The sequence below is a fragment of the Streptomyces poriticola genome (assembly GCF_036689765.1).
Lineage (GTDB): Bacteria > Actinomycetota > Actinomycetes > Streptomycetales > Streptomycetaceae > Streptomyces > Streptomyces poriticola.
In genome coordinates this window covers 229785-287189 of record NZ_JBAGKH010000002.1, presented here as the reverse complement: position 1 = coordinate 287189, position 57405 = coordinate 229785, and the positions used below count along the sequence as shown (strand labels likewise).

Sequence of the window (57405 nt, the reverse complement as noted above, 5' to 3'; positions counted from 1 at the left end):
GGCCCGGCGGCAGTCGACGGGACCGAACCGTGCCGCGGCCTGCTCGCCGGTCGCCCCGGCCGCCGCGCGGACGGTGCTGGGCCTGGTCGTCTCCAGGGACGAGCAGCCGGTCAGCGCCGTTCCCAGGGTGACGGCCGCCACAAGCGCCGCTGCGGCACGCAACCGGGTCCCCGTATTCGTCGTCTTCCTGATCAGAGAAGGCATGCGGGGACTATACACGGCGTGTATATACGCGATTCATAGCGGGTGGAGCGGGATGGAGAGGGGGCGTTGCGGGCCGCTCGTGGTGGCTCGCAACGCCCCCTGGTCTTTCACCTGAGGGGTGCTCAGGAGTCCTGGTGGCTCATGACCGGACCTGCTCGGTCACCAGATCCGAGAAGGCGGACAGCCGCGCGTACACACCCGGGTAGCCGGCCCGGGCGCAGCCGTCGCCCCAGGAGGTGACGCCGGCCAGCACACCGCCCACCAGCAGTGGTCCGCCGCTGTCACCCTGGCAGGTGTCCACACCGCCGGAGGTGTACCCGGCGCACACCATCTCGGCGGCGACGTAGTCCGAGCCGTAGGAGGTGCCGCAGCTCGCGTCGGAGACGACCGGGACGGTCGCGGTGCGCAGCTGGTCGGAGGCGCTGCCGCCCTCGCGGGTGTCGCCCCAGCCCAGGACGCGGGCGGTGGTGCCGGGCGTGTAGACGCCGGTGTCCGAGGAGGACACGTACGGCGCCGGGGCGTAGGGCATCGGGGAGGACAGCGTCAGGACGGCCACGTCCTCGCCGCGGGTGACGCCCGAGTAGTCCGGGTGGATCCAGATGCCGCCGACCCGGGCGACCGTCCCGTTGCTGCCGTTGAGGTAGGTGCGGCCGCCGACCACGCGGACGCTGCGGGTGCTCTCGCCCACCATGCAGTGCGCGGCGGTGACCACCTTCGTCGGGGAGACCAGGGTGCCGCCGCAGAACTGGTTCTGCCAGCGGTCCGTGATCTGCATCATGAACGGGTACGCGGAGGTGGTGGTGGTCGTACCGCCGACGATCGGCTGGGGCGCGGCGACGGCGGAGGGGGCGGCGGCCAGCAGGCCGGTGGCGGCGGCAGCGGCGGAGGCGGCCAGGGCGGCGGCGGTCCGTCCGGCGCGTCTGGCACGGGTGAACCCGGACATGAGTCTCCTCAAGGGGGGTTGCCGGTGGGGGGTCGCGCGGGGTGGGGGGTGAAGCACGGGGGTCTCGGGACCGACCCCCGTGTGCCCGGCGAGCGGCACGCCCCTTACGCTAGAACCGGGCCCGGCAGAGCCCAATGAGGGAACCCCCTAAGGGAGTTGGGAAGGGAAAACCCTACGGACCGCGCCGCGCCGCGAGTTCAGCGCCGGCCCTGGCCCGCCGCCAGCCGCACCAGATCCACCCGGGAACGGATCCCCAGCTTGCGGTAGACCCGGGTGAGGGTCGCCTCCACCGTCTTGACACTCACGAACAGCCGCCCGGCGATCTCCCGGTTGGTCGCGCCCTCCATCACCAGCGCCGCCACCTGGCGCTCCATCGAGGCCAGCCCTTCCAGACAGGCCACCGGCAGCCCGCCCGGAGCCGCCGCGGACCGCTCCGCCGGGCCGTTCGCGGCCGCCGCCTCCACCCGGCGCAGCCAGGGCAACGCCCGGCAGCGCCGGAACTGCTGCGCCGCCTCCTCGTACGACGCGGCCGGCCGCCGGACGGGCAGCGACGCCATCGCGAACACGGTCCGCGCCTCCTCCAGCGCATGCCCGAGCTTCGCCAGCCGGTCCCGTACCGATGTCAACTGGGCGATGGCCGCCTCGTGTTCGCCGCGCTCCGCCCGCACCAGCGCCTCGGCCCGGTCCAGGTCCGCCAGCACACTCTCCCGGCCCAGCCGCAGTGCATGCGTGCGGGTGACGTCGACGACCTCCTGCGCCTCGGCGGGCTCTCCGATCCGCACCAGCGCCTCGGCCAGATCACCCTGCCACCGGCCGCGCGCCGGATCGGTGATGCCCGCACCGGCCTCCAGCTGCCGCACCCGGCGCAGCGTGCCCGCCGCGGCCCGCGCGTCACCGGCCACCAACTGGGCGTGCCCCAGCGCGGCCAGCGCCCGGGACAGATACACGGCGTCGCCGTCCTCCTCGGCCCGGCCCACCGCCTCCCGCCCCAGCTCCAGCGCCCGCTCCACGTCCCCGCCCGCCGCCTCGGCCAGCGAAGCCTGCATCGCCCCCGCGCCCTCCCCGATACCGGCGTCCCGGGCCAGCGTCAGGCTCTCCCGGGCCAGCGCCAGCGCTCGGCCGCACTGCCCGGAGCGCAGCTCCGTCTCGGCGAGGAAGCGCAGATAGTGGACCTCGCTCTCGGCCATGCCCCGCCGCTGCACCTCCCGCAGCAGCGCCGTCACCGTGGACCGCGCCTCGGCCAGCCGGTCGCTCATGATCAGCCAGCGGAAGCGGGCCGAACCCGCCCCGTTGTGATGACACGCCACCCGCGGATCCTGCGGCTCGCGCAGCGCCCGCTGGATGGTGGCCGGCGCGTCCGGGTGCCCCATGAGGATCTCGGCCTGCGCCTGGAAGGCGAGCGCGAGCAGTTCGGTGCGCCGGTCCCCGGCGCGCGCCGCCAGCGCCGCGGCGTGCGCCGCCTCCTCCCGGCCCTGCGCGAAGTCGCCCTGGACGACCAGGCCGCGCCAGGCCAGCTGGTAGTGGACCAGGGCCAGCAGCCGGGGGTCGTCGCCGGCGTCGGCCAGCGCCTGCGGAAAGGCCGCGTCGACCTCGCCGATGGCCTGCCCGGCCGCCTCGATCACCACCATCCAGGCCCGTACCCGCTCGGCCGGCGCGACGGCCCGGGTCAGCACCTCGCGGGCGATGTCCCGGGCGAGATCGACCTCACCCGCAGTGATCGCGTCCTCGGCGGCCTGCAGCCGGTGGCCGTCCGGACCCGGTTCGCCGTCCGGCGGGGTGTGCCGGGCGGCGAGCAGCCCGAGCGAGGCGGCCACCGAGGGTGCCCCGCGGTCCCGGGCCAGCGCGGCGGCCTCCGCCAGCCGGGCCGCCACCTCCGGGTCGGTGCCGGTGGAGGCCAGCGCCAGATGCCGGGCGCGTTCGATCGGGTCGGAGGCGGCCGTGGACAGCGCCGCGTGTGCCGCCCGCCGCTCGTGCGCCGGGGCCTCCGCGTACAGCGCGGCCGAGATCAGCGGATGTGCGAAGCGTACGGCGGGACCCTCCGGGTCGGTCGCCAGCAGCCCCAGCCGAGCCGCCTGCGCGGTCTCCGCGTCCGCGTCCGTACGGCCCGCGGCATGCAGCAGCGCGGGGGTGGGGCGGGCGCCCACACAGGCCACCAGCAGGGTGCGGCGGGCCTCGTCGGACAGCATGTCCAGCCGGCTCAGCACCAGCGCGCGCAGCGACGTCGGCACCGGCAGCGGCTCGCCCGGCCGGGGCGGGGTGGGGCTCTCGGCCAGGGCCCGGCCCAGTTCGAGGGCGAACAGCGGGTTGCCGCCGCTGGTGCGGTGGATCTCGCGGACCGTGGAGCGGGGCAGCCCGGTGTAGCCGCGGTGGTCGAGCAGGGCGGAGGTCTGCGCCCGGGTCAGCGGGCCGAGGCGGACGGCGAGGGTGTCCGGGGGAGCGGTGCGCAGATGACGGTCGTACTCCGGGCCCTCGGTGCGCACCGCGCACAGCATCCGCACCGGGGTGTCGCCCAGGCGGCGGGCCGCGAAGCCGAGGATCTCCGCGCTCGCCGGGTCCAGCCACTGCAGGTCGTCGGCGACCAGGAGCACCGGGCCGTCGGCGGCGAGCGCGCGCAGCGCGGACAGCACGGCCAGCCGCAGGGCGAGCCCGTCACGCTGGAGGGCGGACTCTCGGCCGGTGAGCGCCGACTCCAGCGCGGTGCGCTGGGCGGCCGGCAGCGCGCCGGCCACATCGTCCAGGACCAGGCCCAGGAGGTCGGCGAGCGCCAGGAACGGCAGATGGGACTCGGACTCGGTCGCCGAGCAGCGCAGCACGGTCCGGGCCGTGCCGGCATATTCCGCGGCGAGCGCCCGCAGCACCGTCGACTTCCCGATCCCGGCGGGTCCGTGCAGCAGGACGCTGCCCCCGCGGGCGAGCTGCTCACGGGCCGAGCCGAACGGCTCCTCCCTGCCCACGACCAGGTCGGGGCGGCTCGGGGCAGGCTCCTGGAAGTCCCGTCGCACGGTCACCGCTCCCTCCGAGTGTCGTGTCCTGGCCAATGTTAGGCAACGGCCCATTGAATTTCGGACGGACGGTGGGGTGAGGGAAATAACAGGAGCCGAACCGAAATATGAAGACCGGGCCGCCGAGAATATCCCGCAATCCTCCCGCAACACCCCCGCAACCTCCTGTCCCTCCGGCCCCCGGCGCCTCTTCCGTCCGCGCCTCGCACCGCCCGCCGCCCGTCCGGGGGGCCCGGCAACGGAAGCGTTCCGGCCAGGTACCGCCGGCGGGCCCGGGGGCCGGCGCCGGTCCGCCCGGCACACCCCGGGCGCCCTCCCCGGCCGCGCCGGGGCGGCTCTCGGCGGCAGGGCCGCTCCTGGGGAGCGCGTCCGCGGTGCCCCGTCCGGCGCCGGGGCGGTGCCGCTCCGTGCGGTGGCCCCGTGCCCGTGGGGGCCAGGTGTGTGGGTGTGTGCTGCGTTCGCGGGTCCGGTCGCCGGGGGCGGTTCCGGCCTGCTCCGGGCGTGGGCGGGCAGGGGTCAGGCTGTGCGTCGGTGTGCCGGTGCGGGTGCTCGGCCGCCGGGCCGGAGTGGTCCTCGGCCGCCGGGTCGCTGCTGACCAGGGTATCCACCGTGTCCAGCCCGGCGCCGTGGCTGTGCCGGTACCCCCGGTGGCGGCCCCGTACAGCGCCGCATCCGCCCATCGGTCCCCCTGACGTCCGGCTACGGCAACCACCCCGCCCGGCGCGCCGCGACGACCGCCTCGCCCCGGGTGCGGGCGGCCAGCTTGCGCATCGCCGAGCGGAGATAGGCCTTGACGGTCTCCGCGCCCACGCCCAGTCGCTCCGCCGCCGCCGCGTTGGTGGCGCCCGCCGCGACGCAGGCCAGGACGTCCACCTCGCGCGGCGCAAGACGCACCCCGGGTGGCGGTCCGCCGCCCGCCGCCAGGAGTCCGCAGGCCCGCAGCAGTTCGTCCCGCAGGGCCGGGTCGGCGATGCGCGGGGCCAGCGCACGCAGCGCCGCGTGCGCCTCCCGCACCTGTTCCCACGCCGCCCCGGGGCCGGCGGTCGCGCCTGCCATGGGGCCGGCAGCCGCAACCGTCCCGGGGCCGGCAGCCGCAACCGTCCCGGACTCGGACAGCAGCTCGCATGCCTCGTCACGCAGCAGCAGCGCCTGCTCCACGTCCCGTGCCGCAGCCAGGGCCGCGCTCAGCGTGCGGTCGCCCAGCGGCTGGGCGGCGCGCAGAGCGCCGTACAGCACGCCGCGGACCCGGCGCCGCACCACCACCGGCACCGCCAGCACCGAGCGCAGCCCCTCGGCGGCCACCGGCACGTCGTACTCGTGGCTGATCTGCCGGGAGGCGGAGTACTCCGTGACCGCGCACGGGCGGGCCAGCGCCACCGCCTTCCCGCCGAGACCACTGCCCGCGGCCACCGCGAGGGCGCTCAGCGCGGGTGTGGCGGTGCCGCTGAGCTCGCTGATGCGCATCTGCCGCCGGCCGGCCTCCACCAGCCCGCCGAAGGCGACCGGCAGCCCGGTCGTGCGCCGCAGCCGTGCCAGCGCGCTGCGGATCTCCACCGCGCCGGCCGCGTCCCCTGCCACCTCTGCCCGCCCTTTCCCGCCGTGCCCGTGTCCGCACCCGCACTCCCCCGTTCGGGGGTAGTGAGAGCTACCTCACGGATTACACGATGGCAGAGAGCCGCCCGGCAATGGTCCGGCACGAAGGAGGACAGATGACGACGGTGACGGAACTCTTCCGCGGGGCGCGGGACTTCCTGCTGCACCATCGCGAGGACTACACCGCGGCCTACGCGGGGTTCGAGTGGCCCCGGCCCGAGCACTTCAACTGGGCGCTGGACTGGTTCGACGTCATCGCCGGGGGCAACGACCGCACCGCGCTGCACATCGTGGAGGAGGACGGCTCCGAGGTCCGGCTGTCGTTCGCGGAGATGTCGGCCCGCTCGAACCAGGTGGCGGTCCGGCTGCGCGAGCGCGGCGTGGGCGCCGGGGACCGGGTGCTGGTGATGCTCGGCAACCAGGCGGAGCTGTGGGAGACGGCGCTGGCCGCGATGAAGCTGCGGGCCGTGGTCATCCCGGCCACCCCGCTGCTGGGCCCGGCCGACCTGCGCGACCGCGTCGACCGGGGCCGGGTGAAGCACGCGGTCGTCCGTGCGGCGGACACCGGCAAGTTCGCCGACGTGCCCGGCGGCTACACACGCCTGGCCGTGGGCGGCGCGCCGGACGGCTGGGAGCGGTACGAGGACGCCTACGCCGCCTCCGGCGCCTTCGTCCCCGAGGGGCCGACCCGGGCCGGGGATCCGCTGATGCTGTACTTCACCTCGGGCACCACGGCCCGTCCCAAGCTGGTGGAGCACACCCACGTCTCCTACCCCGTCGGGCATCTGGCGACCATGTACTGGATCGGCCTGAAGCCGGGCGACGTGCATCTGAACATCTCCTCGCCGGGCTGGGCCAAGCACGCCTGGTCCAATCTCTTCGCGCCCTGGAACGCGGAGGCGACCGTCTTCCTGCACAACTACACCCGCTTCGACGCCGCCCGGCTGCTGCGGGAGATGGAGCGCGCGCGGGTGACCACGTTCTGCGCCCCGCCGACGGTGTGGCGGATGCTGATCCAGTCCGACCTGACCCGGCTCGCGACCCCGCCCCGCGAGGTCGTCGCGGCCGGTGAGCCGCTGAACCCGGAGGTCATCGAACAGGTGCGCCGGGCCTGGGGCGTGACGATCCGGGACGGCTTCGGGCAGACGGAGACCGCGGTGCAGGTCGCCAACAGCCCGGGGCAGGTGCTGAAGACCGGTTCCATGGGCCGGCCGAGTCCCGGTTTCCGGGTGGAACTGCTGGATCCGGTCACCGGCGCGCCGGGCGCGGCGGAGGGCGAGATCGCGCTGGACCTGTCCGCGCGTCCGGTCGGTCTGATGACCGGCTACCACGGGGACGCGGAGCGCACGGCCGAAGCGATGGCCGACGGCTACTACCGCACCGGGGACATCGGCTGCCGGGACGCGGACGGCTATCTGACCTACGTCGGCCGGGCCGACGACGTGTTCAAGGCGTCCGACTACAAGATCTCCCCGTTCGAGCTGGAGAGCGCGCTGCTGGAGCACGAGGCGGTGGCCGAGGCCGCGGTCGTCCCGGCCCCCGACGAGCTGCGGCTGGCGGTGCCCAAGGCGTATGTGGTCCTCGCGGCGGGCTGGGAGCCGGGGCCGGACACGGCGAAGGTGCTGTTCGAGCACTCCCGCGCGGTCCTCGCGCCCTACAAGCGCATCCGTCGCCTGGAGTTCGGCGAGCTGCCCAAGACCGTCTCCGGCAAGATCCGCCGTGTCGAACTGCGCGAGGCCACCGCCGCCGGCTCGGACGCGGAGCACCGAGAGGAGGACTTCCGGTGACCACACAGCGCTCGTCCACGCACGGCGCCGGCTGCACGCCCCTCCTCGGTGACACCGTCGGCGCGGATCCGGACCGGGCCGTCGCCGCCCATCCGGACCGCGAGGCCCTGGTCGACGTGGTGTCCGGACGGCGGTGGACGTACGCCGAGTTCGGCGCGGCGGTCGACGAGGTGGCGCGCGGACCGCTCGCCGAGGGTGTCACCAAAGGCGACCGGGTCGGCATCTGGGCGGTCAACTGCCCCTCGGGGCACCTCCCACGCCGCTTGGGCCAGTGAGGGAGGGTCCTGCTGCAGTACGCCACCGCCGGATCGGCGCGATCGTGGTGAACGTCGACCCGGCCTACCGCGCACGAGCTGGAGGACGGGCTGCAGCAGGCCGGGATCTGCGTGCTGATCGTCTCGCCGGGCGCAGGAGCAGCGACTACCGGGCGCTGGCGGAGCAGGTCCGCAGCCGGTGCCCGGCCCTGCGCGAGACCGTCCACATCGGCGACCGGTCCTGGGCGCCACCTCGCACGGCGCCTGCATCGTCATCCCGGCGCCGTCCGCGGGTGGCCGCCGAGATGCACATGGAGCAGGTGTCTGAATGCTGCGGCACGACCCGGCCGCCGGAGTGACCCTTCCCCGCGGCACCGCGGGCGAACTCCGCACCCCGGCTACAGCGTGATGCTCGGCTGCTGGGACGAGCCGGGGGAGACCGCCGAGGCCGTCGACGCGGGCCGCCGGATGCACACCGGGACCTCGCGGTGATGCGCGACTGCGGGTACGGGAGAGAGCGTCGGCCGTATCAAGGACACGATCATCCGAGGCGGGGAGAACATCTACCCGTGCGAGGTGGAGGAGTTCCTGCCGGCGATGACGAGCCGGTGTGGCTCGCCGGGAGAACGCCAGGGGGAAGCGGGTCGCGGGCCCGGTCTCCTTCGGGGCCCAGCTCTCGGTGCCGGGCGTTCCCTTGGGTCGTGGCGATGGTCAGCGGCGGGTCCATCCCGGTGCCGCACGGGGAGCAGATCCGGGGCATGGGGTCGGTGAGACCCCAACGGGTCCAGCCGCCGGCCTTCCGGCCGGGCGAAAGGGACAGCTCGAGCGGTACGCCGAGGAGGTCCGCGCGGGCGCGGACCTCCTCGGCTTGTCCGGGCAGCGCAACCCCGGTCCACCCTTGACGGCCCTCGGCAGCCGTCCTACATTACTTCCAGATCGTAGAAATTAAATTTCGCTATACGGAATTGCTGACCGCGGGGCGCGACGGGAGTGCGAATCCGACAGCCGAAGCAGGAGTACTCGATGGCTCGTATGACCGCTGCCCGTGCGGCAGTTGAGATCCTCAAGCGCGAGGGCGTCGCGGACGCGTTCGGCGTGCCGGGCGCGGCGATCAACCCCTTCTACGCGGCGCTCAAGGCCTCCGGCGGCATCAACCACACCCTCGCCCGGCACGTCGAGGGCGCCTCGCACATGGCCGAGGGCTACACCCGTACCCACCCGGGCAACATCGGCGTCTGCATCGGCACCTCCGGCCCGGCCGGCACCGACATGATCACCGGTCTGTACTCGGCGACCGGCGACTCGATCCCGATCCTGTGCATCACCGGCCAGGCTCCGACCGCCGTGATCCACAAAGAGGACTTCCAGGCCGTCGACATCGCCTCCATCGCCAAGCCGGTCACCAAGATGGCGGTGACCGTCCTGGAGGCCGCGCAGGTCCCCGGCGTCTTCCAGCAGGCGTTCCACCTGATGCGCTCCGGCCGGCCCGGTCCGGTCCTGATCGACCTGCCGATCGACGTGCAGCTGACGGAGATCGAGTTCGACCCGGAGACGTACGAGCCGCTGCCCGTCTACAAGCCGGCCGCCACCCGCGCCCAGGTCGAGAAGGCGATCGGGATGCTGAACGCCGCCGAGCGCCCGCTGATCGTGGCCGGCGGCGGCATCATCAACGCCGACGCCGCCGACCTGCTGGTGGAGTTCGCCGAGCTGACCGGCACCCCCGTGGTGCCCACCCTGATGGGCTGGGGCATCGTCCCGGACGACCACGAGCTGAACGCCGGCATGGTCGGCCTGCAGACCTCGCACCGCTACGGCAACGCGACGTTCCTGGAGTCCGATTTCGTCCTCGGCATCGGCAACCGCTGGGCCAACCGCCACACCGGCAAGATCGACGTCTACACGGCCGGGCGGAAGTTCGTCCACGTCGACATCGAACCGACCCAGATCGGCAAGATCTTCGCCCCGGACTACGGCATCGCCTCCGACGCCAGGGCCGCGCTGGAGCTGTTCGTCGAGGTCGCGCGCGAGCTGAAGGCGGCGGGCAAGCTGCCCGACCGCTCCGCCTGGGCCGCCGCCGCGCAGGAGAAGAAGGCCACCCTCCAGCGCCGTACCCACTTCGACGACATCCCGATCAAGCCGCAGCGCGTCTACGAGGAGATGAACAAGGCCTTCGGCCCCGAGACCCGGTACGTCTCCACCATCGGCCTCTCGCAGATCGCCGGCGCCCAGATGCTGCACGTCTACCGTCCGCGGCACTGGATCAACTGCGGCCAGGCCGGCCCACTGGGCTGGACCGTCCCGGCGGCGCTGGGCGTCGCCAAGGCCGACCCGGACGCGCAGGTCGTGGCGCTCTCCGGCGACTACGACTTCCAGTTCATGATCGAGGAACTGGCGGTCGGCGCGCAGCACAAGATCCCCTACGTCCACGTCCTGGTCAACAACTCCTACCTGGGGCTGATCCGCCAGGCACAGCGGGCGTTCGAGATCGACTTCCAGGTCAACCTGGAGTTCGAGAACATCAACGCGCCCGAGCTCGGCGTCTACGGCGTCGACCACGTCAAGGTCGCCGAGGGCCTGGGCTGCAAGGCGATCCGGGTGACCGACCCGAGCGAACTGGGCGCGGCCCTGGAGCAGGCCAAGAAGCTCGCCGCCGAGTTCCGGGTGCCGGTGGTGGTCGAGGCGATCCTGGAGCGGATCACCAACATCTCCATGTCGGGCACCAACGACATCGGCAACGTGGTCGAGTTCGAGGAACTCGCCACCGAGCCGGGGCACGCCCCGACGGCGATCAGGACCCTCAAGGTCTGACCCGCACCGCAGGCGAAAGGGCGGCCCGTCCCCGTGGACGGGCCGCCCTTCGGCGTAGGGCCGGCCGCGTGTGCGCGGCCGAAAGTGGTTTGCCGACCCGGATGCGTCTGGGTAGCGTCCCCGCCCATGACCCCGACCCTGCGCACCGAGCGGCTGCTCCTGGAGCCGTACGTCCCGGAGGACGAGGAGCACTTCGTCGCTCTGTTCCAGGACACCGGGGTGTCGCGGTGGATGGGGGACGGCCCTGCCACCGAGGCGGAGGACCGGGCCCTGTTCGGGCGGATCTTCACGAAGGTCTATGCCCGGGACCTGTTCGACGTCTGGGCGGTTCGCCGGGACGGACTCCTCGTCGGGCACGCCGAGCTCAAGCCGTCCGACGTCGTCGCGGGCCACGAGATCATCTACGCTCTGGCGCCGGCGGTGTGGGGAGCCGGGCTGGGCACCGAACTGGCCGAGGCGATCGTCGCCCACGGTTTCGGGACCCTCCGGCTGACCGAGGTGCATGCCACCGTGGCAGCGGCGAACCTGGCCTCGCTGACCCTGCTGGACAGAATCGGTTTCGAGCATGTCCGGGACATCGAGGAGGGCGACGGCAGCACCACCCGCGTGCTGACCCGTCGGCTCCGGCCTCGGTGACCCGTGGCCCCGCGCCGGTCCCGCCCACGAGGAGGCGGGCACGCCCGCCGCAAGTGCCCTGCCGCGCGGCGGAGGGGAACCGGCGGCCGGGCGGGCGGGGACGCCGGGAAACGCCGAGAGCGCCGGATGCGGGACCGTCCGCATCCGGCGCTCTCCGGCCGGTGAGGCTGTGTGGAGTTGTGGCCGCCCGACGGTGCGAGGCTGGGCGCGACAGGACGTTCGCGCCGCCGGACGGAGTCCGGGGTCCGGCTGTGGCCGGGACCGCGGCGGGTGCGACGGGGCCGGGGCTCCTCCCCTCAGGTCGTAGGAGGAGGCTCCGGTCCCTTCACCACCGCACTGGCTCGCACGCCGCCGCGGTCCACGTCCCCGCCCGCGGTGCACCGGGCGGCCACCCCTCATCCGGGCCGCCCCGCACCCCGCGGGCCGCGCGTACGGTCTTGACCTCCCCGTCAAGTCCCGACGCGAGCCGGGGGATCAGTCCTCGCGCAGGGCGCGGACCGCCTCCTCCACGCGCCGGCCGTACTCCGGGTCGGCGGCGTGGAAGTGCGCGAGGTTCTTCTCGATCACGTCGTCGCGGGAGACCTGGGACAGGCCGCCGGCGATGTTGGCGATCAGGCGGGACTTCTCCTCCGCCGACATCAGCCGGTACAGCTCGCCGGCCTGGAAGAAGTCGTCGTCCTTGGTGTGCTGGGGCGCCTCGTGGGTGCCGGTGTGGCCGGACACGGCGAGCGGAGCCGACAGCGGGCGGCCGGTCTGGACGGGGCCGTCGTAGGAGTTCGGTTCGTAGTTCCTGGCGCCGCGGCCCTGGCCGTTGACCGCCATGAAGCCGTCGCGGCCGTAGTTGTCCGCGCCGCCGGGCACGCCCTTCGGGGCGTTCACCGCGAGCGCGGTGTGGTTGACGCCCAGGCGGTAGCGGTGCGCGTCGGCGTAGGCGAAGAGCCGGCCCTGGAGCATCTTGTCCGGCGACGGGCCGATGCCCGGCACGAAGTTGTTCGGGGAGAACGCGGCCTGCTCGACCTCGGCGAACACGTTGTCCGGGTTGCGGTCGAGGACCAGCCGGCCGACCCGCTGGAGCGGATAGTCCTTGTGCGGCCACACCTTGGTCAGGTCGAACGGGTTGAAGCGGTAGTCGGCCGCCTCCTCGGCGGGCATCAGCTGGACGTAGAGGGTCCAGGACGGGTGCACACCTCGCTCGATGGCCTGCAGCAGGTCCGTCTGGTGCGAGTTGGCGTCCTGGCCGGCGAGCTCCTGGGCCTGCTCGGTGGACAGGCTGCGGATGCCCTGGTTCGTCTTGAAGTGGTACTTGACGAAGAAGGCCTCGCCCTTGCTGTTGGTCCACTGGTAGGTGTGCGAGCCGTAGCCGTTCATGTGGCGGTACGACGCCGGGATGCCGCGGTCGCCCATCAGCCAGGTCACCTGGTGGGTGGCCTCGGGGGCGTGCGCCCAGAAGTCCCAGACGTTGTCCGGCTCCTGCTTGCCGGTGAACGGGTCGCGCTTCTGCGAGTGGATGAAGTCGGGGAACTTGATGGGGTCCTTGATGAAGAACACCGGGGTGTTGTTCCCGACCAGGTCGTAGTTGCCCTCGGTGGTGTAGAACTTCACCGCGAAGCCGCGCGGGTCGCGGACCGCGTCCGCGCCGCCGAGCGAGTCGGCCACTGTCGAGAAGCGCAGGAAGACCTCGGTGCGCTTGCCGACGGTGTTCAGGAAGTCGGCGTGGGTGTAGCCGGTGACGTCGTCGGTCACCTCGAAGTGGCCGTAGGCGCCGGAACCGCGGGCATGCACGACGCGCTCCGGGATGCGCTCGCGGTTGAACCGGGCGAGCTTCTCCAGGAGGTGCTGGTCCTGGAGCAGGAGCGGACCTCCGATGCCGGCGGAGGCGGAATTCTGGTTGTCGGCGACCGGGGCGCCGGACTCTGTCGTGAGCACGCGCTGCGACATCGTGGACCTTCCGTGCGAGGGGCAGCGGAAAACTGATTCCGCTTTGTGAAGCCTGTGGTGGAGCCTAGGTTTGCGACGAACCGAACGTCAACAATTTGTTGAAGCCGGGGAGCGGCTTCGGTGACGGCGGACGGGGGTTCCGGGCGGCGCCGCACGCTCGGGCGCGACAGGACAGGTGTCAGCGGACGGCGCCACCCGGAAGTTCTGTGGCGGCTCGGGTCAGATCCGGGCGCCGGAGAGGCGCTCCACCGCCCGCAGCAGCGCGGAGTGGTCCAGGCCGCCGTCGCCCTGGGCCCGCAGCGACGCGACCAGCTGGGCGACCGTGGCGCCGACCGGCAGAGCCGCGCCGACGTTGCGGGCGGCGTCGGTGACGATGCCCATGTCCTTGTGGTGCAGGTCGATGCGGAAGCCGGGCTTGAAGTCGCGGTTGAGGAAGTTGTCCTTCTTCCGCGTCAGCACGGTGGAGCCGGCCAGACCGCCGTTGAGGACGTCGAGCGCGGCCTTCAGGTCCACGCCGGACTTCTCCAGGAAGACCACGGCCTCGGCGCACGCCTGGATGTTGACGGCGACGATCAGCTGGTTGGCGGCCTTCACGGTCTGGCCCGAGCCGTGCGGACCGCACAGCACGATGGTCTTGCCCAGCGCCTCGAAGATCGGCTCGGCCGTGTCGAAGTCGGCCTGCTCACCGCCGACCATGATGGACAGCACGGCCTCGATAGCGCCGGCCTCGCCGCCGGACACCGGGGCGTCCAGCACTCGGATGCCCTTGCCCGCGGCGGCCTTGGCCAGGTCGACGGAGGTCTGCGGGGTGATCGAGGACATGTCGATCAGCAGAGCGCCGGACCGCGCGTTCTCCAGGATGCCCTCGGGGCCGTAGGCGATGGCCTCGACCTGTGGGGACGCGGGAACCATGGTGATGACGACGTCGGCGTCGCGCACGGCCTCGGCGATCGAGCCGGCCGCGGTGCCGCCGGCGGCGGCCAGGCGGTCCAGCTTGTCCTGCTCCAGGGTGTAGCCGGTGACCCGGTAGCCCGCCTTGATCAGGTTCTCGGACATGGGGGAGCCCATGATGCCCAGGCCGATCCAGGCGATCTTCGGGAGGGTGGTGTTGCTCATGGTGGGTGCCTCTCGGTGCAGGGGTGGTGATCAGCGGGCGGCGCGGGCCTCGCGGGGCAGCCAGTCGAAGGCCTCCGCGCTGGGGCGGTCGCCCGGCTTGTACTCCAGGCCCACCCAGCCGTCGTATCCGGCCTTGCGCAGCCGGTCGAGGAGGTCCTCCAGCGGCAGCGAGCCGGTGCCCGGGGCGCCGCGGCCGGGGTTGTCGGCGATCTGGACGTGGCCGGTCCTCGCCGCGTACCGCTCGATCACCTGCGGAAGGTCCTCGCCGTTCATGGACAGGTGGTAGAGGTCCATCAGGAACGCGGCGTTGCCGAGCCCGGTCGCCTCGTTGACCTTGTCCACGATCCGCACCGCGGTCGGCGCCGACACCAGCGGGTACCGCGGCGATTCGGGCTGGTTGAGGGCCTCGACCAGCAGTGTCGCGCCGATCCGGTCGGCCGCGCGGGCGGCCAGGGTGAGGTTCTCCAGCGCGAGCGCGTCCTGCTCGGCGGGGTCCACCCCCTCGACGCGGTTGCCGTAGAGCGCGTTGAGCGCCTTGCATCCCAGGGACTGCGCGAAGCCGGCGGCCACGTCGATGTTGGCGCGGAACCGCTCCGACTCCTCACCGGGGAGCGACAGGGCGCCGCGGTCGGGGCCGGGGAGCTGTCCGGCGTAGAAGTTCAGGCCGGTGAGCCGGACGCCCGCGTCCTCGATCGCCTTCTTCAGGGCGTCCAGGTCGGACTGCCCGGGAGTGGGTGAGTCGACCCAGGGCCACCACAGCTCGACCGCGGTGAAGCCGGCCGCGGCGGCGGCCGCGGGGCGCTCCAGGAGCGGGAGTTCCGTGAAGAGGATCGACAGGTTGACGTTGAAGCGCTGGTCTGCGAATCCCATCGGGGCCGCGCTCCCTTCCGTGGTGTATTTCCGTATTACGGAAGTTCGTTTCTGCTTAATGGAAGATTGCCGGGAGGGTGCGGCACTTGTCAAGAGGGGTCGGCGGAAACGGTCACCGCGCGTTAGGTTGACCGGGTGCGATTGAGAGTGGAGTTCACGACCGAACCCTTCGACCTCGACGAGGCGCCCGCGCACGCGCTGGTCGCTCGCGAGGTCATCCAGGCCGCGGAGCTGGACGCGGTGGACGTCGGTCCGTTCGGCAACACCGCCGAGGGCGGCGCCGACGCGGTGCTCACCGCCGTGGACGCCCTGCTGCGGCAGGCTCTGCAGGCGGGCGCCACCCGGGTCTCGCTGCAGGTCAACGTGGTCGGGGAGGGTGAGCGGTGACCGGCGGCGCGGACGAGCCGTTCATCGCGGCGGTCAAGCCGCTGGTCGACGCCATCGGCGGCGAGCTCCTCCCGCCCGACGAGGCCGGCCGGGACGACGTGGTGCTCGCCTGGGAGGGTGCCGACGTCGTCGCTGTGCGGCTGCCGCAGCTCGCCGACTCCCTGGACCACATCCTGGCCGCCATGGAGCGCCGGCGGGGCCGGCCGCTCGCCGACCTGGACCGCAAGGCCAAGCAGGAGGTGGTGCGCACCCTGGAGGCGCGCGGCGCCTTCTCCGTGCGGCACGGTGTGGAGACGGTGGCGAGCGCCCTCGGCGTCAGCCGCTTCACCGTCTACAACTACCTCAACCGGGAAAAGGGCGCCTGACCGCTTCACCGCGCTGACCTGGGCCTCGGTCCGCCGCGAGCCGTCGTCCCGTCCGCCGGGGCGGCGGCTCGCGGCAGCCCGTATTTGTTACCCCGAATTTTCAACAAACTGTTGACGTCGTGTTTCCGAGGGCGTTAGCTATCGGCACGCCCGTTCAGCACAAGGCCACGGAGGCACCCCGTGACGTCCACTTCCACGCCGCCGGGCCTGGCCCGCTTCAACGACCTCGAGGAGCGCGCGGCCCGCGCCGCCCTCCACGAGGCGTGCGCCTCCACGGCATGGGTCCGGCGGCTGCTCGCCGCCCGCCCCTACGCCACCCCCGAGGGCCTGTACGCCGCCAGCGACGCCGCCATGGCCGAGCTGACCCCGGCGGACCTGGCGGAGGCGATGGCCGGGCACCCGCCGATCGGCCGCCCCAGGCCCGGGGACCCGACGTCCTCCCGCGAGCAGGCGGGCATGGCAGGCGCCTCCGACGCACTCAAGGCGGAGATGCTGGAACTGAACCTGGCCTATCAGGACAGGTTCGGCCACGTGTTCCTGATCTGCGCCACCGGCCGGACCGGCGAGCAGATGCGGGACGCGGTCAAGGAGCGGATCGGCAACACCCCGGACCAGGAGCGGGAGATCGTCCGCACCGAACTGGGCAAGATCAACCGTATCCGGCTCTCCCGACTCGTCGAAGAGGACGCCTGACCATGAGCACCAGCACCACCGCCTCCGTGTCCACGCACATCCTGGACACCAGCGTCGGACGCCCCGCCGAGGGCGTCGCCGTCCGGCTCTCCGCCCGCGCCGGGCATGCTGCGGACTGGCAGGCGCTCGGCGGGTCCGCGACCGACGCGGACGGGCGGTGCAAGGACCTGCCGGCCCTGCCGGAGGGCACCACACACGTACGGCTCGACTTCGCGGTGGAGCCGTACTTCGAGAAGAAGCAAGCCGATGCGCAGCAGGACGCCCCCGCGAATCGGGACAGCGGTGCCGTGTTCTTCCCCGAGGTGGCGATCACCTTCGCCGTGACGCCCGGGGAGCACTACCACGTACCGCTGCTGCTCAACCCGTTCGGCTACTCCGTTTACCGAGGGAGCTAGCAGACATGGCAGACAATTCCCGTCCGGCCCGCCCGGTCATTCTGGGACAGAACCAGTACGGCAAGGCCGAGAACCGGGTCGTCAAGATCACGCGGGACGGCGCCACCCACCACATCAAGGACCTGAACGTCTCCGTCGCCCTCTCCGGCGACATGGAAGAGGTCCATTACTCGGGTTCCAACGCCAACGTCCTGCCGACCGACACCACCAAGAACACGGTGTTCGCGTTCGCCAAGGAGCACGGCATCGAGTCGGCCGAGCAGTTCGGCATCCACCTCGCCCGGCACTTCGTCACCTCGCAGGAGCCGATCCACCGCGCCCGGATCCGCATCGAGGAGTACGCCTGGGAGCGCATCGCCACCTCCGACGCGAACTCCAGGTTCATCGGTGCCGACGAGGTCAAGCACTCCTTCGTCCGCAAGGGCCAGGAGATCCGCACCACCCAGATCACCTACGACGGTGAGAGCTGGGAGGTGGTCTCCGGCCTGAAGGACCTGGTCGTGATGAACTCGACCAACTCCGAGTTCTGGGGCTACGTCAAGGACAAGTACACGACGCTCCAGGAGGCCTACGACCGCATCCTGGCCACCCAGGTCGCCGGCCAGTGGCGGTTCAGCTGGTCCGACGACGAGCAGAAGATGCCCAACTGGGAGAGGTCCTACGAGCAGGTGAAGAAGCACATGCTCCAGGCCTTCGCCGAGACCTACTCGCTGTCGCTGCAGCAGACGCTGTACCAGATGGGCTCGCGGATCATCAACAACCGCAGCGAGATCGACGAGGTCCGCTTCTCCCTCCCGAACAAGCACCACTTCCTGGTGGACCTGGAGCCGTTCGGGCTGAAGAACGACAATGAGGTGTACTACGCCGCGGACCGCCCCTACGGCCTGATCGAGGCCACCATCCTGCGGGACGGCTGCGAGGCCCGTATCCCGGTCGACATGACCAACCTCTGACGCGGGACGCGCCCCGGCCGGCCGGCACCGGCCGCGGGCGCGCCGCACCGGAGGCCCGTCGCCGTCACGCCCGACCAGTTCCTCCACCATCTCGGCACCCGGAGCCGCCCCACGGCTGCGGCACTCAAAACCTCCCAGGGTCCTGCCGTGCCCTCCCCGTGGGTACTCCCCACTCACGGGCCGCCACCGAAAGACAAGGAAGCACCATGGCACCTTCGGCAGCCCGGCGCACCGTCATCGAGAACTGCGCGATCGCCACGGTGGACGCGGGCGACACCGAGTACGCCTCCGGCCACCTCGTGCTGGCGGGCAACCGGATCGAGTCGGTCGGCGCCGGACGCGCCCCCGAGGGCCTGGAGAACGTCGTGCGCCGGATCGACGCCGACGGCCATCTGGCCACGCCCGGCCTCGTCAACACCCACCACCACTACTACCAGTGGATCACCCGGGGCCTGGCCACCGACCACAACCTGTTCAACTGGCTGGTCGCGCTCTACCCGGTGTGGGCGCGCATCGACGAGCAGATGACCTACGCCGCCGCGCAGGGGTCCCTCGCCATGATGGCCCGCGGCGGTGTCACCACCGCCATGGACCACCACTACGTCTTCCCGCACGGCTCGGGCGACCTGTCCGGGGCGATCATCCGCGCCGCCCGTGAGACGGGCGTCCGCTTCACCCTCGCCCGCGGCTCCATGGACCGCAGCGAGAAGGACGGCGGCCTGCCGCCGGACTTCGCCGTCGAGACCCTCGACGGCGCCCTGGCCGCCACCGAGGAGACCGTCAAGCGGCACCACGACGCCTCCTTCGACGCCATGACCCAGGTCGCCGTCGCCCCCTGCTCTCCGTTCTCCGTCTCCACCGAACTGCTCCGGCAGGGCGCGGAGCTGGCCCGCCGGCTCGGCGTACGGCTGCACACGCACGGCTCGGAGACGGTCGAGGAGGAGAAGTTCTGCCACGAGCTGTTCGGCATGGGCCCGACCGACTACTTCGAGTCCACCGGCTGGCTCGGCGAGGACGTGTGGATGGCGCACTGCGTCCACATGAACGACTCCGACATCGCCGCCTTCGCCCGGACGAAGACCGGTGTCGCGCACTGCCCGTCGTCCAACGCCCGGCTGGCCGCCGGCATCGCCCGGGTGCCCGACATGCTCGCCGCCGGGGTGCCGGTCGGCCTCGGCGTCGACGGCACCGCCTCCAACGAGTCCGGTGAGCTCCACACCGAGCTGCGCAACGCCCTGCTGATCAACCGGCTCGGCGCGCACCGCGAGGCCGCGCTGAACGCCCGGCAGGCGCTGCGGCTGGGCACCTTCGGCGGGGCGCAGGTGCTGGGCCGGGCCGCCGAGACCGGATCCCTGGAGGCCGGCAAGCTCGCCGACGTCGTGCTGTGGAAGATGGACACGCTCGCCCACGCCTCCATCGCCGACCCGGTGACCGCCCTCGTCTTCGGTGCCGCCGCCCCGGTCACGGCCTCGTTCGTCAACGGCCGCCAGATCGTCGAGGACGGCCGGCTGCTCACCGTCGACGAGGACGCCGTCGCCCGCGCCACCCGGGACGAGGCGCAGCGGCTGGCGCGGATCGTCGCACAGGCCTGACCCGTACCGACGTCCCGGACGGACGTACGGCTCGATCTCCGGCCGGGAGGGACGGCTCCCGGTCGGCGGCCGTGGACCCGAGCGGGGTCCACGGCGGCCGTCTCCGGGGTGCGCGTGGAAGCGCGCACCCCGGAACGGTGCCTCCGTTTCCCCGGAACGGTCCGTCCCGGTCCCGCACGACCACCCGCACCACCTCCCTGAAACCCACGTCGGAGCCGACGTGTACCCGACCGGAGGAGAGCCGCCGTGGCCGACCACCCAGTTGACGAGAAGCTGCCGCCACTCAAGATGGCGACCACCGGCCTGCAGCATGTGGCCGCCATGTACGCGGGAGTCGTCGCCCCGCCCCTGATCGTCGGAGCAGCCATCGGCCTGTCCGCCGGCGAGCTGACCTTTCTCACCGGCGCCTGTCTGTTCACCGCGGGCCTCGCCACCCTGCTGCAGACCCTCGGCATCTGGAAGATCGGCGCCAGGCTGCCCTTCGTCAACGGCGTCACCTTCGCCGGTGTCGCCCCCATGACCGCGATCGTCGCCGCCACCCCGGACAAGGACGACGCACTGCCGATCATCTTCGGCGCGGTCATCGTCGCCGGTCTGCTCGGCTTCGTCGCCGCCCCCTTCTTCAGCAAGGCCATCCGCTTCTTCCCGCCGGTCGTCACCGGCACCGTCATCACCCTGATCGGGGTCTCGCTGCTGCCCGTGGCCTTCGGCTGGGCCCAGGGCGCCGGTCCCGCCGCGGACGACTACGGCTCGGCGACCAACCTGGGGCTGGCGGCGATCACCCTGGTCATCGTCCTCGTCCTGCGCCGCTTCACCCGGGGCTTCGTCAAGCAGGTCGCGGTGCTGCTGGGCCTGGTCGTCGGCACGCTCATGGCGATCCCGTTCGGCGTGACCGACTTCGGCCCGGTGGGCGACGCCGACATCGTCGGTTTCCCGACCCCGTTCCACTTCGGCGCGCCGCAGTTCCAGGTCGCGGCGATCATCTCGCTGTGCGTGGTGATGGTGGTCTCCATGACCGAGTCCACCGCCGACATGCTCGCCCTCGGCGAGATCGTGGACCGCAGGGCGGACGAGAAGACCATCGCCGCCGGGCTGCGGGCGGACACCCTCGGCTCGGCGCTCAGCCCGCTCTTCAACGGCTTCATGTGCAGCGCCTTCGCCCAGAACATCGGCCTCGTCGCGATGACCCGGATCCGCAGCCGGTTCGTCGTCGCCACCGGAGGCGGCTTCCTGATCCTGATGGGCCTGTGCCCCGTCGCCGCCTCCCTCATCGCCGTCGTCCCCCGACCGGTGCTCGGCGGCGCCGGAGTGGTGCTGTTCGGCTCGGTCGCGGCCAGCGGCATCCAGACCCTCGCCCGCGCCGGTCTGGACCGGGACAACAACGTGCTGATCGTGGCCGTCTCGCTGGCCGTCGGGATCATCCCGATCGCGGCGCCGGAGTTCTACCACGCCTTCCCGGAGAACGCGAAGATCGTCCTGGACTCGGGCATCTCCACCGGCTGCGTCGCCGCGGTCCTGCTCAACCTGGTCTTCAACCACCTCGGCAAGAACCCGGACGCCCAGGACGTCACCCACCCGATGGAGGCCGGGGAGGAGATCACGAACCCGCCGAAAGCCCCGGCCACACCGTGAACCGGACCCCGGCCCCGCGCCCCCGGGCCGGCACCCGCCCGCCCGGTGCCACGGGGGCGCCGGGCCGCGGCGCCGGTCCGGGCCCTACAGCCCGAACAGCCCCGGCTCGACCGCCAGTTCCTTGAAGCGTCTCTGCGGATCGGCCAGGAGTCTGCGCTCGCGCAGGTCCATCAGACCGCCGACCGCGTCGATCTCGGCCGCGACCGTGCCGTCCGCCTTCCGGACGAGCTGCCGGATCCGGAACGTCCTGCCCTCCCCCCACTCGAACACGCACGTCACCTCGATCTCGTCCCCGGCGACCAGCTCCCGCCGGAAGCGGATGGTGGTCTCCAGGGCCACCGGGCCCACGCCCCGGGCGACCAGGTCGGCCTGCCGGATACCGGCCGCCTGCAGCAGCGACCAGCGGGCATGCTCGGCGTAGTTGAGATACACGGCCTGGTTCAGATGGCCCTGGGTGTCGGTCTCGTAGCCGCGGACGGTCAACGGGACGGAAAACGGTTCGCTCACGGCCTGGTTGCTCCCTCTCCTGGTGCCGCTGACGCGGTGTGATCCTGCTGACCGACCGATCTTGGCATGGGCATCACGCCCGCCGGGGCGAGGCCAGGAGGTAGCGCTTCCGCGTCCTCGGGTCCGTGTGCTCGCCGACCTGCCAGCCTGCACGCTGCAGGGTGTCCGCGCACCCCCGCCGGGTCGCCGCGTCCGGCTCGTGCACGGCGACGGCGTCCGGCTGCGGCGTCGCACGGACCCGGTAGCCGGGACCGTCCCCCGGGCCCGCCGGACGGTGCCCGGCCGCCTCCAGGGCGAGCGCGGCGGCCTGCACCAGATGCGTACGCTCCCAGCCGCACGGGAGGTCCGTCGCACCGTCCGGACGCGTCATCCGGCGCAGCTCCAGCAGCCCCTGCCAGGCCCCGCGCACCTCGCGCAGCCGGCCCGCCCCACCGCCCCCCGGGACCTGCGCGCTCTCCGCCTCGCCGCCGGTCCGCGCGGTGAACACTCCGTCGGACGGCTCGGGCTGCGGCGGGGCGGGCGCCGGGGCGTCACCGCGCAGGCCGGTGCCCGCCCCGTCCCCGGCCTCCCGTATCCGGTGCCCGGCCGGGGTGAGGAAGCAGTCGTGCGGCGGACGGGGATGCCGGAAGGCATACCCCCGCTTCACCAGCGCCGCGAGCTGCGCCTGAGTGCCCTTCAGCCGCCCGGTGACGGGATCGGCGGCCTCGATGACCCGGCGCTGCGCGGCGCTCGGCGGTCGTGTCACGGCGTGCTCCTCCCCGGTCGGCGGCCCGGGTCCGACCTGTTCGAAGGCTACGCCGGGGGTCTGACATTCCAGCCCGCGATCACCGGCCGTCCGTGCTCGGTGCCCAGTCGGCACAGGGTGCCGGTGGCCAGCTGGAACAGGGCGCCGGCCGAGGCCGGCAGGCCCAGCCGGCGGGCGGTCAGCACCCGCAGGAAGTGCCCGTGCGCCACCAGCACCACCGCCCCCTCGGTGTTGGCGAACGCGGCGTCCGCCCGGGCCAGCACCCGGTCGGCACGCTCCCCGACCTGCTCCGGGGTCTCCCCGGGATGCTCCGGCGGACCGGGCGGCACCCCGTCGCGGAACAGGAACCAGTCCGGCCGGGTCCGGTGGATCTCGACCGTGGTGATCCCCTCGTATCCGCCGTAGTCCCACTCGCGCAGGTCCGCGTCGACCCGCGGCTCGTGCAGCCCGATCAGCTCCGCCGTCTCCCTGGCCCGCCGGAGCGGGCTGACGAACGCGGCCCCGATCCGGTGCGAGCGGATCAGCGGCACCAGTCGCCGCGCCTCGTCCCGCCCGTGCTCGGTCAGCGGCACGTCCGTCCAGCCGGTGTGCCGGCCGGACCGCGACCACTCGGTCTCGCCGTGCCGTACCAGGAAGAGATCGCTCATGCGGCCCAGGCTACGGTCCGGCCGGGCGGGGCGCCGCTCGGCCGGAGACGGGGCACGCCGGCGCCGGAAGGAACTCTTCCGGTCGATGAGGCATCCGGCCCGGCACGGTCTCGCGATGCTGCTCTTCCTGCTTGTCCTCCTCGGCGGCAGGCTCGCGGCGGCCGGTGCGCTGGGCAACGCCGTGGCGACGCTGGCGCATCCGGTCGCAGGACCGGGTGCGCCGCACCGGGCACCCCGTGCAGCGGCTGTGGGTGCCCACCCGCGCGTTCTCCGCGTCGACGTGGCGTTTCGCCGTGTGCGTGCTGCTTTCCGACCTGTGGCTGGTGTCGGCGGCGGTCGTGTTCGGCGGCGACGGCATCTTCACCGAGTTCCGGATGGGGTGTCCCGGAATGATGGACCCGTCGGGGGAGGAGTACCAGGCCGCGGTGGTGAGCGGCCTGCACACCACCGCGTGGTGGTCCTTCGGCGCCGCGGCCCTGCTGCGCTGCCGGATCACTGCCGGTGTGCAGCTGGCCCTGCTGCCGTCGGCCGCGCATGGATCGGCGCCTTCGGCACCTCCTACCGCTGACGCCGTGCCCCGTCGCCGGTCACTGCCGGTATCCGCCCAGGAACCGACCGATCCGGCCGATCGCCGCCTCCAGGTCCTCGGCGTGCGGCAGCGTCAGGATGCGGAAGTGGTCCGGGGTCGGCCAGTTGAAGCCGGTGCCCTGAACGACCTGGATCTTCTCCCGGAGCAGCAGGTCCAGGACGAACCTCTCGTCGTCGTGGACGGCGTGCACCTTCGGGTCGATCCGCGGGAACGCGTACAGCGCGCCCTTGGGCTTCACACAGGACACGCCCGGGATCTCGTTCAGCCTCTCCCAGGCCACGTCCCGCTGTTCGCGCAGCCGGCCGCCCGGCGCGGTCAGTTCGCCGATGGACTGCCGGCCGCCGAGCGCGGCCTGGATGGCGTACTGCGCGGGGGCGTTGGCGCACAGCCGCATGGAGGCCAGCATGGTCAGGCCCTCCAGATAGTCCCTGGCGTGCTGCTTGGGGCCGGTGACGACCAGCCAGCCGGACCGGAAGCCTGCCACCCGGTAGGTCTTCGACAGACCGCAGAAGGTCAGGACCACCAGGTCGGGGGCGAGCGAGGCGGCCGAGTGGTGGACCGCGCCGTCGTAGAGGATCTGGTCGTAGATCTCGTCGGCGAAGACCATCAGGCCGTGACGGCGGGCGAGATCGAGGATGCCCTCGAGGATCTCCTTCGGGTAGACCGCGCCGGTGGGGTTGTTCGGATTGATGATCACCACCGCCTTGGTGCGGTCGGTGATCTTCGACTCCATGTCGGCCAGGTCCGGGTACCACTCGGCCTGCTCGTCGCAGAGATAGTGGACCGCTCTGCCGCCCGCGAGGGTGGTCACCGCGGTCCAGAGCGGGAAGTCCGGTGCGGGGATCAGGATTTCGTCACCGTCCTCCACCAGGGCCTGTACGGCCATGGAGACCAGTTCGGAGACGCCGTTGCCCAGGAAGACGTCGTCGACGCCGGCCTCCAGGCCGCGGTCCTGGTAGCGCTGGGCGACCGCGCGGCGGGCGGAGAGGATGCCCCGCGAGTCGGTGTAGCCGTGTGCCTGCGGCAGCATCCGGATCATGTCCTGGAGGATCTCCTCCGGCGCCTCGAAGCCGAACAGCGCCGGGTTGCCGGTGTTCAGGCGCAGCACGCTGTGGCCCGCCTCCTCCAGGGCGTCGGCGTGCTCTATCACCGGGCCGCGGATCTCGTAGCAGACCTCGCTGAGTTTGTTCGACTGCCGGAACTCCATGCGCCGCTTCACCTCCGGTATCTGATGTTGCTTGGTTTTACCAAGCTCACACTTGGAAAGTCCAACACCTTGTCTAGACTGCGTCGCATGTCACCTCGCCGAAGCTACGACCAGTACTGTTCCGCCGCCCGCGCGCTCGACGCCGTCGGTGACCGCTGGACCCTGCTGATCGTCCGCGAGCTCCTCGCCGGTCCGCGGCGCTACACCGACCTGCACGCGGACCTGCCGGGCGTCAGCACGGACGTACTCGCCTCGCGGCTGAAGGACATGGAGCGCGACGGGCTGACCACCCGCCGCCGGCTGCCCCCGCCCGGGGCGGCCTACGTGTACGAACTCACCGTCCGGGGACGCGCGCTGCTGCCGGTGCTGCAGGCCCTGGGGGAGTGGGGCGCGGGCGAGCTGGGCGAGCGGCGGCCCACGGACGCGCTGCGCGCGCACTGGTTCGCGCTGCCCCTGCTGCGCTGTCTGGCCGGGGAGACCGGGCTGGTCGAAGTGCGGCTGGAGGAGGGCGACTTCCATCTGTACGCCGGGGCCGCTGACCGCCCCGTGTACGGCGACGGCCCGGCGCCCGAGGAGCCCGACGCCCGGCTCGCCCTGGACGCCGCCACCTGCGCCGCCGTCGCCCGGGGCGAGCTGGGCCTGGCCGACGCCGTCCGGGACGGCCGCGCCGAGGTGACCGGCGACGGCGCGCTCGCCAAGGCGCTGCGGGAGGCGTGAGGAACCGTGAGGAGAGGGCGAGGGGCCTGCACGCGCCCGGCCCCGGGGGAGGCCCAGGGCCCCGGGGGAGGCCCGTACTCCGTACGGAGCCGGGCCTCCTGACAGATACTCAGGCGCCGGGTGGCGGCGGCACCCGCGTCGGCCGCCCCGATCCGCGGGTCAGCACATAGCCGCCGACGCCGGCCAGCGCGGCCAGGGCGCCGCCCACCGCCGTCCACACCCACCGGTCGGACCACCAGCCGGACGACCAGCCGTCCTCGGGCTCGATGGCGGACAGCACGGCGGTGCCCGCCGAGTCCTCCGCCCCCTCCGCTTCCGCGTCGCGCTCCGCGCGCATCGCCACGCCCGGCACCAGCGGCTCGGCCAGCGAGCCGTCCACCGCCGCCGCGCCGCCCATGTCCCGGGAGTCCACCCGGACCTCGGCGCCGATCCGCAGCCCCAGGTCGGCGGTGGGCAGCCCGACGGCCGTCAGCCGGACGTAGTACGTGCCCGGCAGCGGGTCGTTCGCCCACGGCTCTGCCCAGGCGCGGACCGTGCGCAGCACGCAGGCCAGTTCGACGGAGGACGCGTCCGCGGCGGCGGTGCGCGTCTGAGCGCCGTACTGGCAGGCCTGGCGGCGCCGCAGCCCGTCGTACACGTCGATCCGCCAGGTCTCGGCGGCGTGGGTCTCGGGCAGCCGCACCGTCGCCCGCACGGTGGGGCGCTGACCGGCGTCCGCGGGGAACGACCAGTACAGATAGTCACCGGCGGAGCCGTCCGCCGTGGCCGTCCGCCCCTGGTCGACCTCGGCCGCGGTACGGAACGACGTGCCCGCCTCCGTGGGCGCCGGACCGTCCGCGGACGCACTCGGGGCGGGGGAGGTGTCGGCGACCGCGGGGGCCGCGGCGGCGGCGAGGGTCAGCAGGGCCGCGCCCAGTGTCCGTGCGATACGCATCAGTTGGTCCTCCAGACCGCGACCCGCCAGCGTGACAGCCGGCCCCACAGCAGACCGGCGACGAAGCCGGCCAGGATCAGCGCCCCGAGCAGCCACCAGCCGCGGCCGAGCCCGAAGGAGGCCACGTCGCCGGAGCCGCGCGGGCCGTCCACCACGTCGACCGTCAGCTCCAGCGGCAGACCCGGCGTCGACTTCACCCCGGAGGCCGCCGCGAAGGAGTGGGTGACCTGGAGGCACACCGTCTCGGCCCGGCTCTCCTCCTCGTCGCTCTCCGGCCTGGGATAGCGCAGCCCCGTCGAGATCATGTCCGTACGGCCGTTGTCCGCGGCCTCGCCGCGCACGATCTCCCGGCCGTGCACCGTCACCGCCCGCAGCAGCACCCCGTAGGAGGGCGCCACCGCCCGGTCGGCCGCCACGCTCACCGAGGCCCGCAGCTCCCGACCGGGCGGCACCTCGACCCGGTACCAGCGCTGCTGCCCGAACTCCTCGCGGTCGGTGTAGAGACCGGACGTCAGCGTCGGCGCGTCGGCGCAGCTCTGCGCACCCTCGGTGGCCACCGGTGTCACCACCGGGTCGGCCGCCCGGTCCACCAACTGGTTGACCCGGTCGGTGAGTTCGTCGGCGTGCTCGACGGAGGTGTAGGTGCCGCCGGTCGCCTCGGCGATACAGCTGAGCTGCCGCCGCATCTTGACGTTGGGGACCAGACCGAGGGTGTCGATGGTCAGCCCGATGCCCTTCGCGGCGATCTCCCGGGCCACCTCGCACGGGTCCAGCGGGGCGCAGGTGTCCTCACCGTCGCTGATCAGCACGATCCGCTTGGAGCCCGTGCCGCCCCGGAAGTCCTCGGCCGCCGCCAGCAGTGCGGGGCCGATCGGCGTCCAGCCGGTCGGCACCAGCGTCGCCACCGCGGTCTTGGCCTCGGTGCGGTCCAGCGGACCGACCGGGTACAGCTGCGCGGTGTCCTTGCAGCCGGTCTTGCGGTCGTCGCCCGCGTAGTCGGCGCCGAGGGTGCGGATCCCGAGCCGCACCTCCTCGGGCGTCGCGTCCAGGACCTCGTTGAACGCCTGCTTCGCCGCCGCCATCCGGGACTGGCCGTCGATGTCGCGGGTCCGCATCGACCCGCTCACGTCCAGTACCAGATCGACCTGCGGAGCATCGTCGCCCGTGGGTTCGCCGGCCGCCGCCCCGGCCGGAAACGCGAGCCCGGCCGTCACCGCGGCGAGCAGGGCGCACACGCCCGCCGCGAGCCGTGTTCTTGTGATCATCGGCGGATCCTATTGATCGCGGGTGGCCGGGGCCAAAACGGGGCTCCACACCGGTCGCAACAGGGCCTTCAGCGCAGCGGATTGGGCAGTTCCGTCCACAGATCGCCGGAGCGCTCCGGCGTCAGCCGCATCAGCGTCAGCGCCTTCACGGGCAGTGGATCCGCACGGAGCGCCGCCAGATCGGGCGTGTGCGGCAGCTCCCGTACGGCGGGTTCCAGCGCGGCACGCAGCGCCGCCCCCGATCCCGCCGTCCCCGCCAGCGCGCCCCCCACGAGCGACCCGAACAGCTTGCGGCGCAGGGCCGCCGCGTCGTCCGTGACCATCCGGGCGGGGAGTTCGGGCGCCGGGATGCCGTGCCGCGCCAGCCGGGCCGGACTGACCCGGATGTCGGCCAGATCCCGGTAGACCAGACGCCGTGGAGCACCGTCCGGCGCCAGGACGACCAGCAGGTTCTGGCCGTGCGCCTCCAGCGCCACACCCAGGTCGAGCAGACGCAGCCCGACGGTCAGCGCGAGCCGGGCGAAGGCCGTCAGCCACGCGGCGGAGCCCGGCAGTTCGGTGCCGTCCAGCGCGGCCACCGGGACCACATGCTCCCCCGGCGCCGCGTGCACCTGCGGCGACTCGCGCAGCACAGCGGCCAGGTCGGGGGAGTGCGCGGTCGCCGCGCCCAGCGTCCTGGTCATGTGCAGCAGCCCGTCCGAGCGGGCCGCCAGACGCTCCCCGAACGCCGACAGGACCGCCGAGGCGGCGACGGAGGCCACCGAGATGTCCCGCACCGAGGAGGTCAGCCGGGCGCTGAGCGCGGTCTTCACATGCGGCCCGCCGGGTACGGCGAGCGTGCGCAGCGACATCAGCGGGTGCGCGTCCGGCCCCGCGCCCGCCCCGCACGGCCGCTTCAGCACATGCTCCGCCTGCCAGGGGTGCACCGGCAGCAGCACCCGGCCGGGCTCCCGCAGCTCCGCCGGCCAGTCCCCCGCCACCAGGCACTCCGCCGCCGGCACCGGCATCAGCCCCAGCCGCACCACCGGGCCGTGCTCGGGCCCGTAGGAGAGCTGCTCGGCAACCGAGAAGCCGGGCCGGGAGCGGCAGCCGGGGTGGAAGGGATGCCCGTCGACCACCCGCCGCTCCCACTCCCAGTCGGTGCCGGGCCACTGTGGCCGGCGCGGGCCCTGCCCGGCCCGGGACAGCGCCAGCGACGCGACGCTGTGCCCGAGTTCGGCGGCGAAGCCGACGGCGTGCGGCACGGCGAGGTCGGTCAGCAGCCGGGCCGGATCCCGGTACGCCGCCCGGTCCAGGTGCACGGCGTCGACCCGGCCGTCGGTGCGGTACGGGTCGCAGGCCGGGCCGTGCAGCCTGCGCCCGTCGCGCAGCCGCAGCGTGAGCCCGTCGCCGTCCCGCTCCCGGCCCTCGATCCACGGCAGCGGCTCGTGGGCGAAGGCCCGCCACAGCCGGGTCAGCACGGCCGCGCGGGCACCGGGCAGCGCGGCGGTGAACCGGGGTACGAGCCCGGGGCGGAGGACGGCCAGCTCGTCGGCGACCTCGGCCTCGGCGTTGGGGGGACGGTGCACGGTCGGGCTCCTCGGGTACGAGTAGGGCGTCACGGCACGGTGACGACGACAGACATACTGATCGTCTCCGGCCTTTGGCAGACCGTAAGGAACGAGGGGACCGCGTGGACCTCCAGCCCTCGCCCGGCGCCGGCGCCGCGGCCCGCGCCGACGCCTGTGCGACCGTGCCGCTGCTGAACTGCCTGCTGCGGGAGGTGGCCGAACCCGTCCCCGGACCGGGCGACCGGCCCGTGTACCGGCTGCCCGGGGGCCGGCTGCTCCGGGTGCGCGGCGGCCGGCGGCCCGCGGAGCCCGAGGTGTACGCCGAGGGTGGCTGGTACCCGGTCGGCCACACCGAACTGGTCAAACTCGTCGGGGAGGAGCTGCGCCGGCACACCGGGCTGCCCAACCACGAACTCCCCGCCGAGATGATCGACAGCCGGGAGGCGGTGGCCGCGCTGCTGACCGCCCGCGCCCGGGCCGCCCCGCCCGGCGACCCCTATCTGCGCTCCGAGCAGTGCCTGCTCACCGGACATGCGTACCACCCCGCCCCCAAGGCGCGCGGAGGCGGTCCGCACGCCGGCTGGCTGCCCTACGCGCCGGAGGCGCACGCCCGCTTCCCGCTGACCCTGCTCGGTGTGCGCGAGGAAACGGTCGTCGAGGAGGGCGACACCGGCGCCCTCGACTCCCTGGGCCGGGTCCCGTCCGGCTACCGGCTGCTGCCCGCCCATCCCTGGCAGCTCGAACTGACCGCCCGCGCCCTCGCCCCGGCCTTCGCCGACGGCCGTCTGGTCCGGCTCGGCAGCACCTCCTTCCCCGTCTGGCCCACGGCCGCGATCCGCACCGTGTACGCGCCGGAGGCGGACCTGTTCCTGAAGTTCAGCCTGGACGTGCGCATCACCAACGACATCCGCCGGCTGTGGCGCCACGACCTGCTGAAGCTCCGCCGGACCGACACGGCGGTCACGGCGGCCTTCGAAGCGAGCCCACCCCCTGCCGGTGCCGCCTGGCTCGGCGACCGCGGCTACCGCACCGCGGACTTCGCCTTCGAGGAGCTCGCCGTCCTGGTCCGCGACGGCCTGCACGGCCGCGTGCGGCCCGGCGCGACCCCGCTGCTCGCCGCGGCGCTGACGGAGGGCTTCCCGGGCAGCCCGCTCGCCGGCGCGGCGGACCCGGGCGCCTGGTGGGAGTCCTACCTGGCCGCCGTGGTCCCGCCCGCCCTGACCGTCTTCGCCGGCCACGGCGTCGTCCTGGAGGCGCATCTGCAGAACACCCTGGTCGCCGTCGACGCGTCCGGCCTCCCGGTGCAGGCGCTCTTCCGGGACGCCGAGGGCGTCAGACTGCTGACGGACGTGGGCCGGAGAGCCGGCTGGGAGCGGCTGGTGTACTGCCTGGTGGTCAACCACCTGTGCGAGATCGCCGCCGCCCTGGCCGAGCACCACCCCGGCCTCGATCCCTGGCCCGCCGCCCGCCGCGCGCTGGCCCGCCACGACCTGCCGGAGATCCCGGCCCTGCTCACCTCGCCCGACCTGCCCGGCAAGACCAACCTGCTGCTGCGCTGGACCGGTGCGGACGGCGCCGACGCCCGCTACCGCCCACTGCCCAACCCGCTGCGCGTGCCCGCCTGACGGGCCGGATCCCGGCAGGTCGATTCGGGCAGGGTTTCGACCGTCCGACCGCCCTTGGAACCACGGCACGCTTTAGGGTGACTTTACTTTTGGAGAGCGAGCGCATCGCAGGAAGGCGGAGCATGACGTCGGAGCGTCGAAGATTCGAGACGACCGCACCGGAGCTGTCGGAGGAACTGCGCAGGCTGCGGAAGCTCAACGGTCTGACCCTTGCAGCGCTGGCGAAACGAACCAACTACAGCAAGTCGTCCTGGGAGCGCTACCTCAACGGCAAGGTGATCCCGCCGGAGTCCGCCGTACTGGCCTTCGCGCGCACCGTCGGCGTACGCCCCGAGGCACTCCTGGTGCTGCGGGACGCGGCGGAGAGCGCGGAGCGGGCGTCGGGACCGGCGGGCGGCGGTGACCCCGACGTGCGCGACGACACGGCCGTGCCGGACGAGACGGCGGCACCGGGCGGCGAGACCCGGCGGGCGCCGCGGGAGGCCGCGCCGGACGACCGGACGGGGGAGGCGGCAGCGGCCGGTCCGGCCGCCGGGGCGGTCGCGACCGTGACGAGCGACACCGCCGGGGACGCCGCGCCGGGTGGTGGCGACGGCGGGGGCGACGGTCGCCCCGGACCCCGGGGCGCGGGCGCCCGTCCGTGGCGCAAGGGCCTTCTCTTCGCGGGCGTCGCCGGGTTCGGCGCGGCGCTGGGGCTGGCTGTCGGCATCCCCCTCGGCCAGGAGCGCGCCGACGGCGACCGCAGGACGTCCGCCGTGTCGGGATGCATCGGCTCCGAGTGCCGCGAGAAGGACCCGCAGCGCCTCAACTGCCACATAGGTGTCTGGACGGCGGCGGCCGCCCAACGCGGGGACATCTACCTGGAGTTGCGGTACAGCCCCGGGTGCCGGGCGGCCTGGGCGCGGATCACCGAGGCGGGAGTGGGCGACGTCGCCCGGGTCGAGACCGAGCACGGAGTGACCCAGGAGCGGGCGATCAGCTACGACGGGGACACCTACTCCCCGATGGTCGAGGCGCCCTACCCGGCCGCTGTCCGGGCCTGTGCCGAACTGCTGGACGGGCGGGAGTTCTGCACGGAGGACGGCGGGGCGTCGCCGATGCGGGAGGCGGTCACCGACGAGAACGAACGGACCTGACCGCCGGTCACCGTGCGGAGCGGGCGTCAGCGTTTCTCGTAGGGGTCCGACGGCTCCGGGACCCGTGTGACGGTGCGGGCGTCCAGCAGGGGCGGCCAGGTGGCCGACGGGCCCGGGCCGCCCTCGGGCCGCCAGATGCCCGTCACCGTCACCCAGGTGTCCGGCTCCGGCGCGGGTGCGCCCAGGACCTCCACCCGGCCGGCCGTGGCGTCGGCCGCGCAGCAACCGACCAGCAGCCGGGTCACGTACCAGCTCCCGTCCCCGCGCGTGACGAAGCCGGTCAGCCGGACCGTACGGCCCTGCAGTGAGCGTCCGCTGTCGTAGACGGCCCGGGAACCGAACTCGGCCACGCTCAGGTCCACCGGGTCGACGGCGGGCAGCGGGGGGAAGGTGCCCACGCCGTTCGCCGACGGCCGCGGGCCCTCGTCGCGGGCCGCGCTGTAGGAGCCGAGCGCGGGCGGCGGGAACAGGAGCAGGGCGGCGGCGGGGAGCGCGAGCAGCCAGGCGACCCGCGGTCCTCCGCCCGGGTGGGAGTGGCCGTGCCCGTGCGCGTCCTGATGCTCGGTCAGCGCATCTTCCCGGTCCGCACGTTCCCGGTCCGTCCCCTCGCGTGGCGTGCGGCCGGTCAGCGCCGCCCGCACCAGCCCGAGCAGCCCCAGCAGCGCCCCCGACGCGATCAGGTACGGACGCAGCCCGGCCTGCACGTACCTCAGATACAGGTCGCCGAACAGCGAGATCCGCAGTACCGCGCCCGCCGTCAGCAGCAACAGCACGGCAGGCCCGTACCGCCTCACAGCAGCCACCATCCCGTCAGCACGCTGCTCGCCACCGCGACCACCCATGTCGCCGACGAGAACCGGACGGCGAACGCGCGCCCGAACGTCCCCGCCTGCAGTGCGAACAGCTTGAGGTCGACCATCGGACCGACCACCATGAACGCCAGCCCCGCGGTCGGCGGGAAGGCGCTCAGCGACGCCGCCACGAACGCGTCGCCCTCGCTGCACATGCACAGCACCACGGCGAGCAGCGACAGTAGCAGCACCGACAGCCAGACGGATCCCGTGAAGAGGTCCAGCAGCCCGGGCGGCACCACGACGCCGAAGGTCGCCGCCGCGGCCGAACCGACCACCAGGAACCCTCCGGCGTGCAGGAAGTCGTGCTGCAGGCCGGCGGTGAAGGCCTGCAACCGGGAGGTACCCGAACCGGCCGTTCGCGCCGACGGCAGCCGCAGCCACTTCTCCCGCCCGAAGCGCGCCCACAGCCAGCCCATCACGACGGCGGCCGCGAGCGAGGCCACCAGCCGGGCCGCCACCATCATCGGCTGTCCCGGGAACGCGATGGAGGTGGCGACCAGGACGACGGGATTGATCGCGGGAGAGGAGAGCAGGAACGCGAGGGCGGCGGCGGGGGCGACCCCGCGCCGCATCAGGCTGCCCGCCACCGGCACGGACGCGCACTCGCACCCGGGCAGCACCGCCCCCGCCACCCCGGCGACGGGCACGGCCAGCGCCGGGCTGCGCGGCAGCAGCCGGCGGAAGACGCGCTCGGGTACGAAGGCGCCGATGGCGGCGGAGACGAGCGCACCGAGGAGCAGGAACGGGACGGCCTGCACGACGACCGCCGCGAAGACGGTCCACCAGGCGGCCACCGCGGGGGTGTACAGGTCGACGGCGAGTATCGGTCCGAGCACCGTCGCGACCATCACGACCGTGCCGAGCGCGAGGCCGCCGACGACGGCGTACACCAGCGTCCGCACCCCGAGCCGGACGGCGTCGGCCGGTCCGACCCTGCCCGGCCCGTATTCCTGATCGCTCACACCGCTCACACCGCTCACACCGCTCACACCGCTCACCCCGCCGCCCCGCCGGCCGCGGCACCGACACTGAAACCGACACGCCGCACCCTAGCGGCGGCGCGCAGGGTGGTCTCACCGGGCGTCTGCACTGCGCAGGGTGAGGATGCGGACGGTGCGCTCGCCGCTGTGTGCGTCCCGGCCGTGCCAGCAGCGGTAGTTGTCCAGGACCAGGATGTCGCCCTCGGCGAGCGGGAAACGCGGCAGGGCGGCCTCGGCGCCGTGCACCGCGTCGCGGAGGCGGGTCAGCAGCGCGTGCACCTGCTCACCGTCCGGGTCGCGGTGGATCGGTGCGGCGCCGTCGGTGCGGCGGACGATGCGCCGGCCGGTGCGGGTGTACTCGACGTGCCGTCCGACCCGCGGAGTGGCCGGCAGGCCGCGCAGCCCGGCCCAGGAGCCGTACAGATCGACGTCGGTTCCGGTGAGGAAGTCCAGCATCTCGGGGTCGGTGGCGGTGAGGCCGTCGACGAAGGCGTGGGCGTCCAGGGCGAAGGAGTCGCCCCCGGCGGGCGCCGGGCGGCCGCACTGCACCAGGACGTGGTCCTCGTCGGGGTCGCGCCTGCGGTGCGGGACACCGCCGACGTCGACGACCACGTCGAAGCTGTCGGCGTGCAGATGGACCGGGCCGGCGTCGCGCGAGGTGCGCACCCGGTGCGGGTACAGCTCGCGCAGCCGGTGCCCGAGGAGGTGTGCCGCGGCGACGACCAGGGCGTCGGCGGTGTTCTCGTGGCCGGTGAGGATCACCGCGCCGTCGCGGTGCAGCAGCCGGCGGGCCTCGTCCCCCACGCCGGCCCGCACCCGCGCGGGGACTACGCCGGGCGGCTGCACGGTCCCGGGCTGCCGTGTCACGAGGCCGCCCGCTCCTCCCGGGAGCCGGCGTCGGCCGTCCCGGGGCGGCTGGAGAAGGTGCGGGCGCTGGGCACGAGGGCGGCGGCGGCCGGTGCGGCGAAGCAGACGAGCGTGCAGGCCGCGAGCACCGCCGTGGTGCCGAAGGCGTCGATGGCGGGGGCGATCAGCGCGAGCCCGACCGGGGCGAGGCCGTAGGAGAGCAGGAAGTCCAGGGAGGAGACCCGGGCGAGCTTGTCCGGTGCGACCTCGCGCTGGGTGGCGGTGAACCACGGCACGTTGAACAGTTCGATGCCGATACCCGCGACGGCGTAGGCGGCCATCACCCCGACGGGATGCACCGGGAACAGCAGGCTGAGCGGGGCGAGTCCGTACGCGGCGAGGCCGGCCAGGGCGGCCCGGCCGGGGGAGCGGGGGCGCAGCCGGGCGACTATCAGGGCACCGGCCAGGGCACCGGCGGTGTAGGCGGTCATCGCGCCCGCGAGCACCACCTCGGTTCCGAACTCGTCCCGGCTGACCAGAGGAAGGGCCACGCCGGTCGCGGAGTAGCCGGTGGCGATGACGGCGGTCAGTGCGCCCAGGCCCGCGAGGAACCACGGGTGCCTGCGGGCCTCGCGGACGCCTTCGGCGAACTCGGTGAGGAACGGCACGCGTCCCGCTCCGGAGCCGCTCCCGGCCGTGCCGGGCGTCGCGCCGGCGGGGGTGCCGCGACCGGGGACGCACGCGGCGACCAGCCACAGCAGTCCGACGCCGATCAGCAGCGACCCGATGTCCAGGACCACCGCGAGCAGCGCGGCCAGCGAGGGCCCCACGAGAGTGGTGACCCGGACCGCCAGCGTCATCGCGGCGTTGGCCTGCTGCCTGCGCTCGGCGTCCACCACCTCGGCGGTCAGCGCCTGGAAGGCGGGGCGGCAGGCGCCCTGCCCGGCCCCGGCCACCGCGGCGGCCACCGCCATCAGCAGGACCGAGCGGCCGAGCCCCGCCGCGATCACCGGGGCCGCGGTGCCGGCGGCAAGTCCCGCCCACAGCACGACGCCCCGGCGGGAGTGCCGGTCGGCCAGCACCCCGGCGACGGGCACCGCCGCGAGGAATCCGGCGGTGCGGGCCGCGAGCAGCAGACCGAGTTCGGTGGCGGTGAGGGTGCGGTCGAGCACCGCGAGGCCGAGGACGAACGGCAGGGCCCAGGTGGCCAGGCCCGATGCCGTGGCCCCCGTCCAGAGCCGGAGGAACGCGACGTCGAGCAGGATCGGCCGCTGCTTGTCGGTGCGGGCTTCGGGGGCCGTAGTCGGTGCGGGTGGGGTGGGCACGTCGGAGCGCTCCTGTCCTGGGCGGGATCGGTCGGGCCGGACGCGCGGTCCGGTCACGTCGGCCATGAAAGTATCGTAATGATAATCATTACCGTTAAGGTGTTCGTCGGCCGGCCCGCCTGCTGCCGTCGGCACGGCCGGACACGTCGTCTCCCGTCCTGCTCCATCCACCGGAGGATCCATGCACCACCCCGCACGCCTCGGCGTCGCCCTGGCCGCCCTCGCGCTCACCGCTGTCGGCTGCTCCTCGTCGGAGAACGGCTCCGGAGGCTCCGGAGGCTCCGGCGGAAACGCGGCCGCCTCGGCCGCGACCGTGACCAGCTGCGGCCGCGAACTCTCCTTCGACGCACCGCCGGAGCGTGCCGTCACCCTGGACCAGTCCGCCACCGAGACACTGCTGGAGCTCGGCCTGGCGGACCGCATGGCCGGGACGGCCTATCTGAAGACCAAGGTCGCCGAGGAGTACCAGGACGCCTACGCCCGGGTGCCGGTGCTCAGCCCCGACATCCTCACCGGCGAACAACTGCGCGCGGCCACCCCCGACCTGGTCGTGGGCTCCTTCGAGGACCACTACTCCAAGGACCGGGTCGGCACCCGCGAGGAACTCGCCGAACTGGACCTGCCCACCTACGTCAGCGCGGTGGACTGCCCCGAGCACGGTGACCCGGACAAGACCCCCTTCGACCTCCTCTTCGACGACTACCGCAACTACGGCACCGTCTTCGGCGTCGAGGACCGTGCGGCCGAACTCGTCGACGAACAGCGTGCCGTGGTGGAAGAGGCGGCCGGGACCGCGGAGAAGGTCACGGGCGAACCGACCGTCGTCTGGCTGTACTCGATCTACGACAACAAGCCCTACGTCGCCGGGAAGGGCGGCCTGCCCAGCGAGATGAGCAGGCTCGTGGGCGCGAAGAACGCCTTCGACGACGTCGACGAGGAGTGGCCGGAGGTCTCCTGGGAGCAGATCGCCGACCGCGACCCGGACTTCATCGTGGTCGGCGACCTCTCCGAGCGCGGCAAGCCCGGGGACAGCGCCGAGGAGAAGCTCACGACGATGCGTGAGGACCCGGTGGTGTCCAGGCTGACCGCCGTCGAGAAGAACCGGATCATCGAGGTGCCCGGGATCGAGATGGACCCGTCGGTGCGCACCACGCACACCCTCGGCCTGCTCATCGCGGGAATGAAGGACCTCGGGCATGTCCGCTAGGTCCGGTGCCCCGGGCCCGTCGGACCTGCTGCACCCGGCGGCTCCGGTGCCGACCGGACCGCCGGCACCGGAGCCCGCCGGGCCGCCGGCACCGGAGCCCGCCGGGCCGCCGGCACCGGCGACCCGGGTTCCTCCCGGTTCCGGCCCGTCGACCGCCTCCCGGGCCGTGCTGCTCCTCCTCGGCGTGCTGCTGCTGGCCGGGTCGGTGGCGGTGTCGGTGCGGATCGGCGCGGCCGACGTCGGATACGCGGACCTCGGCCGGGTGCTGGGCCCCCGGCTCGGGCTCGACGTGGAGCCGCTGCCGCCGCTGGCCGACTCGCTGATCTGGGACCTGCGGGTCCCGCGTGTGCTGATGGCGGCACTGGTCGGCGCCACGCTCGCGGCCTGTGGCGCGGTGCTGCAGGCGGTCACCCGCAATCCGCTCGCCGAGCCCTATCTGCTGGGCATCTCCTCCGGGGCGTCGACCGGCGCCGTGTGCGTGGTCGTGCTCGGTGCGGGGGCGGGCGCGTTCGGGGTGACCGGCGGGGCGTTCGCGGGCGCCCTGCTCTCCTTCGGCACCCTGCTGCTCCTGCTGCGCAGGACGGGGCTCGACTCCGCCCGGATCGTGCTGACGGGCGTGGTGGTGGCCGAGCTGTTCGCGGCGCTTACCGCGCTGATCCTGACCGCTTCCGGGGACGCCGAGTCCACTCGTGCGATCACCCACTGGCTGCTCGGCTCCATGGCGTCGACGCGCTGGGACTCGGTGGTCCTGTGCGCGGTGGCCTGCGCGGTGGGGCTGGTGCTCTTCCGGCTGCACGCCGGCGCCCTCGACGCGTTCGCCTTCGGTAGCGACACGGCCTCGTCGCTCGGCGTCGACGTCCGGGCCGTGCGCCGGGTGCTGCTGCTGGTGACCGCGGTACTGACCGCGGTCGCGGTCGCCTCCGTCGGGGCCATCGGCTTCGTCGGGCTGATCGTGCCCCACGGAGTGCGGTTCGTCGTCGGCCCGCTGCACCGCTCGCTGCTGCCCTTCTCCGCCGTCGTCGGGGCGGTGTTCCTGGTGTGGACGGACGCGCTGGCCCGGGTGGCCTTCGCCCCCCAGGAGGTGCCGGTGGGCGTGTTCACCGCCCTGCTCGGCGTCCCCCTGTTCCTGCTGGTGCTGCGCAAGCGAGGTGAGCTGTGAGAATCGGCGCCGAACGGCTGACCTGGTCGGCGTCCGGCCGGGCGATCGTCGACGACGTCACCCTGGAGGTCGCGCCGGGGGAGACGGCCGGGCTGATCGGCCCCAACGGCTCCGGCAAGTCCTCCCTGCTGCGCTGCCTCGCCGGGCTGCGGCCGCCCACGGCGGGTACCGTGCGCTACGACGGCGAGCCGATCGCCGACTGGGGCGTCCGGCGTGTCGCCCGGCACGTCGCCTTCGTCGAGCAGGCCGCCGACACCGACACCGACCTGCGGGTCGCCGACGTCGTCGGCCTCGGCCGCACCCCGTTCCGCGACCGCTGGCGCGGCCCCGACGCCACCGACCGCGCGGTCGTCGTCGCCGCCCTCGACCGCCTCGGGCTGACCGGACTCGCCGACCGCCACTGGAAGTCGCTCTCCGGAGGCGAACGCCAGCGCGCCCACATCGCCCGCGCACTGGCCCAGCGACCGTGGTGCATCCTGCTCGACGAGCCGACCAACCACCTCGACATCAAGCACCAGCTGGAACTGATGGAGCTGCTGGCCGGCACCGAGCAGACGGTACTGGTCGCCCTGCACGACCTCTCCCTGGCCGCCCGCTACTGCGACCGGCTCCTGCTGATGCACCAGGGCCGCCTGGTCGCCGCCGGCCCGCCCGCGGACGTCCTGACCCCGGCCCGGCTCGCCGAGGTCTTCGGGGTCGACGCCGAGGTCGGCCGGGACGGCCTGGGCAACCTCGCGGTCTCCTACCGCGGCACGGCCGCACCCGTAGGGGCGCCGCTCTGACGCCACCTCACCCCTCTCCCGTTCACCTTTCCCTGAACTCCCGTCACGACAATCCCCAGGAGCCCATGTGGACCCGACCGCGACCGGCTCCGCCCTGCTGGAGCAGCTTCCGCCACCGCTGCCCGCCGAGCGGATCATCGCCCTCAACCAGCCCAAGGGCGACCTCCACACCACCCGCGCCTACGAGTGGAACGGCTGGACCTTCGAGGTCCCGCCCGGCGTCTTCACCCCCGGCTGGACCAGCCGCCTGATCCACGAGCGGCTGCTCGACGACCGCATCGAGGTGCGCGGCCGGCGCTACGCCGCCATGGGCGCCGGCCTCGGCGTCGAGGCGGTGGCCGCGGCCGTCCGCGGCGCCCGGGAGATCTACGCGATCGACATCCACCCGGAGAGCGTGGCCACCACCGCCCGCCACTACGAGCGCATCGTCGGCACACGCCCGGGGACCACGTTGCACCCCGTCGTCAGCGACGTCTTCGACGCCCTGCCCGGCGACGTCCGGCTGGACGTCATCACCTTCAATCCGCCCGCCGTCAGCCGGACCGTCAGCGACGACCCCGACGTCGTCCGCAACGTCTGCGTGGGCACGTCCCTGCCGGCCAGGTTCTTCGCCCAGACCGCGGAGAGGGAGCTGCTCGCCCCCGGCGGCGAGATCCATCTCGTCGTCTCCAACACCGCCGACCTGCGCGCCGTCGTCCAAGCCGCCCTGGACCAGGGCTTCCACGTCGAGATCGGCCATCTCCACGACTGGCGGGACGGCGTACTGACCTTCCTGTTCCGCATCACCCAGCACCGCACCCCCTACGGAGGCCGCGCATGAAGAACACCGACGAGCTCCTCACCGGCGTCCTGGCCGGGGAGCACGGACCGCGCCCCGCCGACCTGGTGGCCACCAGCGTGTTCTGGATCCACCACGGCACCCGGCTGGCCGGCGGCGACACCACCTACCTCAACCAGTACGTCCTCGTCCGGCTCGGCGGCTCCTTCGGCGGCTGCGCCTTCGAGGCGGGCGAGATCGAACCGGCGATATGCCGCGACGCCTCCGGCAGCCCGCTCGACACCCTGCTGCGCGACGCGCCCCGGCCGCTGCGGATCGCCGCCCTCGACGCCTACCTCGCCGCCGTGCGGCCGCACCGGGACACGCCCGGGGCCGAACCCGTCACCCTGCCCGCCGGGACCCCCGAGACGCGGGCGACGGCCCGGGACGCGGCCATCGCCGGGCTGCTGGACCTCCCGGACGGGGCGAAGGTCGGGCTGATCGGTGTGGTCAACCCGCTCGTCGCCGCGATCCGGGACCGCGGCGGAGTGCCCCTGCCCTGCGACTTCAACCTGCGCACCACCCAGTGGGGCGATGCGGTCACCGACGACATGCACGAGGTCCTGGACACTGCGGACGCCGTCGTCGCCACCGGCATGACCCTCGGCAACGGCAGCTTCGACACCATCCTGGAACGCTGCCGCGAGCGGGACGTCCCCCTGGTCGTCTACGCGCAGAGCGGCAGCGCGGTGGCCCGGGCCTTCCTCGGCTCGGGGGTGACCGCCCTGTCCGCGGAGCCCTTCCCCTTCTCCCAGTTCAGCGCCGAACCCACCGCCCTGTACCGCTACCGGGCGGCGGGCGGCTCATGACCCGCTCCGCCGGGCCGGTCGCCCCCGGTGCCCGGCCGCGTGACCGGGCCGGCACCGGGCACGCGGCCTGCCATCACGGCGAGATCCTCCAGGGCGTCTTCCTCGACGAGCGGCGCCGCCCCTGCCATGGTCTCGTCACCCTGCCGATGACCGGGCCGGGCACCCGCGCCGCCTTCCGGCTCCTGCCGGACACCCCGCCCGACCAGGTGGCGGTGACCCCGGCCGGGCGCTCGAAGGCGGCGCGCGCCGCCGTCCTCGCCGTACGCGAATGCGCCGCGCGCCGCCACGAGGAACCGTGCGGCGGCGAGCTCCGGCTCAGCGGGGACATCCCCGTCGGGCTGGGCATGGGATCCTCCACCAGCGACGTCATCGCCACCGTGCGGGCCGTCGCCGACTCCTACGGGCTGCGGCTGCCGCCGGAGACGGTCGCCCGGCTGGCGGTACGGGCCGAGCAGGCCTCCGACCCGCTGATGCTCGACTCGGGCGCACTGCTCTTCGCACACCGGGAGGGACGCGTACTCGAAGTCCTCGGCGCCGCCCTGCCGCCCGCCGTCGTGGTGGGCTGCTCCCTGGGCGGCGGCACCCCGGTCGACACCCTGTCCCTGCCCGCCCGCGCCTGCGGCGCGCACGACCTGGCCACCTACGAGCATCTGCGGCGCATGCTCCGCCGGGCCGTCGCCGACTCCGACCCCGCCCTGCTCGGGCAGGTCGCCACGGCCAGCGCGCGCCTGAGCCAACACACACTGCGGCACGAGGAGTTCACCGGCCTCACCGCCATCGCCGACCGGGTGGGGGCCACCGGCGTGCAGATCGCCCACAGCGGCAACGTCGCCGGGATCCTCTTCGACCCCGCGACGCCGGGCCTGAACCGCAGGCTGCACGCCTGCACCCGCGCCCTGGCCGGCGAGGGCATCACCCCCACCCGCACTTTCACCACCCGCCCGACCCCCACCACGGAGGACGCGTCCCATGGACGAACACATCTCGGAGGCCATCGGCCGACCGGACCTGATACGTCTCGACGACGGACTCGTCTGCCTTCGCTTTGAGACCATGAAGGTCGTCTCCGCCCTGGCAGCCGTCCGCCGTCTGCTCGACACCGGAGCCGTACGGCGCGGCGACACCCTCATCGACAGCTCCAGCGGCATCTACGCCTACGCCCTCGCCCTGGCCTGCCACCGCTACGGGCTGCGCTGCCACATCGTCGGCTCCACCACCGTCGACCACACCCTGCGCACCCAGCTCGCCGTCCTCGGCGCGCACCTGGAGCAGATGGAGCCCTGCACCGACCTCAAGCTCGACCAGAAGCGCCGGGTCGCCCGCATCCGCGAGATCCTGGCCGACCACCCCGACTACCACTGGATGCGCCAGTACCACGACGACATCCACTACCTCGGCTACCAGGCCGTGGCCGACCGCCTGCACCGGGAGACCGGCGCCGGCGCCCTGACCCTCGTCGGCGGCGTCGGCTCCGGCGCCTCCACCGGCGCCCTCGCCCACCACCTCCGCGCCCGCTCGCTCGAGGTGCGGCTCGTCGGCGTGCAGCCGTACGGCAGCGTCACCTTCGGCAGCGAGCACGTCGCCGACCCGGAGATCATCATCGCCGGCATCGGCAGCTCCATCCCCTTCGGCAACGTCCGCCACGGCCTCTACGACACCGTCCACTGGCTCGCCTTCGACGCCGCCCTCGCCGGCAGCGTCGACCTGCTGCGCCGGCACGCCGTCTTCGCCGGGCTGTCCACCGGTGCCGGCTACCTCGCCGCCCGCTGGGAACACCGCAACGACCCGGGGCGGACGGTGGTGTTCATCGCCGCAGACACCGGGCACCGGTACGTCGACACCGTCTTCGCCCGCCACCGGGAGGCGGCCCGCGTCGAGGACCTCGCCCCGCGCCCCGTCTCGGCGCTGGAGGAACTCGCCCTGCCCTGGTCGCGCATGGACTGGAACGGTGCGCCGGCACCCCGGGCGGCGGTCGCCGCCTAGGCGCTCCGCTGGAAGTGCCGCCCTGTGCCGTCGCTCGTCTGCGGTGCCGCCGTGGCTGGTCGCGCAGTTCCCCGTGCCCCTGCGGAGCGCTGCCGAGCGGCAGCGGACTCCGCCCGGTCTGCTTCAGGACACCCGCCGCTCCTCCAGCGGCGCGGCACGCAGCCGCCCGGCGGCGCCGCTCGGCAGATGCGGGGTGTGCCCCACCAGCCGCGCGGAGTTCGCGACCACGGCGATGCTGCTGGTGTTGTGCAGCAGCGCGGCCAGCACCGGGTTGATGGAGCCGCCGGCGCCCGCGACCACGCCGACGAGGTTCACCCCGATGGCCAGGGTGTAGTTCTGGCGCACCACGCGCAGCGTGTGCCGGCTGAGTTCCACCACGGCGGCGACCTGCCGCAGGTCGTTCCCCGCCAGGGCGATGTCGGCCGTCTCCAGCGCGACATGGGAGGAGTGGGAGCCCATGACGATGCCGACGTCGGCGAGCGCCAGCGCGGGGGCGTCGTTGGTGCCGTCGCCGACCATGGCCACGCTGTGCCCGTCGGCCTGGAGGTCGCGGATCAGCTGGAGCTTGACCTCGGGCAGCGCGTGGGCATGCACTTCCGTGATGCCGAGCGCGTCGGCCACGGCCTGCGCGGTCTCGGGCGCGTCGCCGGTCAGCAGGACGATCCGGGTCACCCCGAGATCCGTGAGCTGCCGGACGACGGTGTCCGCGCCGCCGCGCACCGCGTCGGACAGGCCCAGCATGCCGATCAGCTTCTCGTCGTGGGCGAGGCAGATGACGGTCTCGCCGCCGGCGCGCAGCCGGCTGGTCCACTCCCGGGCCACCCCGGACAGCTCCAGGCCGTGCCGCCGCAGCAGGGCGGGGCTGCCCACCAGCAGGCGGCTGCCGTCGAGTTCGGCACGCACCCCCATCCCCAGGACCACCTCGCAGGCCTGGTGGATCGGGATGTGCAGATGCTGCTCCTCGGTACGCCGGACGATCGCCTCGGCCAGCGGATGGCGGGCGTGCAGCTCGCCCGAGGCGGCGAGGCTCATCACCTCGTCGGCGGTGACCGCCGGGTCGAGCGTGACCACACTGGTGACCAGGGGGCGGCCGAGCGTGAGGGTGCCGGTCTTGTCGAAGACGACGGCGGTGACCCGCCCCACCCCCTCCAGATGGGTGCCTCCCTTGATCAGGGTGCCCCTGCGCGCTCCGTTGCCGATGGCCGCGCTGATCGCGGTCGGGGTGGCCAGGCCCGCGGCGCAGGGGCAGGCGATCAGCAGCATGGTCATCGCCCGCCGCGCGTCCCGGGTCAGCAGGTAGGTGACCCCGGCCAGGGCGAAGGAGACCGGGACGAAGCGGCGGGTGAAGGCGGCGGCGACGGTCTGGATCGGGGCCCGGTCGGCCTGCGCCTCCTCGACCCGGGTGATGATCCGCCCGACGACCGTGTCCTGTCCGACGGAGCCGGCCCGCACGGTCAGGGAGCCGGTGGAGACCAGGGTGCCCGCGTACACCTCGCTGCCCTCGCGCATGTACACCGGCAGCGCCTCGCCGGTGATCGCCGCCTGGTCCACCAGCGCCTCGCCGGAGGTGGCGACACCGTCGACGGGGATGCGGTGGTGCTCGTAGACCGCGACCACGTCCCCGGTCCCGACCTCCGCGAGATCGACGTCCACCTCCACGCCGTCGCGTACCAGCCAGACGCGTTCCTCACCGATGGAGAGCAGTTCCTCGATGGCGCGCCGGGTCCGCCGCAGGGTCATGGCCTGCAGGAACTCACCGATGTTGAGCAGCCACAGCACCATCAGCGCGACCACGTTCTCGCGCAGCACCAGCGAGATCACGGTCGCCGTGGTCACCAGCAGATCGGTGCCCGCGTGGCGTCTGCCGCCGAGGGTGCGGGCGGCGCCCCGGAAGAACGGCAGCCCGGTGAAGACGGTGACCGCGCCGAGGAAGCCCGCCGAGCCCGCCGGGGCCCACGGCGGCCGACCCAGTAGCCGCCGCACACCCACCAGGGCGAGCACCGCACCGCCGACCACCAGCCGGGCGACCTCCCCCGTCGAGGAGTCGGGCACGGACCTGCTGGTCCTCGAGGGCACCCCGGCCGGCGGCGCCTCGTCCAGGGCGGCGATCAGCCGGTCCACGTCCACCAGGTCGGGCCGCACCCAGACGATCACGGCACCGGTGCGCGGGAAGACGCGCAGTGCCCGGAAGCCGGGCAGACCGGCGAACCGTTCGTCGACGATCCCGGCACAGCCGGGCCGGGCCCGCAGCCAGGGGACCGTCAGGCGTACCCGGCCCGCTGCGGCGGACCGCACCACCACGGCGGGGCCGGTTCCGGCCGGGGGAGCGCCGCCGGGTGCGGGCGTGCTGCCGGGCATGGCCGCTGCCTCTCTCCGGGCACGTGCAGTGCTCGCGGTTCAGCGCACGCGCACTGCTCGTGCAGTGCTGGTGTGTCGTGGCTCAGTGGTCGTGGTCGTGGCCCTCGACACCGACCGCCGACGGCGGTGCCGCCTCCTCGCCCAGCTGTTCCCGGGCCTCCGCCAGCAGGTCCCCGGCCTTCAGCCGGGCCTCCTCGGCGGCCTCCCCGAGCCGGCGCCCCGCCGTGATGCCGCCGGCGATGCCGTCGACCATCAGCCTGCGGGCCGCGGGTTTCGCCCGGGGGGCGGCCTTGGCGGCGCCCCGCAGCACGAGGACACCGGCGGTTCCGGACAGCGCGTAGTGCGTGATGCGGCCCACGACCGCACCTGCGACAGCGGCGGGATGCATCGCCGTCTCCTTCCGCGGAGCGGGCAGCCGTCTTCGACGCGGTACGTCCATTGTCGTCCCTCGGCGGACGTTGCGCACCAGCCGTACCGATGAGGCTGCGCCTGCGGAAGAGATGGTCCTGACACTCGTTTCCGTCTAGCGTGGAATAACAGCATCAAAGCGAACAAAAGTCATGAATCGCCTCGCCATCACCTCGTCAGCGCTTCTTCGCGGAGAGATCGATGCATGTGCCCTCATGGCGGCTCCTGTCCGTCACCCCCGTCGCGTCCCTGATCCTCCTCGCGGGCTGCGGCAACGCGTCCGGTCCGGACGGCGGCAGCGGCAGCGCCACCCAGGCCTCGCAGAGCCCGGTCTCCTCGTCCGCCATCCCGGTGGTCGCGTCGACGAGCGTCTACGGGGACGTGGTCGAGCAGATCGGCGGCGGCGAGGTGGAGGTGACGTCGATCATCACCAGCCCCGACCAGGATCCGCACTCGTACGAGGCCAGTACCCGGGACCAGTTGGCCCTGTCCGAGGCCGAGGTCGTCGTCCAGAACGGCGGCGGCTACGACGAGTTCATCGACCGGATGCTGCGGACCAGCGACAACACGTCCGCCGAGGTCGTCGACGCGGTCGAGGTCTCCGGGAAGACCGCTCCGCCGGACGGGGAGCTCAACGAGCACGTCTGGTACGACTTCCCCACGATGGGCAGGGTCGCCGAGCGCATCGCGGCCGCCCTCGGCAGCATCGCCCCGTCCGACGCGGACACGTTCACCAGGAACGCCGAGGACTTCAAGGCCGGACTCCGGTCGCTGGAGGAGAAGGAGGCCGGGGTGGACGCGGACCACGGCGGTGAGCCGGTGGCGGTCACCGAGCCTGTTCCGCTGTACCTGACCGAGGCGTGCGGCCTGGTCGACAGGACGCCGGACGAGTTCAGCGAGGCCGTCGAGGAGGGGCACGACGTCTCCCCGGCGGTCCTGCAGGAAACCCTGGACCTGTTCACCGGGGACCCCGACGACAGGGTCGAGGTGCTGGTCTACAACGAGCAGACCACCGGACCGCAGACCGAGCGGGTCGAGCAGGCGGCCCGGGACGCGGGAGTCCCGGTCGTCCCCGTGACCGAGACCCTGCCCGACGGCGAGGACTACCTGGGCTGGATGAACGCCAACGTCGACGCGCTCGCGGGCGCGTTGGACAGGTGAGGCGGCCCCGTGGCCTCCCTGCCGCACGCCCGCCCCCGCAGCACCGCACACCGCGGCGCAGGCACCGCGGCGATCAGCCTGCGGGGGGCCGCCCTGGCCTACGGCGAGCGGGTGCTCTGGCAGGGCCTGGACCTCGACGTCCGGCCCGGTGAGTTCCTCGCGGTGCTCGGACCGAACGGGTCCGGAAAGACCAGCCTCGTCCACGCACTCCTGGGCCGGCGCCGCCTCTCCGCCGGCACCCTGACGGTCCTGGGACGCCCGCCCCGCGGCGGCAGCCGCCACATCGGCTACGTACCGCAGCACGCTGCGCTCTCCGAACACGCGCTGCTGCGCGCCCGGGACCTGGTCCGGTTCGGCATCGACGGCCACGCCTACGGTCCCCGGCCGTGCACGCGCGCGGTTCGCCGACGCACGGACCGGGCCCTGCGGTCCGTGGGAGCCGCCCCGTACGCGGACGTCCCCGTCGGTCTGCTCTCCGGAGGCGAGCGGCAGCGCGTGCGCATCGCCCAGGCGCTCGTCACCGACCCGCGGATCCTGCTGTGCGACGAGCCGCTGCTCTCCCTCGACCCGCACCACCAGCGGGCCGTGACGGAACTCGTCGCCGACCGGTGCCGCTCGCACGGCACCGCGGTGGTGTTCGTGACCCACGAGATCGACCCGCTGCTCGGCATCGCGGACCGGGTGCTGTACCTCGCCCGCGGCGGCCACCGCGTCGGCACCCCCGACGACGTCCTGACCTCCGAGGCGCTCTCGCAGCTGTACGGCACACAGGTCGACGTGGTCCGCGTCCGGGGCCGGACCACCGTCGTGGGCGCCCCCGACGTGCCGGAGGCGCCGCCGCACCACGCCGAACCGCCGCCGGGAGCACCGCCATGACGACACGGGTGCGGCCATGATGCTCGCCGACGGGATCTGGCAGGAGATCTTCAACTTCGACAACTACGGGGAACTGCTCGCACTGGTGCGCAACTCCCTCGTCGCCGGCGCCGCGCTGGGCCTGGTCGGCGGCCTGGTCGGGGTCTTCGTGATGATGCGAGACCTGCCGTTCGCGGTGCACGGGACCAGCGAGCTGTCCTTCGCCGGAGCCTCGGCCGCCCTGCTGCTGGGCGTGAACATCGTGGCGGGCTCGATCGTCGGATCCCTGATCGCGGCCGGCGCGATCGGTCTGTTCGGCTCCCGCGCCCGGGACCGCAACGCGGTGATCGGCACCATCATGCCCTTCGGGCTGGGCCTCGGCGTGCTCTTCCTGGCCCTGTACGAGGGGCGGGCGGCGAACAAGTTCGGCCTGCTCACCGGGCAGATCGTCGCCGTCGACACGCCGCAGACGTCCTGGCTGCTCGGCACGTCCGCCGTGACGCTGGCCGCGCTGTCGCTCATCTGGCGGCCGCTCGTCTTCGCCAGCGCCGACCCGGACGTGGCCGAGGCGCGGGGGGTGCCGGTACGCGCACTGTCCTTCGCGTTCATGATCGTGCTGGGGCTGGCGGTCGCCCTGGCCGTGCAGATCGTCGGAGCGTTGCTGGTGCTCACCCTGCTCGTCACCCCGGCGGCGGCCGCGGCCCGGATCACGGCCTCACCGCTGCTGCTGCCCCTGCTCAGCGTCGCCTTCGCGATGATCTCCATCGAGGGCGGGATCCTGCTCGCGCTGGGCAGCAGCGTCCCCATCAGCCCCTACGTCACCACCATCTCGTTCACGATCTACGTCGTCTGCCGGGCGGCGACCGCCCGCCGCAGGCGCGTCGCCTAGGGTTCCGGCGCGGAGGAGGGTGCCACGGCCGTGGTGCGCGCCGCCAGGACGCGCAGTGCCGTCTCGCCCCAGCGGATGTTCTCCTCCTCGAAGGCGATGCCCCGCAGCAGTGTGAGGTAGGGGCCGACCCGGTCGGCGCCGGCCAGGTACTCGCCTTCGGTGCGCCCTCGGAGCAGCCGCTCACGCAGGCGTGCGTAGCGGGCGAGCTTTTCCCGGGCCCACTCCATCCGGTCGGAGATGTCCGCCCGGACGGCGGTCAGATCGCCGACGTCGCAGCACTGCACCTTGACCAGCAGACCGTCCCGGATCGCCGGGGGCCGGCCGATCGGCTCGGAGAGGTGCGTGCGCACCGCCTCGTACCCGGCGTCGGTGAGATCGAAGAGGCGCTTGTCGGGCCTCCGCTCCTGGCGGACCACACGTGCCCGGACCAGGCCCTCCCGCTCCATGCGGTCCAGCTCCCGGTAGAGCTGCTGGGGCGTGGCCGTCCAGAAGTTGGCCACCGAGGCGTCGAAGCCCTTGGCGAGGTCGTAGCCGGACGCCTCGCCTTCCAGGAGGGCGGCCATGACGGCGTGGCGGAGGCTCATCGCTCCACCTTGGCACCCTCCTGATCAGTGAACAAGTTGCCTATGTCACCGTGCCCGAGACCTGGCGGACGGTGTCGGTCGACGCGTACTCTCCACTGCACTTATTCAACTTTTTGCATAAGAGAGGGAGTGACCGGGACCATGCATCCGTTCCGTACGGCCGTCGAGAACCGCGACGCCGCCGCCGTCGAGGCGCTGCTCGCCGAGGACGTCGTGTTCACCAGCCCCGTGGCCTTCAAGCCGTACCCCGGCAAGGCCATCACCGCCGCGATCCTGCGCGGAGTGATGCGGGTCTTCGAGGACTTCACCTACGTCCGCGAGATCGCCGACGCGGGCGGCCGCGACCACGCCCTCGTGTTCACCGCCACCGTCGCCGGCAAGCAGATCCAGGGCTGCGACTTCCTCCACTTCGACGAGGAGGGGAAGATCGACGACTTCACCGTCATGGTCCGCCCGCTCTCCGCCGCCAAGGCGCTGTCCGAGGCCATGGGCGCACAGTTCGACCGGATCGCCCGCGAGGCCGGAGAGGCCTCGGGTGTCTGAGCACCCCGGTGATCGCCGCGTCGGGCCACGGCTACCGGGAGCCCTCGGCGGGTGAGGCGTCCGTGCTTCCCGCGGGCAGGGTGCAGCGGGGGAGGTCCGGGCGGTCCTCGGTGCGGACGGCGGGCAGCCAGGCGGTGGCCGGTGCGTCCGCGCCGGGGACCCGGACCCGGAACCAGACGGTGGACCGCACATCCGCCTCGTCGGTGATCAGCTGGCCGTCGGGCAGCCGGCACAGGGCGTCGAGGGTGTCGCCGTGCCACACCCGGGTCGCCACGACGTTCTCGGCGGTGTACGGCAGCAGCGGGTCGATCGCCAGGCCGAGACTGCACCTCAGTTCACGGCCCTGGCGGTCCCGGCAGCCCAGCTCGGCGTTGAACACCCGGATCCGGGCGGCCTCTTCGCCCGCCCCGCCCGCACCCCCGTACGACCCCAGCGCGGCACCCGCAGCCACCGCGCTCCCGGCCACCGCGCATCCGGCCAGGGCGACGAGGGCGGTACGGCGCCGCGGCCCCGGTTGCCGAGTGCGGCGGGCGGGTCCGGGACCCGCGGCCTCGTGCGCGGAGATCCGCCGGAGCAGGCTCACGGCCGTGTGCGGGGCCCGGGCGGCGTGGGTGGGGGCGAGACAGTCCGCCACGAGGGCCCGCCAGAACTCCGGGACGGCGTGATCCATCCGTAGCGACGCGCGCCCCCCGGCGTACTCCTGCACGGCGGCACCGCGCGCGGCCGGTGTGGCGCCGGGGAACGGGGCGACGCCGGCCGCGAAGACCTCGTGGATCACGATCCCGAGGGCCCAGATGTCCGTCGTGGGCCGCACGCGGACGCCACGCTCGCCCAGCGGCTCCTTCCACCGCTCGGGCGGGAGGTAGTCCAGGGTGCCCATCGGCGCCGCGTAGCCGTGGGTGCCGCTCAGCTCGATGGCGAGACCGAAGTCGGACAGGCGCACCTCGCCGTCCTGTCCGATGAGGATGTTCTCCGGTTTGAGGTCCGTGTGCACCCAGCCGCTGCGGTGCAGATGGGCCAGGCCCTCGCAGACACCGGCGACGATCCGGTGGCCCTCGGCCTCGGTGATCCCGGTGTCGAGCAGATCGCGCAGGCTGCCCGCGGCCCGCTCCATGACGAGGACGATCGCGCCGTCCAGGGACGGCCGGTCCGGGGTGCTGAGGACGACGGAGTCGAGCAGCCGGACCAGCCGGGGGTGCGGTGCCCTGCGGGCGAGTTCGACCTCGTGGCGGGCGGCTTCGGCGACGGCACGGGCCTGACGGGGCGCGAGTCCGGCGGTCGGCATGACCTTGAGGGCGACCTCCCCGGGCGCCTCTCCGGCCGCTTCGCGGTCGGGGGCTCCCACCGCGGCCGCGGTCACGGCGCCTGCCGAGGCTGCGCCCGGCCGGTCCGCCCGCCGTGCGGCGTAGACGGTCGACCAGCCTCCGGCACCGATCTGTTCACCGACGATCCAGCCGCCGATCCGGTGACCCCGGGGCAGGGTCTCCGTCCGGCCGCCGCCCCGGGAGACGGCCCGCTCGTGCACCCGCGTCACGCCCTGGCGCCCGCGCGCCCGCCGGACTCGGCGCGCGGCGGTAACAGCGCGAGGTGTTCCTCCCGGACGATGCCGAACTTCAGGGCGAGACCGACGACGGCTTCGCGTTTGCCGTTCCTGCGGTCCGCCCGGCCCGCCGGGTCCGGGGCGGGCGCGGCGATCCTGAGCTTCTCGTCGGCGAGGTAGTCCAGGTGCGAACTGACCGCGCGGGACGTCAGCCTGGCGCAGGCCGCATGGCCCCGGAGCCGTTCGACGACCTGGGGCGTGGTCGGCACCGCGGCGGGCGAACGGTCGCGCAGCCACGGCTCGCAGAGCGCGACGAGCACGAGGAAGTAGGTGGCGGTCTCGTCCAGCGAGTACGCGGTGAGCGTGCGGCTCTCCCACGACCCGCCCAGGGCGTGCGGGTCCAGATAGACGTGGTCGGGCGCGAACACCTGGAGGCAGACCGGGGCGTCACCGCGGGTGGGCAGCACCACGCGGGCGAACTCGAACGGGATGGGCGCGCCGACGCGGCGCGGCGGAACCCGCAGGTACTCGCCCGCCCCTTCCGGGTTCTCCACGAGATAGCCGTGGGTGGCGCTCAGGTTGCTCAGCTGCCAGTGGTCGTCGGTCGCGCGGATCTCCCCGGCCAGGCGTGACACCGCCTCGTCGGCGAGGCGCAGGTCGACCGGCGTGCTCGACGAGCCCCGGCCGAACCGCACATGCTCCCCGGGCCCCAGCCGCAGGGTCACCGCGTCGCCGCCGGTCCCCTCCGGCACGTGGACGACGATCCCGCTCACCCGCTCCCCCGTTCCGCACGCCGATCACCCCGACACCCGGAACGTTACCGCCTGCACACGGATATCCACCGTATGGCATCGGCCACTTCGGCGGCCCGCACCCCGGCCGCCGGGACGCGGCCGTTCCGGTCGGGCCGAGGACGGTCGAGGGGGACGGTCAGGGTGCGGGAGAGCCGGCCCGGACGGGGGCGACCGCGCGGTCGCCGAACGCGGACCAGGGTTGCCAGCCGCCGCTGGGCCGCTCCCGGACGCGGGTCCGGACCCGGCCGTCCGCGGTGACCGCGAAGACGCGGACCCGCCCGGTGGCGTCGGCCGCGGCCGAGGGAGTGGCCTCCAGCACGGCACCGGGCTCGCCGAAGTCCTCCTCCGGCGACCAGCCGCCGCCGGGTACGAACTGGCGGCGGTGGGACGGCCGTTCGCCGCCCGGGGACAAGGCGAACGCCTCGAGCCGGCCGTCGGCGCCGGCGACGAGCAGCGGGGCCGCGGCCGACCAGCCGAACAAGGGCTGCCAGTCGTCCCAGCCCCCGCTGGGCACGGACTGGCGCCGGTGGAAACTCCCCAGTCCGGACGGGCCGATGGCGGCGACGGTGAGCCTGCCGCTGCCGTCGCGGGCCACGCGGGGCGCGCTGCCGGCCGCCGTACCGAAGCGGCTCCATGCCGACCAGCCGCCGCCCGGTACCTCCTGCCAGCGGTGGAAGATCCCCGCGCCGCCGGGGGAGAGGGCGAACACCTCCAGACGTCCGTCGGCATTGACCGCGGCGGCCGGCGGCGCTCCCGCCGGACCGCCGAACTCGGCCTCCCAAGGGTCCCAGGCCGGCGCGCCGGGCGACCACTGCCGCCGCCGGGCTATACCGCTGCCCCCGGGGGCGAGCGCGAAGACCTCCAGCCGGCCGGTGGCATCGCGGACGACGGCGGGAGCGGCGCCGGCCGGGCCGCCGAACTCCTCCCAGTCGTGCCAGTCGCCGTCCGGCCGCTGCGCCCTGTGGTACAGCGCGGTGCCCCCGGGCGCGAGCGAGAACACCTCCAGTCGGCCGTTGGTGTTGCGGCCGAGGGTGGGCACCGCCCCCGCCGGGCCGCCGAACACCTCCCACTCCGACCAGGTGTCCGTCTCCGGGCCGAGCTGGACGCGCCGCAGCACGGAACGGTCGCGCGCGTCGAGGGCGAACACGGTCAGCCGGCCGAGGACGTCGAGGCCGGCGACCGGGTTGTCCGGGCTCTGCCACGGGGGCGGGGTGGTCCGCCACTGCAGCGGGGCCAGATACAGGCCTCGCCGGAACCAGCCCGCCGCGCTCGCGTACCACGTCCGTCCGTCGCTGACCGGTTCGACGGCATGGCCGGGGACATGGCCCGCATAACCGTCGAGGGAGAAGCGGAAGGGATCGCGCGAGGCCAGGACGTCGGTGCCGTCGTAGCCGCCGCGTGGCCCGATGAACAGGTAGTACCAGCCGTCCCGTTCGACCACGAACGGCGACTCGGTGACCGACACGCCGGTCGCTTCCGTCGACGCGTCGGCGAACGCGATGCCGGGCTCGCTCCAGTGCCGGAGGTCGGCGGAGCGTCGCAGACAGACCAGGTGCCGGCCGTCGTCGGCGGAGACCTCGGTGTAGTACATGACCCACTCCGTGCCGATCCGCAGGACCATCGGATCACGCGCGGCGACCCCGCGGAAGAGCGGTCCGGAGGGAACGCGGGTCCAGGTGAAGAGGTCGGTGGAGGTCGCGGCGTTGATGGCCGCACCGGTGCGTCCGCCCGCGGCATAGAACATCCAGTAACTGCCGTCGGCCTCGATGACGTGCGGGGCCCAGAGGTGTTCCTCCCCGTGGTAGCCGGGGGCGACGGTCAGTGCGTCCGGATGGCTGGTCCACGGACCGTACGGGTCGGGTGCGGAGGCGTGGGCGAAGGAGATCTCGGCGGCGCTGTCCGGGGCCTCACCGGGTGGTGCGCTGTCGCCGACGATGCTGAACAGGTGCCAGCGTCCGCCCGCCCGGATCAGGGTGTGGTCGTTGAGATAGCGGCGGCGGCCGTCCGTGGACGGGTCGTGGACGTGGGTGAACGGGCCTGCGCCGAGCCACTGGTGGGAGGCGGCGGCTCCGGCCGAGGCGGCGGACGCGGCGGACGCGGGACGGCCCGCGAGCGGGAGCGCGAGGGCTCCCGCTCCGGCCGCCCCCAGCAGGCGCCGCCTGCTGATCGGATGCATGGATCCACTCCAGAGGAACCCCCCGTGGGGGTCAGTCGACGGCGGGCCCGGATGTGCTGTTCAGCCAGCCCCACTCGGACCAGCTGGAGAACCCGGTCTGCCATTTGTGGTGGACGCCGGTGTGGCTGGTGCCGAAGACTTCGATGCGGCCGTCGGCGTTGGTGGTGGCGGTGATCTCGGTGCCGCCGGTGCCGAATTCGGTCCACTGGCCGTAGGGTGCGTTGACGCCGGTCTGCCAGATGTGCTGGGCGACGCTGCCGTTGATGGCGAAGACCTCGACCCGGCCGTCGGGTGAGCGTTCGCTGGTCAGTTGGGAGTCGGCGGGTCCGCCGGTGGGTTCCCATGCGGACCAGCTGGTGGGGTTGGTCTGGTATTTGTGGAAGACGCCTGCGGGTCCGGAGGCGAAGACCTCGAGGCGGCCGTCCTGGTTGTGGTCGAGGGTCAGGTCGTGTCCGCCGCCGCCGAAGTCCTCCCATGCGGACCAGGTGCCGTTGGTGGTGGTCTGGTACTGGTGCTGGAAGGTGTTGCCGTTGAGGGCGAAGACCTCGAGTCGTCCGTCGGGTGATTTCTCCATCTCGATGCGGCTGTCGGCGGGTCCGCCGCCGGTGGGTTCCCAGTCGGACCAGGTGCCGTTGGCGGTGGTCTGGTATTTGTGGAAGACGCCTGCGGGTCCGGATGCGAAGACTTCGAGGCGGCCGTCGGCGTTGGTGCCGGCGGCGATGTCGTGTCCGCCGCCGCCGAAGTTCTCCCAGGTGGACCAGCCGCCGGAGGGCTGGAGTTGGTAGCGGTGCTGGAAGGTGTTGCCGTTGAGGGCGAAGAGTTCCAGTCGGCCGTCGGCGTTGGGTCCGATGGCGAGTTGGGCGTCGGCGGGTCCGCCGAGGGACTCCCATTCCGACCAGGCGCCGTTCGCGCTGGTCTGCCAGGCGTGGTGGATGCCGTCCGAACCGGCCGCGAACACCTCCAGGCGCCCGTCCGCCGACCGCGCCGACACCACCCGCCCCGACTCCGCCGGATACGTCAGCGGGGCGGGGCCCGGTCCGGGGTGCCCGAGGCGCTCCACCGCGGCGCGGGCCTCGTCCAGGTGCCGGTGGTGCAGGCCCTGGTTGTAGGTGGACCAGGGCTGCCAGTCCGTACCCCCGGACGAGATGCGGAAGGCCTCGTTCGCGTTGCACTGGGCATCGTAGGCACAGGAGTCGGAGACCTCCGAGTGCCAGTGGTCGTTGATCTGCCACAGACCCCGGTCGGTGGACGGGGGAGTGTTGTTGTAGGTGTTGGACGCCGAAGGATTGCAGCTGGACTCGGCGAGGGCGACCGCGACCGCCGTCACCAGGGAGTCCCCGCGGAAGCCCGCGTTGTAGCCGACCTCCGCACACAGATCGCTCGGGGCGGCGTGTGCTGGCGAGGCGCCGACGAGGACGCCCGCCGCTATGCACAAGGAAGCCAGCACCGACAGGACGGCGCGATGGGGCGCTCTTCGCGAGCGTCGCTTGTCCCTGCTCACCTGCTCACTCACTTTCAGTCGACGGCGGGTCCGGCGGTGTTGTTCAGCCAGGTCCAGTCGGACCAGGTGGATGCTCCGGTCTGCCATTTGTGGTGGACGCCGGTGTGGCTGGTGCCGAAGACTTCGATGCGGCCGTCGGCGTTGGTGGTGGCGGTGATCTCGGTGCCGCCGGTGCCGAATTCGGTCCACTGGCCGTAGGGTGCGTTGACGCCGGTCTGCCAGATGTGCTGGGCGACGCTGCCGTTGATGGCGAAGACCTCGACCCGGCCGTCGGGTGAGCGTTCGCTGGTCAGTTGGGAGTCGGCGGGTCCGCCGGTGGGTTCCCATGCGGACCAGCTGGTGGGGTTGGTCTGGTATTTGTGGAAGACGCCTGCGGGTCCGGAGGCGAAGACCTCGAGGCGGCCGTCCTGGTTGTGGTCGAGGGTCAGGTCGTGTCCGCCGCCGCCGAAGTCCTCCCATGCGGACCAGGTGCCGTTGGTGGTGGTCTGGTACTGGTGCTGGAAGGTGTTGCCGTTGAGGGCGAAGACCTCGAGTCGTCCGTCGGGTGATTTCTCCATCTCGATGCGGCTGTCGGCGGGTCCGCCGCCGGTGGGTTCCCAGTCGGACCAGGTGCCGTTGGCGGTGGTCTGGTATTTGTGGAAGACGCCTGCGGGTCCGGATGCGAAGACTTCGAGGCGGCCGTCGGCGTTGGTGCCGGCGGCGATGTCGTGTCCGCCGCCGCCGAAGTTCTCCCAGGTGGACCAGCCGCCGGAGGGCTGGAGTTGGTAGCGGTGCTGGAAGGTGTTGCCGTTGAGGGCGAAGAGTTCCAGTCGGCCGTCGGCGTTGGGTCCGATGGCGAGTTGGGCGTCGGCGGGTCCGCCGAGGGACTCCCATTCCGACCAGGCGCCGTTCGCGCTGGTCTGCCAGGCGTGGTGGATGCCGTCCGAACCGGCCGCGAACACCTCCAGGCGCCCGTCCGCCGACCGCGCCGACACCACCCGCCCCGACTCCGCCGGATACACCAGGGGTGTCGGGCGGGGGCCACCGCCGGGCGTGCAGGGCAGGGTGACGCCGCGGGCGGCCAGGTAGGGGATGGGGTCGGTGCGCACACTGGCGCCGGGGTCGCCCCAGACCCGCAGGTGGAGGTGGGGGCCGGTGGACTGGCCCTCGCTGCCCATCAGCGCGATCTGCTGACCGGCCACGACGCGATCGCCCACGGCCACGTCCCGCTGGTACATGTGGCCGTACTCGGTGATCGTCCCGTCGGGATGCAGGATGCGGATCCACTGGCCGTAGCCGGGTTCATGGCCCGAGATGACCACTTCGCCGTCGCCGACCGCGTAGATCGGGGTGCCGTAGTCGCTGGCGATGTCGACGCCGTTGTGCGCGTCGCTGTAGTACTGCGTCACCTCACCGGCCGTCGGGCACGCGGCGGCATACCCGGCGGCCGGGGAGGGTGCCTGGGCGGGTGCCTTGGCGGGTACCTGCGCGCCTGCAGGAGCCGCCACCACAAGCCCTGCCACCAGGGCGACGATCGCCGCGACAGCGGTGCCCAGCACGCGCCGGGACAGATGCCGGGACAGACTCAGGGGAAGACCGGGCAGCACGGGACGTCCCCCCGTCACGCCTTGCGGAGGCGCGCGATGACGCCGTTGATGTCCCGCTCCAGCAGATGGGGGCGGACGTGGTGGCCGCCGCCCACCTCGTGCGACTCGTGCGGGATTCCCGCTCGGTCGAGGTGGGAGCGGAACTCCCGCTGCGTCTC

General features: G+C 73.4%; 51 protein-coding genes and 1 pseudogene (2 of these 52 running past the window's edge). 25 read left to right on the top strand and 27 right to left on the bottom strand.

The window, feature by feature from the left end; translation table 11 throughout:
* The 4 genes from V5O46_RS03960 to V5O46_RS03945 form a co-directional block, all read right to left on the bottom strand.
* On the bottom strand, window positions 1-204 hold the 5' end (the start) of the coding sequence (locus V5O46_RS03960; protein WP_332882980.1) for a polysaccharide deacetylase family protein. The gene continues 591 nt to the left of window position 1, outside the view; 204 of the gene's 795 nt are visible here — the first part of the coding sequence; its start codon is at window positions 202-204; its stop codon lies beyond the left edge, outside the window.
* Between the two features lie 139 nt (window positions 205-343).
* Complete coding sequence (locus V5O46_RS03955) at window positions 344-1147, bottom strand: S1 family peptidase (protein WP_332882979.1); 804 nt, start codon at window positions 1145-1147, stop codon at window positions 344-346.
* A gap of 197 nt (window positions 1148-1344) precedes the next feature.
* On the bottom strand, window positions 1345-4155 hold the full coding sequence (locus tag V5O46_RS03950; RefSeq protein WP_332882978.1) for a helix-turn-helix transcriptional regulator: 2811 nt from the start codon (window positions 4153-4155) through the stop codon (window positions 1345-1347).
* A 693-nt stretch (window positions 4156-4848) separates the two neighbouring features.
* Window positions 4849-5727: a helix-turn-helix transcriptional regulator gene (locus V5O46_RS03945; protein WP_332882977.1), complete on the bottom strand. Its 879-nt coding sequence runs from the start codon at window positions 5725-5727 to the stop codon at window positions 4849-4851.
* Window positions 5728-5858: 131 nt separating this feature from the next.
* Here V5O46_RS03945 and V5O46_RS03940 point away from each other — a divergent pair, with 131 nt between their 5' ends.
* The 4 genes and pseudogenes from V5O46_RS03940 (at window position 5859) to V5O46_RS03925 (ending at window position 11227) form a co-directional block, all read left to right on the top strand.
* The gene (locus tag V5O46_RS03940) at window positions 5859-7529 is read left to right on the top strand and encodes an AMP-binding protein (protein ID WP_332882976.1); all 1671 of its coding nucleotides are present in this window, start codon (window positions 5859-5861) and stop codon (window positions 7527-7529) included.
* Window positions 7526-8458, top strand: a pseudogene (locus V5O46_RS03935) (AMP-binding protein); the annotation flags it as partial. The gene V5O46_RS03940 and the pseudogene V5O46_RS03935, both read left to right, overlap by 4 nt.
* Window positions 8459-8806: 348 nt before the next feature.
* Window positions 8807-10591, top strand: a complete 1785-nt coding sequence (gene gcl, locus V5O46_RS03930) for a glyoxylate carboligase (RefSeq protein ID WP_332882975.1) — start codon at window positions 8807-8809, stop codon at window positions 10589-10591.
* 126 nt (window positions 10592-10717) lie between these two features.
* Window positions 10718-11227, top strand: a complete 510-nt coding sequence (locus tag V5O46_RS03925) for a GNAT family N-acetyltransferase (protein ID WP_332882974.1) — start codon at window positions 10718-10720, stop codon at window positions 11225-11227.
* A gap of 474 nt (window positions 11228-11701) precedes the next feature.
* On the opposite strand, the gene V5O46_RS03920 is transcribed toward V5O46_RS03925, so the two are convergent.
* From V5O46_RS03920 to V5O46_RS03910, 3 genes are all read right to left on the bottom strand, one after another.
* A complete protein-coding gene (locus tag V5O46_RS03920) occupies window positions 11702-13165 on the bottom strand; it encodes a catalase (RefSeq protein ID WP_332882973.1) in 1464 nt (487 codons plus the stop codon).
* A 219-nt stretch (window positions 13166-13384) separates the two neighbouring features.
* Window positions 13385-14281 carry a 2-hydroxy-3-oxopropionate reductase gene (locus tag V5O46_RS03915; protein WP_332882972.1) on the bottom strand — a complete coding sequence of 299 codons (897 nt, stop codon included), beginning with the start codon at window positions 14279-14281 and terminating at the stop codon, window positions 13385-13387.
* Between the two features lie 30 nt (window positions 14282-14311).
* Window positions 14312-15151: a TIM barrel protein gene (locus V5O46_RS03910; RefSeq protein WP_332882971.1), complete on the bottom strand. Its 840-nt coding sequence runs from the start codon at window positions 15149-15151 to the stop codon at window positions 14312-14314.
* Between the two features lie 135 nt (window positions 15152-15286).
* Between V5O46_RS03910 and V5O46_RS03905 the strand changes: the two genes are divergently transcribed.
* The 7 genes from V5O46_RS03905 (at window position 15287) to V5O46_RS03875 (ending at window position 21168) form a co-directional block, all read left to right on the top strand.
* A complete protein-coding gene (locus V5O46_RS03905) occupies window positions 15287-15538 on the top strand; it encodes a hypothetical protein (protein WP_332882970.1) in 252 nt (83 codons plus the stop codon).
* Window positions 15535-15903, top strand: coding sequence for a helix-turn-helix domain-containing protein (locus tag V5O46_RS03900; RefSeq protein WP_332882969.1), 369 nt, complete (start codon window positions 15535-15537; stop codon window positions 15901-15903). The genes V5O46_RS03905 and V5O46_RS03900 overlap by 4 nt, the downstream gene beginning before the upstream one ends.
* A 180-nt stretch (window positions 15904-16083) precedes the next feature.
* On the top strand, window positions 16084-16596 hold the full coding sequence (gene uraD / locus V5O46_RS03895; protein ID WP_332882968.1) for a 2-oxo-4-hydroxy-4-carboxy-5-ureidoimidazoline decarboxylase: 513 nt from the start codon (window positions 16084-16086) through the stop codon (window positions 16594-16596).
* 2 nt (window positions 16597-16598) lie between these two features.
* The gene (gene uraH / locus V5O46_RS03890; protein WP_332882967.1) at window positions 16599-16991 is read left to right on the top strand and encodes a hydroxyisourate hydrolase; all 393 of its coding nucleotides are present in this window, start codon (window positions 16599-16601) and stop codon (window positions 16989-16991) included.
* Window positions 16992-16996: 5 nt separating this feature from the next.
* Complete coding sequence (gene pucL / locus V5O46_RS03885; protein ID WP_332882966.1) at window positions 16997-17944, top strand: factor-independent urate hydroxylase; 948 nt, start codon at window positions 16997-16999, stop codon at window positions 17942-17944.
* Between the two features lie 206 nt (window positions 17945-18150).
* Window positions 18151-19536, top strand: coding sequence for an 8-oxoguanine deaminase (locus V5O46_RS03880; RefSeq protein WP_332882965.1), 1386 nt, complete (start codon window positions 18151-18153; stop codon window positions 19534-19536).
* Between the two features lie 246 nt (window positions 19537-19782).
* A complete protein-coding gene (locus V5O46_RS03875; protein ID WP_332882964.1) occupies window positions 19783-21168 on the top strand; it encodes a nucleobase:cation symporter-2 family protein in 1386 nt (461 codons plus the stop codon).
* A gap of 84 nt (window positions 21169-21252) precedes the next feature.
* On the opposite strand, the gene V5O46_RS03870 is transcribed toward V5O46_RS03875, so the two are convergent.
* From V5O46_RS03870 to V5O46_RS03855, 4 genes are all read right to left on the bottom strand, one after another.
* Window positions 21253-21675: an acyl-CoA thioesterase gene (locus tag V5O46_RS03870; protein ID WP_332882963.1), complete on the bottom strand. Its 423-nt coding sequence runs from the start codon at window positions 21673-21675 to the stop codon at window positions 21253-21255.
* A gap of 73 nt (window positions 21676-21748) precedes the next feature.
* On the bottom strand, window positions 21749-22420 hold the full coding sequence (locus V5O46_RS03865) for a hypothetical protein (protein WP_332882962.1): 672 nt from the start codon (window positions 22418-22420) through the stop codon (window positions 21749-21751).
* A 47-nt stretch (window positions 22421-22467) separates the two neighbouring features.
* On the bottom strand, window positions 22468-23067 hold the full coding sequence (locus V5O46_RS03860; protein WP_332882961.1) for a histidine phosphatase family protein: 600 nt from the start codon (window positions 23065-23067) through the stop codon (window positions 22468-22470).
* A gap of 587 nt (window positions 23068-23654) precedes the next feature.
* Window positions 23655-24863 (bottom strand): pyridoxal phosphate-dependent aminotransferase, encoded by a 1209-nt coding sequence (locus V5O46_RS03855; RefSeq protein WP_332882960.1) that lies wholly within the window; start codon window positions 24861-24863, stop codon window positions 23655-23657.
* 87 nt (window positions 24864-24950) lie between these two features.
* Between V5O46_RS03855 and V5O46_RS03850 the strand changes: the two genes are divergently transcribed.
* Window positions 24951-25580: a winged helix-turn-helix transcriptional regulator gene (locus V5O46_RS03850; protein WP_332882959.1), complete on the top strand. Its 630-nt coding sequence runs from the start codon at window positions 24951-24953 to the stop codon at window positions 25578-25580.
* 109 nt (window positions 25581-25689) lie between these two features.
* Here V5O46_RS03850 and V5O46_RS03845 read toward each other — a convergent pair whose 3' ends face one another.
* The 3 genes from V5O46_RS03845 to V5O46_RS03835 form a co-directional block, all read right to left on the bottom strand.
* Entirely contained in the window at window positions 25690-26514 is an 825-nt protein-coding gene (locus tag V5O46_RS03845) for a hypothetical protein (protein ID WP_332882958.1), read from the bottom strand.
* Window positions 26514-27779, bottom strand: coding sequence for a VWA domain-containing protein (locus V5O46_RS03840; RefSeq protein ID WP_332882957.1), 1266 nt, complete (start codon window positions 27777-27779; stop codon window positions 26514-26516). The genes V5O46_RS03845 and V5O46_RS03840 overlap by 1 nt, the downstream gene beginning before the upstream one ends.
* 68 nt (window positions 27780-27847) lie before the next feature.
* Complete coding sequence (locus V5O46_RS03835; protein WP_332882956.1) at window positions 27848-29347, bottom strand: IucA/IucC family protein; 1500 nt, start codon at window positions 29345-29347, stop codon at window positions 27848-27850.
* A 104-nt stretch (window positions 29348-29451) separates the two neighbouring features.
* On the opposite strand from V5O46_RS03835, the gene V5O46_RS03830 reads away from it, so the two are divergent.
* A complete protein-coding gene (locus tag V5O46_RS03830) occupies window positions 29452-30954 on the top strand; it encodes an IucA/IucC family protein (RefSeq protein ID WP_332882955.1) in 1503 nt (500 codons plus the stop codon).
* Window positions 30955-31076: 122 nt separating this feature from the next.
* Complete coding sequence (locus V5O46_RS03825; protein ID WP_332882954.1) at window positions 31077-32090, top strand: helix-turn-helix domain-containing protein; 1014 nt, start codon at window positions 31077-31079, stop codon at window positions 32088-32090.
* 26 nt (window positions 32091-32116) lie between these two features.
* On the opposite strand, the gene V5O46_RS03820 is transcribed toward V5O46_RS03825, so the two are convergent.
* The 4 genes from V5O46_RS03820 to V5O46_RS03805 form a co-directional block, all read right to left on the bottom strand.
* On the bottom strand, window positions 32117-32884 hold the full coding sequence (locus V5O46_RS03820) for a TIGR03943 family putative permease subunit (RefSeq protein ID WP_332882953.1): 768 nt from the start codon (window positions 32882-32884) through the stop codon (window positions 32117-32119).
* Window positions 32881-33906 (bottom strand): permease, encoded by a 1026-nt coding sequence (locus V5O46_RS03815; RefSeq protein ID WP_332882952.1) that lies wholly within the window; start codon window positions 33904-33906, stop codon window positions 32881-32883. The genes V5O46_RS03820 and V5O46_RS03815 overlap by 4 nt, the downstream gene beginning before the upstream one ends.
* 111 nt (window positions 33907-34017) lie before the next feature.
* On the bottom strand, window positions 34018-34791 hold the full coding sequence (locus tag V5O46_RS03810; RefSeq protein ID WP_332882951.1) for a TauD/TfdA family dioxygenase: 774 nt from the start codon (window positions 34789-34791) through the stop codon (window positions 34018-34020).
* Complete coding sequence (locus V5O46_RS03805; RefSeq protein WP_408648901.1) at window positions 34788-36095, bottom strand: MFS transporter; 1308 nt, start codon at window positions 36093-36095, stop codon at window positions 34788-34790. The genes V5O46_RS03810 and V5O46_RS03805 overlap by 4 nt, the downstream gene beginning before the upstream one ends.
* A 181-nt stretch (window positions 36096-36276) precedes the next feature.
* Here V5O46_RS03805 and V5O46_RS03800 point away from each other — a divergent pair, with 181 nt between their 5' ends.
* From V5O46_RS03800 to V5O46_RS03770, 7 genes are all read left to right on the top strand, one after another.
* Window positions 36277-37302 carry an ABC transporter substrate-binding protein gene (locus V5O46_RS03800; RefSeq protein WP_332882949.1) on the top strand — a complete coding sequence of 342 codons (1026 nt, stop codon included), beginning with the start codon at window positions 36277-36279 and terminating at the stop codon, window positions 37300-37302.
* Window positions 37292-38461: a FecCD family ABC transporter permease gene (locus V5O46_RS03795; protein ID WP_332882948.1), complete on the top strand. Its 1170-nt coding sequence runs from the start codon at window positions 37292-37294 to the stop codon at window positions 38459-38461. Before V5O46_RS03800 ends, V5O46_RS03795 begins: the two co-directional genes overlap by 11 nt.
* On the top strand, window positions 38458-39243 hold the full coding sequence (locus V5O46_RS03790) for an ABC transporter ATP-binding protein (RefSeq protein ID WP_332882947.1): 786 nt from the start codon (window positions 38458-38460) through the stop codon (window positions 39241-39243). Before V5O46_RS03795 ends, V5O46_RS03790 begins: the two co-directional genes overlap by 4 nt.
* A 67-nt stretch (window positions 39244-39310) precedes the next feature.
* Entirely contained in the window at window positions 39311-40063 is a 753-nt protein-coding gene (locus V5O46_RS03785) for a methyltransferase (protein WP_332882946.1), read from the top strand.
* Complete coding sequence (locus V5O46_RS03780; RefSeq protein WP_332882945.1) at window positions 40060-40869, top strand: Rossmann-like domain-containing protein; 810 nt, start codon at window positions 40060-40062, stop codon at window positions 40867-40869. The genes V5O46_RS03785 and V5O46_RS03780 overlap by 4 nt, the downstream gene beginning before the upstream one ends.
* Window positions 40866-41918, top strand: a complete 1053-nt coding sequence (locus tag V5O46_RS03775; RefSeq protein ID WP_332882944.1) for a GHMP family kinase ATP-binding protein — start codon at window positions 40866-40868, stop codon at window positions 41916-41918. Before V5O46_RS03780 ends, V5O46_RS03775 begins: the two co-directional genes overlap by 4 nt.
* Complete coding sequence (locus V5O46_RS03770; protein ID WP_332882943.1) at window positions 41839-42852, top strand: pyridoxal-phosphate dependent enzyme; 1014 nt, start codon at window positions 41839-41841, stop codon at window positions 42850-42852. The genes V5O46_RS03775 and V5O46_RS03770 overlap by 80 nt, the downstream gene beginning before the upstream one ends.
* A 123-nt stretch (window positions 42853-42975) precedes the next feature.
* Here V5O46_RS03770 and V5O46_RS03765 read toward each other — a convergent pair whose 3' ends face one another.
* Both V5O46_RS03765 and V5O46_RS03760 read right to left on the bottom strand, forming a co-directional pair.
* Window positions 42976-45210, bottom strand: a complete 2235-nt coding sequence (locus V5O46_RS03765) for a heavy metal translocating P-type ATPase (RefSeq protein WP_332882942.1) — start codon at window positions 45208-45210, stop codon at window positions 42976-42978.
* 82 nt (window positions 45211-45292) lie between these two features.
* Window positions 45293-45598: a DUF1490 family protein gene (locus tag V5O46_RS03760; RefSeq protein WP_332882941.1), complete on the bottom strand. Its 306-nt coding sequence runs from the start codon at window positions 45596-45598 to the stop codon at window positions 45293-45295.
* A 221-nt stretch (window positions 45599-45819) separates the two neighbouring features.
* On the opposite strand from V5O46_RS03760, the gene V5O46_RS03755 reads away from it, so the two are divergent.
* From V5O46_RS03755 to V5O46_RS03745, 3 genes are read left to right on the top strand one after another with little or no spacing between them, the layout of a single operon-like run.
* Entirely contained in the window at window positions 45820-46779 is a 960-nt protein-coding gene (locus V5O46_RS03755; RefSeq protein WP_332882940.1) for a metal ABC transporter solute-binding protein, Zn/Mn family, read from the top strand.
* An 18-nt stretch (window positions 46780-46797) separates the two neighbouring features.
* Window positions 46798-47655: a metal ABC transporter ATP-binding protein gene (locus V5O46_RS03750; RefSeq protein ID WP_332883201.1), complete on the top strand. Its 858-nt coding sequence runs from the start codon at window positions 46798-46800 to the stop codon at window positions 47653-47655.
* Between the two features lie 16 nt (window positions 47656-47671).
* On the top strand, window positions 47672-48523 hold the full coding sequence (locus V5O46_RS03745; RefSeq protein ID WP_332882939.1) for a metal ABC transporter permease: 852 nt from the start codon (window positions 47672-47674) through the stop codon (window positions 48521-48523).
* Here V5O46_RS03745 and V5O46_RS03740 read toward each other — a convergent pair.
* Window positions 48520-49107: a PadR family transcriptional regulator gene (locus V5O46_RS03740; RefSeq protein ID WP_332882938.1), complete on the bottom strand. Its 588-nt coding sequence runs from the start codon at window positions 49105-49107 to the stop codon at window positions 48520-48522. The two genes, V5O46_RS03745 and V5O46_RS03740, sit on opposite strands and share 4 nt — an antisense overlap.
* Window positions 49108-49248: 141 nt before the next feature.
* On the opposite strand from V5O46_RS03740, the gene V5O46_RS03735 reads away from it, so the two are divergent.
* A complete protein-coding gene (locus V5O46_RS03735) occupies window positions 49249-49650 on the top strand; it encodes a nuclear transport factor 2 family protein (protein ID WP_332882937.1) in 402 nt (133 codons plus the stop codon).
* A 31-nt stretch (window positions 49651-49681) separates the two neighbouring features.
* Here V5O46_RS03735 and V5O46_RS03730 read toward each other — a convergent pair whose 3' ends face one another.
* From V5O46_RS03730 to V5O46_RS03705, 6 genes are all read right to left on the bottom strand, one after another.
* The gene (locus tag V5O46_RS03730) at window positions 49682-51184 is read right to left on the bottom strand and encodes a serine/threonine-protein kinase (RefSeq protein WP_408648878.1); all 1503 of its coding nucleotides are present in this window, start codon (window positions 51182-51184) and stop codon (window positions 49682-49684) included.
* On the bottom strand, window positions 51181-51963 hold the full coding sequence (locus tag V5O46_RS03725) for a serine/threonine protein kinase (RefSeq protein ID WP_332882936.1): 783 nt from the start codon (window positions 51961-51963) through the stop codon (window positions 51181-51183). The genes V5O46_RS03730 and V5O46_RS03725 overlap by 4 nt, the downstream gene beginning before the upstream one ends.
* 157 nt (window positions 51964-52120) lie before the next feature.
* The gene (locus V5O46_RS03720; RefSeq protein WP_332882935.1) at window positions 52121-54160 is read right to left on the bottom strand and encodes a family 43 glycosylhydrolase; all 2040 of its coding nucleotides are present in this window, start codon (window positions 54158-54160) and stop codon (window positions 52121-52123) included.
* A gap of 31 nt (window positions 54161-54191) precedes the next feature.
* Window positions 54192-55607 carry a hypothetical protein gene (locus V5O46_RS03715; protein ID WP_332882934.1) on the bottom strand — a complete coding sequence of 472 codons (1416 nt, stop codon included), beginning with the start codon at window positions 55605-55607 and terminating at the stop codon, window positions 54192-54194.
* A gap of 68 nt (window positions 55608-55675) precedes the next feature.
* Complete coding sequence (locus tag V5O46_RS03710; protein ID WP_408648876.1) at window positions 55676-57247, bottom strand: peptidoglycan DD-metalloendopeptidase family protein; 1572 nt, start codon at window positions 57245-57247, stop codon at window positions 55676-55678.
* 14 nt (window positions 57248-57261) lie between these two features.
* Window positions 57262-57405 carry the 3' end of an alpha/beta hydrolase-fold protein gene (locus V5O46_RS03705; protein ID WP_332882933.1) on the bottom strand. Its footprint extends 834 nt past the window's final position, so 144 of the gene's 978 nt are visible here — the last part of the coding sequence; its start codon lies off the right edge, out of view; its stop codon occupies window positions 57262-57264.

Bases quoted from the DNA above. Each gene is read 5' to 3' on its own strand.
- gcl (WP_332882975.1), top strand. From the start codon at position 8,807: ATGGCTCGTATGACCGCTGCCCGTGCGGCAGTTGAGATCCTCAAGCGC.
- V5O46_RS03855 (WP_332882960.1), bottom strand. From the start codon at position 24,863: ATGGAGTTCCGGCAGTCGAACAAACTCAGCGAGGTCTGCTACGAGATC.
- V5O46_RS03840 (WP_332882957.1), bottom strand. From the start codon at position 27,779: ATGATCACAAGAACACGGCTCGCGGCGGGCGTGTGCGCCCTGCTCGCC.
- V5O46_RS03860 (WP_332882961.1), bottom strand. From the start codon at position 23,067: ATGAGCGATCTCTTCCTGGTACGGCACGGCGAGACCGAGTGGTCGCGG.
- V5O46_RS03795 (WP_332882948.1), top strand. From the start codon at position 37,292: ATGTCCGCTAGGTCCGGTGCCCCGGGCCCGTCGGACCTGCTGCACCCG.
- V5O46_RS03800 (WP_332882949.1), top strand. From the start codon at position 36,277: ATGCACCACCCCGCACGCCTCGGCGTCGCCCTGGCCGCCCTCGCGCTC.
- V5O46_RS03735 (WP_332882937.1), top strand. From the start codon at position 49,249: ATGCATCCGTTCCGTACGGCCGTCGAGAACCGCGACGCCGCCGCCGTC.
- V5O46_RS03760 (WP_332882941.1), bottom strand. From the start codon at position 45,598: ATGCATCCCGCCGCTGTCGCAGGTGCGGTCGTGGGCCGCATCACGCAC.
- V5O46_RS03740 (WP_332882938.1), bottom strand. From the start codon at position 49,107: ATGAGCCTCCGCCACGCCGTCATGGCCGCCCTCCTGGAAGGCGAGGCG.
- V5O46_RS03850 (WP_332882959.1), top strand. From the start codon at position 24,951: ATGTCACCTCGCCGAAGCTACGACCAGTACTGTTCCGCCGCCCGCGCG.
- V5O46_RS03720 (WP_332882935.1), bottom strand. From the start codon at position 54,160: ATGCATCCGATCAGCAGGCGGCGCCTGCTGGGGGCGGCCGGAGCGGGA.
- V5O46_RS03915 (WP_332882972.1), bottom strand. From the start codon at position 14,281: ATGAGCAACACCACCCTCCCGAAGATCGCCTGGATCGGCCTGGGCATC.
- V5O46_RS03765 (WP_332882942.1), bottom strand. From the start codon at position 45,210: ATGCCCGGCAGCACGCCCGCACCCGGCGGCGCTCCCCCGGCCGGAACC.
- V5O46_RS03845 (WP_332882958.1), bottom strand. From the start codon at position 26,514: ATGCGTATCGCACGGACACTGGGCGCGGCCCTGCTGACCCTCGCCGCC.
- V5O46_RS03925 (WP_332882974.1), top strand. From the start codon at position 10,718: ATGACCCCGACCCTGCGCACCGAGCGGCTGCTCCTGGAGCCGTACGTC.
- V5O46_RS03955 (WP_332882979.1), bottom strand. From the start codon at position 1,147: ATGTCCGGGTTCACCCGTGCCAGACGCGCCGGACGGACCGCCGCCGCC.
- V5O46_RS03775 (WP_332882944.1), top strand. From the start codon at position 40,866: ATGACCCGCTCCGCCGGGCCGGTCGCCCCCGGTGCCCGGCCGCGTGAC.
- V5O46_RS03755 (WP_332882940.1), top strand. From the start codon at position 45,820: ATGCATGTGCCCTCATGGCGGCTCCTGTCCGTCACCCCCGTCGCGTCC.
- V5O46_RS03780 (WP_332882945.1), top strand. From the start codon at position 40,060: ATGAAGAACACCGACGAGCTCCTCACCGGCGTCCTGGCCGGGGAGCAC.
- V5O46_RS03880 (WP_332882965.1), top strand. From the start codon at position 18,151: ATGGCACCTTCGGCAGCCCGGCGCACCGTCATCGAGAACTGCGCGATC.
- V5O46_RS03770 (WP_332882943.1), top strand. From the start codon at position 41,839: ATGGACGAACACATCTCGGAGGCCATCGGCCGACCGGACCTGATACGT.
- V5O46_RS03910 (WP_332882971.1), bottom strand. From the start codon at position 15,151: ATGGGATTCGCAGACCAGCGCTTCAACGTCAACCTGTCGATCCTCTTC.
- V5O46_RS03920 (WP_332882973.1), bottom strand. From the start codon at position 13,165: ATGTCGCAGCGCGTGCTCACGACAGAGTCCGGCGCCCCGGTCGCCGAC.
- V5O46_RS03825 (WP_332882954.1), top strand. From the start codon at position 31,077: ATGACGTCGGAGCGTCGAAGATTCGAGACGACCGCACCGGAGCTGTCG.
- V5O46_RS03745 (WP_332882939.1), top strand. From the start codon at position 47,672: ATGATGCTCGCCGACGGGATCTGGCAGGAGATCTTCAACTTCGACAAC.
- V5O46_RS03940 (WP_332882976.1), top strand. From the start codon at position 5,859: ATGACGACGGTGACGGAACTCTTCCGCGGGGCGCGGGACTTCCTGCTG.
- uraH (WP_332882967.1), top strand. From the start codon at position 16,599: ATGAGCACCAGCACCACCGCCTCCGTGTCCACGCACATCCTGGACACC.
- pucL (WP_332882966.1), top strand. From the start codon at position 16,997: ATGGCAGACAATTCCCGTCCGGCCCGCCCGGTCATTCTGGGACAGAAC.